Origin of the sequence: Pararhizobium sp. (genome assembly GCF_035497515.1) — a bacterium.
GTDB lineage: Bacteria > Pseudomonadota > Alphaproteobacteria > Rhizobiales > Rhizobiaceae > Pararhizobium.
In genome coordinates this window covers 1-55,596 of record NZ_DATJDJ010000012.1, presented here as the reverse complement: position 1 = coordinate 55,596, position 55,596 = coordinate 1, and the positions used below count along the sequence as shown (strand labels likewise).

At 60.7% G+C, this 55,596-nt stretch carries 60 protein-coding genes, 1 tRNA gene and 1 pseudogene (1 of these 62 only partly in view); 24 read left to right on the top strand and 38 right to left on the bottom strand.

Annotated features, from left to right (window positions below; translation table 11 throughout):
* The 3 genes from VL202_RS01230 to VL202_RS01220 form a co-directional block, all read right to left on the bottom strand.
* Positions 1-28, bottom strand: partial view of a sugar ABC transporter permease gene (locus tag VL202_RS01230; protein WP_325462369.1) — the 5' portion only. The gene continues 836 nt to the left of window position 1, outside the view; the window shows 28 of its 864 coding nt (coding positions 1-28); it begins with the start codon at positions 26-28; the stop codon falls past the left edge of the window.
* 86 nt (positions 29-114) lie between these two features.
* Positions 115-1,389: a sugar ABC transporter substrate-binding protein gene (locus tag VL202_RS01225; protein ID WP_325462368.1), complete on the bottom strand. Its 1,275-nt coding sequence runs from the start codon at positions 1,387-1,389 to the stop codon at positions 115-117.
* Positions 1,390-1,529: 140 nt separating this feature from the next.
* Complete coding sequence (locus VL202_RS01220) at positions 1,530-2,492, bottom strand: AraC family transcriptional regulator (protein WP_325462367.1); 963 nt, start codon at positions 2,490-2,492, stop codon at positions 1,530-1,532.
* Between the two features lie 306 nt (positions 2,493-2,798).
* Here VL202_RS01220 and VL202_RS01215 point away from each other — a divergent pair, with 306 nt between their 5' ends.
* Together VL202_RS01215 and VL202_RS01210 are read left to right on the top strand one after the other, a co-directional pair.
* Positions 2,799-3,464: a L,D-transpeptidase gene (locus tag VL202_RS01215; RefSeq protein WP_325462366.1), complete on the top strand. Its 666-nt coding sequence runs from the start codon at positions 2,799-2,801 to the stop codon at positions 3,462-3,464.
* Positions 3,465-3,474: 10 nt separating this feature from the next.
* Positions 3,475-4,005, top strand: coding sequence for an OmpA family protein (locus tag VL202_RS01210; RefSeq protein WP_325462365.1), 531 nt, complete (start codon positions 3,475-3,477; stop codon positions 4,003-4,005).
* Between the two features lie 208 nt (positions 4,006-4,213).
* Here VL202_RS01210 and VL202_RS01205 read toward each other — a convergent pair.
* Positions 4,214-4,894: pseudogene (locus VL202_RS01205) on the bottom strand (DUF599 domain-containing protein); the annotation flags it as partial.
* A gap of 209 nt (positions 4,895-5,103) precedes the next feature.
* Between VL202_RS01205 and VL202_RS01200 the strand changes: the two are divergent.
* Together VL202_RS01200 and VL202_RS01195 are read left to right on the top strand one after the other, a co-directional pair.
* Positions 5,104-6,066 carry a DUF808 domain-containing protein gene (locus VL202_RS01200; RefSeq protein ID WP_325462364.1) on the top strand — a complete coding sequence of 321 codons (963 nt, stop codon included), beginning with the start codon at positions 5,104-5,106 and terminating at the stop codon, positions 6,064-6,066.
* Positions 6,067-6,099: 33 nt separating this feature from the next.
* Positions 6,100-6,600, top strand: a complete 501-nt coding sequence (locus VL202_RS01195; RefSeq protein ID WP_325462363.1) for a ribonuclease H — start codon at positions 6,100-6,102, stop codon at positions 6,598-6,600.
* Between the two features lie 23 nt (positions 6,601-6,623).
* On the opposite strand, the gene VL202_RS01190 is transcribed toward VL202_RS01195, so the two are convergent.
* From VL202_RS01190 to VL202_RS01170, 5 genes are all read right to left on the bottom strand, one after another.
* Positions 6,624-6,911, bottom strand: a complete 288-nt coding sequence (locus VL202_RS01190; RefSeq protein WP_325462362.1) for a hypothetical protein — start codon at positions 6,909-6,911, stop codon at positions 6,624-6,626.
* Between the two features lie 165 nt (positions 6,912-7,076).
* A complete protein-coding gene (locus VL202_RS01185; RefSeq protein ID WP_325462361.1) occupies positions 7,077-7,847 on the bottom strand; it encodes an ABC transporter ATP-binding protein in 771 nt (256 codons plus the stop codon).
* A gap of 9 nt (positions 7,848-7,856) precedes the next feature.
* Positions 7,857-8,840, bottom strand: coding sequence for an ABC transporter substrate-binding protein (locus VL202_RS01180; RefSeq protein WP_325462360.1), 984 nt, complete (start codon positions 8,838-8,840; stop codon positions 7,857-7,859).
* Positions 8,841-8,879: 39 nt separating this feature from the next.
* On the bottom strand, positions 8,880-9,728 hold the full coding sequence (locus VL202_RS01175) for an ABC transporter permease (protein ID WP_325462359.1): 849 nt from the start codon (positions 9,726-9,728) through the stop codon (positions 8,880-8,882).
* A 12-nt stretch (positions 9,729-9,740) separates the two neighbouring features.
* The gene (locus VL202_RS01170) at positions 9,741-11,090 is read right to left on the bottom strand and encodes an LLM class flavin-dependent oxidoreductase (protein ID WP_325462358.1); all 1,350 of its coding nucleotides are present in this window, start codon (positions 11,088-11,090) and stop codon (positions 9,741-9,743) included.
* Positions 11,091-11,426: 336 nt separating this feature from the next.
* Here VL202_RS01170 and VL202_RS01165 point away from each other — a divergent pair, with 336 nt between their 5' ends.
* Complete coding sequence (locus VL202_RS01165; protein ID WP_325462357.1) at positions 11,427-13,685, top strand: heavy metal translocating P-type ATPase; 2,259 nt, start codon at positions 11,427-11,429, stop codon at positions 13,683-13,685.
* Between the two features lie 102 nt (positions 13,686-13,787).
* Positions 13,788-14,204, top strand: coding sequence for a helix-turn-helix domain-containing protein (locus VL202_RS01160; protein ID WP_325462356.1), 417 nt, complete (start codon positions 13,788-13,790; stop codon positions 14,202-14,204).
* 55 nt (positions 14,205-14,259) lie between these two features.
* Here VL202_RS01160 and VL202_RS01155 read toward each other — a convergent pair whose 3' ends face one another.
* Together VL202_RS01155 and VL202_RS01150 are read right to left on the bottom strand one after the other, a co-directional pair.
* Entirely contained in the window at positions 14,260-15,216 is a 957-nt protein-coding gene (locus VL202_RS01155) for a DUF2950 domain-containing protein (protein ID WP_325462355.1), read from the bottom strand.
* 23 nt (positions 15,217-15,239) lie between these two features.
* Positions 15,240-16,667 (bottom strand): DUF3300 domain-containing protein, encoded by a 1,428-nt coding sequence (locus VL202_RS01150; RefSeq protein ID WP_325462354.1) that lies wholly within the window; start codon positions 16,665-16,667, stop codon positions 15,240-15,242.
* Positions 16,668-16,971: 304 nt separating this feature from the next.
* Between VL202_RS01150 and VL202_RS01145 the strand changes: the two genes are divergently transcribed.
* Complete coding sequence (locus VL202_RS01145; RefSeq protein WP_325462353.1) at positions 16,972-17,988, top strand: DUF4105 domain-containing protein; 1,017 nt, start codon at positions 16,972-16,974, stop codon at positions 17,986-17,988.
* Positions 17,989-18,000: 12 nt separating this feature from the next.
* Here VL202_RS01145 and VL202_RS01140 read toward each other — a convergent pair whose 3' ends face one another.
* On the bottom strand, positions 18,001-18,498 hold the full coding sequence (locus VL202_RS01140) for a GAF domain-containing protein (protein ID WP_325462352.1): 498 nt from the start codon (positions 18,496-18,498) through the stop codon (positions 18,001-18,003).
* A gap of 592 nt (positions 18,499-19,090) precedes the next feature.
* Here VL202_RS01140 and VL202_RS01135 point away from each other — a divergent pair.
* From VL202_RS01135 to VL202_RS01115, 5 genes are all read left to right on the top strand, one after another.
* Positions 19,091-19,324 (top strand): hypothetical protein, encoded by a 234-nt coding sequence (locus tag VL202_RS01135; protein WP_325462351.1) that lies wholly within the window; start codon positions 19,091-19,093, stop codon positions 19,322-19,324.
* A gap of 117 nt (positions 19,325-19,441) precedes the next feature.
* A complete protein-coding gene (locus VL202_RS01130) occupies positions 19,442-19,927 on the top strand; it encodes a hypothetical protein (protein ID WP_325462350.1) in 486 nt (161 codons plus the stop codon).
* 149 nt (positions 19,928-20,076) lie between these two features.
* Positions 20,077-20,571, top strand: a complete 495-nt coding sequence (locus tag VL202_RS01125) for a BON domain-containing protein (RefSeq protein WP_325462349.1) — start codon at positions 20,077-20,079, stop codon at positions 20,569-20,571.
* A gap of 74 nt (positions 20,572-20,645) precedes the next feature.
* On the top strand, positions 20,646-21,512 hold the full coding sequence (locus VL202_RS01120; RefSeq protein WP_325462348.1) for a TIGR02587 family membrane protein: 867 nt from the start codon (positions 20,646-20,648) through the stop codon (positions 21,510-21,512).
* Between the two features lie 10 nt (positions 21,513-21,522).
* Positions 21,523-21,942, top strand: a complete 420-nt coding sequence (locus VL202_RS01115) for a TIGR02588 family protein (RefSeq protein WP_325462347.1) — start codon at positions 21,523-21,525, stop codon at positions 21,940-21,942.
* 6 nt (positions 21,943-21,948) lie between these two features.
* Here the strand turns inward: VL202_RS01115 and VL202_RS01110 are convergent, their stop codons facing one another.
* From VL202_RS01110 to VL202_RS01095, 4 genes are all read right to left on the bottom strand, one after another.
* Positions 21,949-22,245 (bottom strand): hypothetical protein, encoded by a 297-nt coding sequence (locus VL202_RS01110; protein WP_325462346.1) that lies wholly within the window; start codon positions 22,243-22,245, stop codon positions 21,949-21,951.
* 221 nt (positions 22,246-22,466) lie between these two features.
* A complete protein-coding gene (locus tag VL202_RS01105; RefSeq protein ID WP_325462345.1) occupies positions 22,467-23,720 on the bottom strand; it encodes an FAD-binding oxidoreductase in 1,254 nt (417 codons plus the stop codon).
* A 32-nt stretch (positions 23,721-23,752) separates the two neighbouring features.
* On the bottom strand, positions 23,753-24,253 hold the full coding sequence (locus VL202_RS01100; protein ID WP_325462344.1) for a TIGR00645 family protein: 501 nt from the start codon (positions 24,251-24,253) through the stop codon (positions 23,753-23,755).
* A gap of 170 nt (positions 24,254-24,423) precedes the next feature.
* Positions 24,424-24,588 (bottom strand): DUF1328 domain-containing protein, encoded by a 165-nt coding sequence (locus tag VL202_RS01095; protein ID WP_025426013.1) that lies wholly within the window; start codon positions 24,586-24,588, stop codon positions 24,424-24,426.
* A gap of 203 nt (positions 24,589-24,791) precedes the next feature.
* Between VL202_RS01095 and VL202_RS01090 the strand changes: the two genes are divergently transcribed.
* Positions 24,792-25,004 carry a hypothetical protein gene (locus VL202_RS01090; protein ID WP_325462343.1) on the top strand — a complete coding sequence of 71 codons (213 nt, stop codon included), beginning with the start codon at positions 24,792-24,794 and terminating at the stop codon, positions 25,002-25,004.
* Between the two features lie 115 nt (positions 25,005-25,119).
* On the opposite strand, the gene VL202_RS01085 is transcribed toward VL202_RS01090, so the two are convergent.
* From VL202_RS01085 to VL202_RS01075, 3 genes are all read right to left on the bottom strand, one after another.
* Positions 25,120-26,091, bottom strand: a complete 972-nt coding sequence (locus tag VL202_RS01085; RefSeq protein ID WP_325462342.1) for a PRC-barrel domain-containing protein — start codon at positions 26,089-26,091, stop codon at positions 25,120-25,122.
* 182 nt (positions 26,092-26,273) lie between these two features.
* On the bottom strand, positions 26,274-26,471 hold the full coding sequence (locus tag VL202_RS01080; protein ID WP_325462341.1) for a CsbD family protein: 198 nt from the start codon (positions 26,469-26,471) through the stop codon (positions 26,274-26,276).
* A gap of 69 nt (positions 26,472-26,540) precedes the next feature.
* Positions 26,541-26,870, bottom strand: coding sequence for a hypothetical protein (locus VL202_RS01075; RefSeq protein ID WP_325462340.1), 330 nt, complete (start codon positions 26,868-26,870; stop codon positions 26,541-26,543).
* Positions 26,871-27,103: 233 nt separating this feature from the next.
* On the opposite strand from VL202_RS01075, the gene VL202_RS01070 reads away from it, so the two are divergent.
* From VL202_RS01070 to VL202_RS01060, 3 genes are all read left to right on the top strand, one after another.
* Positions 27,104-28,018 carry an alpha/beta fold hydrolase gene (locus tag VL202_RS01070; RefSeq protein WP_325462339.1) on the top strand — a complete coding sequence of 305 codons (915 nt, stop codon included), beginning with the start codon at positions 27,104-27,106 and terminating at the stop codon, positions 28,016-28,018.
* Between the two features lie 95 nt (positions 28,019-28,113).
* On the top strand, positions 28,114-28,269 hold the full coding sequence (locus tag VL202_RS01065; protein ID WP_325462338.1) for a DUF3309 family protein: 156 nt from the start codon (positions 28,114-28,116) through the stop codon (positions 28,267-28,269).
* Between the two features lie 53 nt (positions 28,270-28,322).
* On the top strand, positions 28,323-28,571 hold the full coding sequence (locus tag VL202_RS01060) for a glycine zipper domain-containing protein (RefSeq protein ID WP_325462337.1): 249 nt from the start codon (positions 28,323-28,325) through the stop codon (positions 28,569-28,571).
* 108 nt (positions 28,572-28,679) lie between these two features.
* Here the strand turns inward: VL202_RS01060 and VL202_RS25955 are convergent, their stop codons facing one another.
* On the bottom strand, positions 28,680-28,880 hold the full coding sequence (locus VL202_RS25955) for a NepR family anti-sigma factor (protein WP_414692784.1): 201 nt from the start codon (positions 28,878-28,880) through the stop codon (positions 28,680-28,682).
* 249 nt (positions 28,881-29,129) lie between these two features.
* Between VL202_RS25955 and VL202_RS01050 the strand changes: the two genes are divergently transcribed.
* A complete protein-coding gene (locus tag VL202_RS01050; protein ID WP_325462336.1) occupies positions 29,130-29,927 on the top strand; it encodes a response regulator in 798 nt (265 codons plus the stop codon).
* Positions 29,928-29,935: 8 nt separating this feature from the next.
* Here VL202_RS01050 and VL202_RS01045 read toward each other — a convergent pair whose 3' ends face one another.
* The 6 genes from VL202_RS01045 to VL202_RS01020 all read right to left on the bottom strand — a co-directional run bounded on the left by VL202_RS01045 (position 29,936) and on the right by VL202_RS01020 (position 36,123).
* Positions 29,936-31,183, bottom strand: a complete 1,248-nt coding sequence (locus VL202_RS01045; RefSeq protein ID WP_325462335.1) for an FAD-dependent oxidoreductase — start codon at positions 31,181-31,183, stop codon at positions 29,936-29,938.
* 74 nt (positions 31,184-31,257) lie between these two features.
* Complete coding sequence (locus VL202_RS01040) at positions 31,258-32,382, bottom strand: AI-2E family transporter (protein WP_325462375.1); 1,125 nt, start codon at positions 32,380-32,382, stop codon at positions 31,258-31,260.
* Positions 32,383-32,782: 400 nt separating this feature from the next.
* Positions 32,783-33,850: a sensor histidine kinase gene (locus VL202_RS01035; RefSeq protein ID WP_325462334.1), complete on the bottom strand. Its 1,068-nt coding sequence runs from the start codon at positions 33,848-33,850 to the stop codon at positions 32,783-32,785.
* Positions 33,850-34,296, bottom strand: coding sequence for a response regulator (locus tag VL202_RS01030; RefSeq protein WP_325462333.1), 447 nt, complete (start codon positions 34,294-34,296; stop codon positions 33,850-33,852). The genes VL202_RS01035 and VL202_RS01030 overlap by 1 nt, the downstream gene beginning before the upstream one ends.
* Positions 34,293-35,825 (bottom strand): sensor histidine kinase, encoded by a 1,533-nt coding sequence (locus VL202_RS01025; protein ID WP_325462332.1) that lies wholly within the window; start codon positions 35,823-35,825, stop codon positions 34,293-34,295. Before VL202_RS01025 ends, VL202_RS01030 begins: the two co-directional genes overlap by 4 nt.
* Before the next feature lie 127 nt (positions 35,826-35,952).
* A complete protein-coding gene (locus VL202_RS01020) occupies positions 35,953-36,123 on the bottom strand; it encodes a hypothetical protein (RefSeq protein ID WP_325462331.1) in 171 nt (56 codons plus the stop codon).
* A gap of 172 nt (positions 36,124-36,295) precedes the next feature.
* Here VL202_RS01020 and VL202_RS01015 point away from each other — a divergent pair, with 172 nt between their 5' ends.
* On the top strand, positions 36,296-36,682 hold the full coding sequence (locus VL202_RS01015) for a hypothetical protein (RefSeq protein WP_325462330.1): 387 nt from the start codon (positions 36,296-36,298) through the stop codon (positions 36,680-36,682).
* Positions 36,683-36,747: 65 nt separating this feature from the next.
* On the opposite strand, the gene VL202_RS01010 is transcribed toward VL202_RS01015, so the two are convergent.
* From VL202_RS01010 to VL202_RS00985, 6 genes are all read right to left on the bottom strand, one after another.
* Positions 36,748-37,092 (bottom strand): RidA family protein, encoded by a 345-nt coding sequence (locus tag VL202_RS01010; RefSeq protein ID WP_325462329.1) that lies wholly within the window; start codon positions 37,090-37,092, stop codon positions 36,748-36,750.
* A 113-nt stretch (positions 37,093-37,205) separates the two neighbouring features.
* Positions 37,206-38,033, bottom strand: a complete 828-nt coding sequence (locus VL202_RS01005; RefSeq protein ID WP_325462328.1) for a dipeptide ABC transporter ATP-binding protein — start codon at positions 38,031-38,033, stop codon at positions 37,206-37,208.
* A complete protein-coding gene (locus tag VL202_RS01000; protein WP_325462327.1) occupies positions 38,030-38,884 on the bottom strand; it encodes an ABC transporter ATP-binding protein in 855 nt (284 codons plus the stop codon). The genes VL202_RS01005 and VL202_RS01000 overlap by 4 nt, the downstream gene beginning before the upstream one ends.
* Positions 38,884-39,792, bottom strand: a complete 909-nt coding sequence (locus tag VL202_RS00995; protein WP_325462326.1) for an ABC transporter permease subunit — start codon at positions 39,790-39,792, stop codon at positions 38,884-38,886. Before VL202_RS00995 ends, VL202_RS01000 begins: the two co-directional genes overlap by 1 nt.
* Positions 39,793-39,802: 10 nt before the next feature.
* The gene (locus VL202_RS00990) at positions 39,803-40,807 is read right to left on the bottom strand and encodes an ABC transporter permease subunit (RefSeq protein WP_325462325.1); all 1,005 of its coding nucleotides are present in this window, start codon (positions 40,805-40,807) and stop codon (positions 39,803-39,805) included.
* A 103-nt stretch (positions 40,808-40,910) separates the two neighbouring features.
* On the bottom strand, positions 40,911-42,506 hold the full coding sequence (locus tag VL202_RS00985; protein WP_325462324.1) for an ABC transporter substrate-binding protein: 1,596 nt from the start codon (positions 42,504-42,506) through the stop codon (positions 40,911-40,913).
* Here VL202_RS00985 and VL202_RS00980 point away from each other — a divergent pair.
* The 3 genes from VL202_RS00980 (at position 42,505) to VL202_RS00970 (ending at position 44,157) form a co-directional block, all read left to right on the top strand.
* The gene (locus VL202_RS00980) at positions 42,505-42,777 is read left to right on the top strand and encodes a hypothetical protein (protein WP_325462323.1); all 273 of its coding nucleotides are present in this window, start codon (positions 42,505-42,507) and stop codon (positions 42,775-42,777) included. The two genes, VL202_RS00985 and VL202_RS00980, sit on opposite strands and share 2 nt — an antisense overlap.
* Positions 42,778-42,977: 200 nt before the next feature.
* A complete protein-coding gene (locus VL202_RS00975) occupies positions 42,978-43,688 on the top strand; it encodes a helix-turn-helix transcriptional regulator (RefSeq protein WP_325462322.1) in 711 nt (236 codons plus the stop codon).
* 79 nt (positions 43,689-43,767) lie between these two features.
* A complete protein-coding gene (locus VL202_RS00970) occupies positions 43,768-44,157 on the top strand; it encodes a response regulator (protein WP_325462321.1) in 390 nt (129 codons plus the stop codon).
* Between the two features lie 111 nt (positions 44,158-44,268).
* On the opposite strand, the gene rirA is transcribed toward VL202_RS00970, so the two are convergent.
* From rirA to VL202_RS00950, 4 genes are all read right to left on the bottom strand, one after another.
* Entirely contained in the window at positions 44,269-44,733 is a 465-nt protein-coding gene (rirA, locus tag VL202_RS00965; protein WP_325462320.1) for an iron-responsive transcriptional regulator RirA, read from the bottom strand.
* Between the two features lie 262 nt (positions 44,734-44,995).
* Positions 44,996-46,066 (bottom strand): M48 family metallopeptidase, encoded by a 1,071-nt coding sequence (locus VL202_RS00960; protein ID WP_325462319.1) that lies wholly within the window; start codon positions 46,064-46,066, stop codon positions 44,996-44,998.
* The gene (locus VL202_RS00955) at positions 46,056-47,147 is read right to left on the bottom strand and encodes a YjgN family protein (RefSeq protein ID WP_325462318.1); all 1,092 of its coding nucleotides are present in this window, start codon (positions 47,145-47,147) and stop codon (positions 46,056-46,058) included. Before VL202_RS00955 ends, VL202_RS00960 begins: the two co-directional genes overlap by 11 nt.
* A 181-nt stretch (positions 47,148-47,328) precedes the next feature.
* Positions 47,329-48,825 (bottom strand): CoA-acylating methylmalonate-semialdehyde dehydrogenase, encoded by a 1,497-nt coding sequence (locus VL202_RS00950; RefSeq protein ID WP_325462317.1) that lies wholly within the window; start codon positions 48,823-48,825, stop codon positions 47,329-47,331.
* 117 nt (positions 48,826-48,942) lie between these two features.
* Here VL202_RS00950 and VL202_RS00945 point away from each other — a divergent pair, with 117 nt between their 5' ends.
* Together VL202_RS00945 and VL202_RS00940 are read left to right on the top strand one after the other, a co-directional pair.
* The gene (locus VL202_RS00945; protein WP_325462316.1) at positions 48,943-49,278 is read left to right on the top strand and encodes a putative quinol monooxygenase; all 336 of its coding nucleotides are present in this window, start codon (positions 48,943-48,945) and stop codon (positions 49,276-49,278) included.
* Entirely contained in the window at positions 49,265-50,146 is an 882-nt protein-coding gene (locus VL202_RS00940; RefSeq protein ID WP_325462315.1) for a LysR family transcriptional regulator, read from the top strand. Before VL202_RS00945 ends, VL202_RS00940 begins: the two co-directional genes overlap by 14 nt.
* A 183-nt stretch (positions 50,147-50,329) precedes the next feature.
* Here VL202_RS00940 and VL202_RS00935 read toward each other — a convergent pair.
* Both VL202_RS00935 and VL202_RS00930 read right to left on the bottom strand, forming a co-directional pair.
* Positions 50,330-50,406: transfer RNA gene (locus tag VL202_RS00935), tRNA-His, on the bottom strand.
* 166 nt (positions 50,407-50,572) lie between these two features.
* Positions 50,573-51,022 (bottom strand): phasin, encoded by a 450-nt coding sequence (locus VL202_RS00930; RefSeq protein ID WP_325462314.1) that lies wholly within the window; start codon positions 51,020-51,022, stop codon positions 50,573-50,575.
* Between the two features lie 250 nt (positions 51,023-51,272).
* On the opposite strand from VL202_RS00930, the gene VL202_RS00925 reads away from it, so the two are divergent.
* Complete coding sequence (locus VL202_RS00925; protein ID WP_325462313.1) at positions 51,273-55,145, top strand: PAS domain S-box protein; 3,873 nt, start codon at positions 51,273-51,275, stop codon at positions 55,143-55,145.
* Positions 55,146-55,596 lie beyond the last annotated feature (451 nt).

Below are 55,596 nucleotides of genomic sequence, written 5' to 3'. Positions count from 1 at the left end.
CTGCCGGCAAAACATGTTTGGCTTTCATGGGGTACCCCTCCGGCGATGAAACGCCGATGGACAGAAACCCCGGCGGACGAAGGCCCGCCGGGACACGGAAAGAGGCAGCTTTCTTTATTGGCTGCGCGCGACCAGATCCTTGGCAAAGCCGTCGAGCTCGTCGAGGCCATCCTTGATGTCGGTACGGGTACCGGTGATCAGCTCTTCGAGGATGATGCCCCAGCGGTCGCCGAGATCCGGCCATTGCGCGTTCTGCCAGAAATTCACCGCCGTCACCTTGCCGGTTTCGGCCAGAGCCTGGCCAAGATCCGGGCCATAGAGTTCGGCGAACTTGTCGCTCGTCATCACGCTCGTGCGGTTGAGTTCGCTGAACTGGCCTTCCTCGAGGCGGCGCTGCTCATTTTCCTTCGACGTTGCCCAGCCGATGAAGAGGCCGGCGCATTGCTTGGCCGCATCGTCCGCGTTCGCCTTGGTGCCGATGGCAAGACCATGGCCGTAACCGCCGCCGGTCAGCGGTGTCGGTGGCGGTAGGTATCCGATCTTGTCGGCGACCTGGGACGACTTCTTGTCGAGCGCCATGCCGACCAGCGGTGTCGATTCGATCGGCATTGCGACCTGGCCCGAGGTGAACGCGCCGACGGCCTCGTCCCAGCCGCCCGTCTGGCTGCCCGGGGCCGAGTATTTGAAGATCTTCAGATAGGCTTCGGTCGCCTTGACGGCCGCTTCGCTGTTGAATACCGGCGTCTTGCCGTCGAACCAGTTGCCGCCGAAGCCCTTGAAGAACGGCATCCAGCGCCAGACATTGGCGCCGGAACCGCGCTGGCCGCGAAGCGCCGTGCCATAGATGCCCTTGTCGGGCTGGTTCAGCTTTTCGACGGCCGCGACATATTCGTCGAGCGTCTTCGGCGGCTGGATGCCGGCGGCTTCCAGCAGGTCCTTGCGATAGACCATCAGGTCGCCGCCGCCGGTCAGCGGCGCGAACCAGACCTTGCCGTCATAGGTTGCGACCTTCTGGCGGCCGGGATCGAAATCCGCGTAGTCATAATCCTTGGGGTAATAGTCGAGCAGCGGCGCGACCCAGCCGGACGACGCGAAAAGCGCGACATTGGCCTCGTCAATATAATACACATTGTATTTGCCGATGGTCGAGGCGTCGGCCTTGGTCTTGGCGCGGCGATCGTTCTCGTTGAGATAGTCGATCTGGAAATCCGCCCCGCCTGACAGCTTGGTGAACTCGTCCTTGTAGTTCTCCAGCAGGGTCAGGCCGTCCCGCGGCTGGGCGAGGACGCGGATAGTGCCGGAGCACTCTGCGGCATGGGCTGCAGGGATTGCGGCGCCGAAAAATGCGCATGCGATAGCGATGCTCGAAACGAGCGATTTGATGATCATGATGTCCTCCTAAAGGTCCCTGACGCAGACGATCTCCCAATCGTTCTGCGCCTCCCGGCGATGTTGATCGCGGGCAAATAGTACGATCCATGGCGCAGACTACTAGCGCGTTCCATGCATCGAATCTGTACTTTAATGCATCAAGGAGATTGCCCCTCAAGCGATCGGACGGGGCGTCGCCGGCTCGTCAGCCTGCGATAGGCGGACGGTGTGACCTTGTGCTGCTTCAGGAAGGTCCTGTTGAAATTCGATATGTTGAGATAACCGACCTCGAAGCAGATATCGGTGATCGGCATATCGGTCTCCGACAAGAGCTTGCAGGCCTGCCAGATCCGGAGCTTGTTGACGTGATCGGTAAAGCTGTTGCCGGTGTTCTTCTTGAAGAAGCGCGAGAAGGCGCTTTCGCTCATGCCGGCAAGGTCGGCCACCTCGTTGATATGAATGTCGGATGCGAGATGCTCGAAAATATAGATCAGCGAGCGCTGCAGGACATCGAGATTCCCGGCGTCGAGTTTTGGCGCGAATTCGGGCGAAGACAGGATTTCGTATTCATCCGAGGATGAGAGCAGGTCCAGCAACTGGATGAACAGGGACAGACGTGCAAATCCCTTCATATTGCCCATCCGCTCGATCATCTCGGCGCCATCGCGCCGGGTGTTTCCGGTGAACACGAGGCCGCGCTCGCACCGGCTGAAGAAGGCGTCGAGCTGGTTGAACTCCGGCAGGGTTTCCGCGATCGTCTTCACGCGGGCCGGATCGAACTGGATAACGACATCCCTGCCCGCAATGATCTCGCCAGGCTCCGTCGCAGTGACCCAGTCATGCGGCAGGTTGGGGCCGACGACCGTCAGGTAGCCCGAATGAAATTCGCCGATATGGTCTCCGACAAAGGCCATGCCGCTGGCGTTGCGGATCAGGTGGACCTCGATTTCCGGATGAAAATTCCAGACATTGCGCTCCCAGGGATAATCATCGACCCGCCAAAGGAAGGTCTCGTTCACATCGGTCACGATGTGCTCGTAGGTGGGAAGATTGCCCGCAAGCGACGCCGTCTTCACGCCCAGGGCGCGTTTTGCTGCGGACGGCTTGTTGTTCTTCAGCATGACGCTCCCTCACTCTTCGCTCTTCGCTCTTCGCTATAACATGGCGCGTGACGGCTTTGGAGACCGGCAAGCAGGACGCACGCCCCTCTCGTCCGGCCCGGCACGCGGCTGAAATCACAACGCCTGAGCGAGACAACCGCTTCTCAATCCTCAACCTTCCAGAATCCCGCATGAAGTCGAGACCGGCGGCGAATGCACCGATGCAACAGTCCGGCGAAAGAATCGATGCTGAAGAGTTTTCTGTTGTGGCAGATAAAAAATCTGATTTACTGCCATCAGGCTTGTTGGCCTTCAGGGGGAATGCCGATGGTTTTGACTCGCAGAAAGACTTTGCTTGGTGGTTTGGCGTTACTAGGCGCGAGTGCGGTGCAAAAACCGGCTTTCGCGGCGGCAGCGTCCTATTTCAACGGCACGACTGTCGATAACGGCGTGACCTACAAGGCGACGAACTTCGCCAAGATCGATCCGAAATGGCACCGTCAGGTTGTCAAATATTTCAGCGCCGAGCCGATCGGCACCGTCGTCGTCGATACCAGGCATCACTTTCTCTATCTGATCATGGAGAACAAGACGGCGATCCGCTACGGCGTCGGCGTCGGGAAAGAAGGCTTCAAGTGGTATGGCCGCGCCACGATCGACAACAAGACGCTCTGGCCGAAATGGACGCCGCCACCGGAAATGCGCAAGCGCCATCCCGAGCTTCCGGAATTCGTCGAGGGCGGCTCGCCGAAGAACCCGCTCGGGCCGCGCGCCATGTACCTGCTGCGTGACGGCGTCGATACCGGTTACCGGTTCCATGGCACGTTGGATCCTGGCAGCATTGGCAAGGATGCCTCCAGCGGCTGCATCCGCATGTTCAACGAAGACGCCATCGACCTTTACCAGCGTTGCCCCATCGGGACGGCCGTGCAGGTTCTGCCGCACATTGCCGACCAGGCACCCCAGGTCAGCAACGCAACCCAGGTCGAATAGGAAATCCCTGATGTCTTCCATGATTGGCTTCACGAGGCGCCTTGCCGCCGCGGCCGCTCTTCTGGCGCTTGCCGGCTGCACGACACCCGATATCGCGGCTGTCGAAGAGCCCGCCGCCGTGCCGATGACCGGCAACACCAACGATCCGGCTCCCGGTTTCGAGACGGTTTCCACCGGCAGCGAGCAAGAGTTCATCCTCAATGTCGGGCGTCGGGTCTATTTCACCCAGGATTCGGCTTCGCTCGATTCCGTCGCACGGACGACATTGGACAAACAGGCGTCCTGGCTCAACCAGAACCCGAGATGGCTGGTCAAGCTGCAGGGTTTTGCCGACGATTCCGGCTCTGCGGCCAGCATGACGACGCTGTCGCAGAAACGCGCCGACGCGGCGATGGCCTATCTCGCTTCGAAGGGCGTCGATCCCAAGCGCATGTGGGCCAAGGGCTACGGTAACGACCGCGAGGTCCGCGATTGCAACGACCGCTCCTGCAAGGTCCAGAACCGCCGCGTCGTCGTCAACCTGCGCACCACGCGCGATTAGGCTTCATCCCGAAGTCCAGCGCTCGGACACAGAAGAAAAGAACCGGGCGTCGTCATACGCCCGGTTTTGTTTAAGAACGGCATGGATCCAGACGGGTGACGCGGAATGTGCCCCATGCAAACCTCTCGCTTCACACTTCCAGCTTTTCCGGCGCCGAGCTATTTGCGGCTTCGGGTGTCGGCGCGCTGCTCACCGGCAGTGGCGGCGTGTCGAGCAACTTGCGGATCGCCATGATGCCACTGGCCGTGTCCGACCAGCTTTGCCGCCAGACCAGCAGGCCGACGCTCGACACAGTGGCGATGATGAAGGCGGCCGGTCCGAGAAACCAGAGGGCGGCGGCGGCGGTGAAATAATAGGATCGGACACCGACGCTGAACGACCGGAGCGCCGGATTGACGACGAGCGTCAACGCCTCCGCCCAGGCCTCGATATCGCGCTGCTCCTCGCGCGAAGGGCTGGCACCGATGGCGGCGAGGCAATAGTTGATCTGCCGCACGGCCCATATAAAATCCGATAGGCCGCGCAACAGTGTCGCCATCACCAGGACGACCTTGCACTGGAACAGCCAGATCGGGGCCATCGCCGTGACCTTGCCGATGATGCCGGCCTCGACGCCGACGCTGGGTTCCACGAAGAGCGCGCTGCTCATGCCGACAATGACGATCAGATTGGCGGAGCCGAAAAACGAGGCCGAATTGATGGTATGGCCGAGGATGGCAGCGTCGCCAATGAAATTGTTGTCGCGCGTCAGCACTTCGCGCATCCAGGCCTTGCGAACCCGCATCATGTCGAGAAGAAGGCTGTTTGCCCGGCGCGGCCAACCGATCGCCATCATCGGCTCCATGCCGATCCACGTCACCAGAAACAGGACGATGGCAACCCAATCCAGATACTGCACAGACGATCTCCCCAGCCTCTCGACGGCAATAGAGAGCCGTGCAGCGGCGGCGTCAACGGCGAACGTGTTCGCCTCCTGCATAATTAAAGTGTTACAGCGACCTTTGCGCGTCATATTTGACGCGCGGCGCTGTGATTGCGGAGGCACTCGACAAGGCATGCCCGAGGCAATATTCGTCGTGACGACAAAGGGAGATGACGATGGCCACCGGACTGATAGCACTACTGGACGATGTGGCGGCGATTGCCAAGCTTGCGGCGGCGTCCCTGGACGACGTGGCGGCCCAGACGGCAAAGGCCGGCGCCAAGGCGGCCGGCGTGGTGATCGACGATGCGGCGGTGACGCCCCGTTATGTCGTCGGCCTGTCGCCGGCACGCGAACTGCCGATCATCGCCAGGATCGCGATGGGATCGCTGAAGAACAAGCTGCTCTTCCTGCTTCCGGCCTGCATGTTGCTTGGCTATTTCGCGCCCTGGCTCATCACGCCCCTCTTGATGCTGGGCGGCATCTACCTTTGCTACGAAGGCGCGGAAAAACTCTATGAGGCCTTGATGCCGCATGCGGCGCATGCGCATGAGGAGGCGGTTTTCGGTCCGATCGATCCGGTGGAACTGGAGAACCAGAAGATCAGCGGCGCGATTCGGACGGATTTTATCCTCTCCGCCGAGATCATGGCCCTGACACTTGCCAATGTCGCCACGTCGAACATCTACACGCAGGCTGCGGTGCTGGCCTCCGTCGGCATTCTCATCACGCTTGCCGTCTATGGCGTGGTCGCTATGATCGTCAAGGCGGACGATGTCGGCCTGTCGCTTGCAGCCTCGTCGGTTGGCGCATTGCGCGCCCTTGGTCGCGGACTGGTCATCGGCGTGCCCGTCTTCCTGAAAATTCTCGCCGCCATCGGCACCGCCGCCATGCTCTGGGTCGGTGGCAGCATTCTTGTCCACGGGCTTGCCGAACTCGGCTATCACGTGCCTGAGCATCTGATCGAAAGGATCGCCGGCATCGTCAGCGCGGCGATCGGCTTGTTGTCGGGCGCTGTCCATTGGCTGGTGACATCGGCGATCCAGGCTGTTCTGGCGATTGCCGTAGGTGCCGTGACGATCGTCGGTGTGCATGCCGCATCCCCGGTCCTTGCAACATTGCGGCCGAAGAACTCGTGACGGCAAAGGCCTCCCATCAAGACACAAGACGCAATGGCTGAATCCGGCTCACCGGCTCAAAACGCAAGTCCGATCCTCACTGTGTTTGTCGACGGGTGCTACGAGCCTCGGAGCCGGCAAGGCGGCTGGGCGTTCGTCGTCTATCGGCAGGCAGACGAAATCGCGTCCGGCTTCGGCGGCGTTGAAGATGCCGCCAACAATACGATGGAACTCATCGCTTTGCTCAACGCAGCCGAATGGATCGGGGCCAATGCCGGCCGTGATATCGTGGTCCTGTGGACCGATTCCGCCTATGCGCTGAACGGCTGCAATCGCTGGCGGCACATCTGGAAGAACAATGGCTGGAAGAAGATCAGCCCGAACGCGAAAGCCCGAAACCGGGCGATCCCGGATGTCGATCTCTGGAAGGCCATCGACGCTCAACTGGCCCGCATTCCGTTGGTCACCGTCTCATGGTGCAAGGGCCATTCCGGCCTTCCCGGCAATGAGCGCGCCGACGAACTGGCCGAAAACGGGCGTCTGCGCCGCGCATAGGCAACCAGACATGGCCTCCTCGATCAGACTCGGTGGGCGCGACAATATTCGATGATCTCGGTTTCGATCTCGGAGCAGATCATCTCGTACTCTCTGACGACCGAACAATTGTCCTCGCCCGGCGCCGCGCGCAGTCGCTGAAGCGCGACGCTCGCATCCTCATAGGCTTCGAAAAGACCGGTGACGGGAACGGATTTGGTCGCGAGCGCCTGAAGCTTGCCGCGCAATCGCGGCAATCGTAGCATCAGCCTGGAGAGGCCCCTCCCCCCCGCGCCGCGCGGCAATCCTTCGCCGCTGATTTCCAGGTTCATCAACCCACCTCCGGTCGAACGCAACTGGCGCATTCTATGTCCCGGGTGACGTTTGATAAGTACGTTACTGTAACAATGACTGGACCAATCCCGATGTCCGACGATTACGGAGCAAGCGAGCCGGGTCGCCGCTCCGTAATCGGTGTTATTCAGCCGAACGATTTGTCAGTGCAGTCCGAACAGTTTCAACAGTTCCTCGCGGTGGCGGACGAATTCCGGCGAACTGCGGTCGCGCGGACGGGGCAGATCGATCGGGATCAGGCGCGGTTCGCCGCCCTTGCCGCGTGGCAGGATCAGGATCCGGTCGGCAAGATAGATGGCTTCCTCGAGATCGTGGGTAACTAGAATGGTCGTCACATCCTCCTCCTGCCAGATGCGGGCGAGTTCCTGCTGCATCTCGATCTTGGTCATGGCGTCGAGTGCGCCAAGCGGTTCGTCGAGAAGCAGGATTTCCGGCTGTACGGCCAACGCCCGCGCGATACCAACCCGCTGCGCCATGCCGCCCGACAATTGCCGGGGATAGGCCGTTTCGAATGGCTGCAGCCCGACCAGCCGGACATAGTGGCGGGCCCGGCTTCTCGCCTGCTCACGGGACAGCCCGCCCGTTTCCAGTCCGAAGGCGACGTTGTCGAGCACGGTGAGCCAGGGCAGAAGCCGGGGCTCCTGAAAAATGACGGCTCGCTCCGCGCCGACACCCTTCACCGTCTTGCCATCGACGAGAACCGTGCCGGCATCGGCCTCCTCCAGCCCTGCCAGAACCCGCAGCAGGGTGGTCTTGCCGGAACCGCTCGCCCCGACGATGGCAAGGCTTTCACCGGGGCGAACATGGAGACTGATATCCTTCAGCACCTGAAGCGCTGAACCGTTGAGGCTGTAGGATTTGGAAAGGTGACGGATCGACACCTCCCCCCGGCGGGCTTCCTGCGTGCTGGTCATATCCGGTCCTCAGTTGCTGGCTGATTTGCTGTCGGTTGAAAGGAGGATGTCCTTGGCGGCCAGTTGACCCTCCTTCAGCTTGCCTTCGCGAACCAGCACATCGATCCAGAACTGGACGTCACGCTCGACCGGCAGACCGCCGGCACGCACGCCGTAGCCACGGAAGTACTGGGCGATATCCGGATTTTCACCACGCTCGGCAAGCGCCTTGGCGAAGATCTTCCTGGTTTCTTCCGGATGCTCGCGGGCGTAGTCGAGGGCGCGCGCCGACTGCTCGACGAAGATCTTCGACGCTTCCGGATGCTTGTCGGCGAAATCACGGCTCAGCACCACGAAACCGCCGGCAATCTCACCGAGCACATCGGTATCGTCGAAGATCGCCCGCAGACCGCCGTTCTTACGCGCCACACCCTCGAAGGTCGTTTGCCAATAGCCAAAGGCAGCAATATCGACCTGCCTGGAGCGCAGCACCTGCTCCAGTTGCGGCCCCGGAACGACGACCTGGTTGGCGGCATCCGTCGGCAGACCGACGGAATGCAGCGCTTCGCGAATGGTGTAATCGAGATGGGCGCCGAGCGTGTTGACGGCGATGCTCTTGCCGGCAATGTCCTTGATATCCTTGATCGGGCTGTCGTCGAGCACGTAGAAGATCGATTGCACGTCACTGTTGATGCCGTTCGACGGATAGGCCGCGACGAAATCATTGCCGCCGATGATCGAGTTCAGGACGGCCGCCGACGCAGCACTGCCAATTTCGACATCGCCCGATGCAAGGGCGATCAGCGAGGCCGGACCACCCCCGGCATAGCCGATGTTTTCGAGCGTGATGCCGGTGCCATCGAAATAATCGAGTTCCGCCGCCAGTTCATAGGCCGACAGGCCACCCTGGCTGGCAAGGTAACGGAGCTTCACTTCGTCAGCGGCGGCTGCGGGCGTCGATAAACCGACGGCGATGGCGGCAGACAGGAGGAGGTTGCGCAAATGGAATGTCATGGCTGTTTCCTTTGATAGGTGAAAATCGGGAGAGGAGGGTCACGCGCCGGGCTGGGACCAGCGGCACAGCCTGCGTTGCAGCAGGACAAGCAGCGCATTGGCGGCGAGCCCGAGAAGGGCAAGCAGAAGGATCGCCGCGAACATCAGCGGGATCTGGAAGTTGTACTGGGCGTTCATGACCTGGAAGCCGACGCCCTTGTTGGCGCCGATCATCTCGGCGGCGATCAGCAGCAGAAGCGCCGTCGTCGCAGAGAGACGCAGGCCGACGAAGATCGCCGGCACCGAGGCCGGCAGGATGACACGGCGGAAAATCGTCAGCGGCCCGGCTCGGTAGGTCCGCGCCATCTCGATCAGCTTTTTGTCCACTTCCTTGACGCCGCCGATCGTAGCCAGCAGGATCGGGAACAGCGTCGCCCAGAAGATGACGAAGACCTTTGACATCTCGCCGAGACCCAGCAGCAGGATGAAGACCGGATAGAGGGCGAGTGCCGATGTCTGCCGGAAAAGCTGCAGGATCGGATCAAGCGCCTGCTCGACCACCCTGATCTGCCCCATGAACAGACCGAGTGGAATGCCCACCACGACGGCGGCGACAAAAGCGATGCCGGAGCGCTGGAAGCTGATGGCGATATCATCCAGAAGCGCGCCGCTGGCAATGCCGTGCCACAGTGCCGACAGGATCATGTCGAGCGGCGGAAACACGGCCGGGTTGACCCAGCCGTGGGTGCTCGACACCTGCCACAGGATAAGGAAGCTGAGGATGACGCCGTAGCGCGCAAGAAACTGGCGGAGCATACCGCGAACACGGGATGCCAGAAGCGAAGGTGTACGATCCCCGCCTTGCAGGCCAAGACCGGCCGGGAGAATGGAAGTGACGTCGAGCGACATATCTGCTTCTCCCTATTCGGCGGCCTGGAGGACGGCATTGGCCGCCCAACGATTGACGGGGAAAGGCAGGCCGAGATTTTCGCGCAGCGTCTTGCCCTCGTAAGCGGTGCGGAACAGGCCACGGCGCTGCAGTTCCGGGATCACCAGGTCCACGAAATCGTCGAGCGCTGTCGGAAGCCAGGGCGGCAGGATGTTGAAACCATCGGCCGCTTCGTTTTCGAACCAGGCCTGCAGCGTATCGGCGATCGTCTCGGGCGTGCCGACGATGGTGTAGTGACCACGAGCCGACGCGATCCACTGATAGAGCTGGCGGATCGAGAAATTGTTTTCATCGGCGATCTGGCGAATGAGCGCCTGACGGCTCTTCATGCCCTCGGTCGGCGGCGCCGGCGGCAGGGGGCCGTCGAGGTCGTATCCCCGCAAATCGAGCGTTCCGCCGGTCAAGCCGTTCAACAGGCCGATCCCGTCTTCCTCGACGATCAGCGAGGTCAGGCGATCGTATTTCTCGCGCGCTTCCTCCAGTGTCCGGCCGACAAAGGCGGAGACGCCGGGCATGACGAGGATATGATCGGGATTGCGGCCAAGCGACCGGGCGCGCGCCTTGATGTCGCGATAGAATTCCTGGGCGGTCTCGATGTGCTGGTGGGCGGTGAAGATCACCTCGGCCGTCGCTGCCGCCAGTCCACGCCCGTCCTCGGACTGCCCGGCCTGGACGATGACAGGATATCCCTGCGGCGACCGCGAGACGTTGAGCGGACCGCGCACCTTGAACTTCTCGCCGCGATGGTCGGTATCGTGCAATTTGTCGGGATCGAAGAAGACGCCGGTTTCCTTGTCGCGGATGAAGGCATCATCCTCGAAACTGTCCCAGAGCTTCTTGACGACTTCGACATGCTCGCGGGCGCGGCGATAGCGCTCGGCATGGGGAAGCTGCGTCTCGAGATTGAAGTTCTGCGCCGTCAGGTCGCCCGTCGTCGTCACCACATTCCACCCCGCACGGCCCTTTGAGATGAGGTCCAGCGAGGCGAATTTGCGGGCGGTCGTGTAGGGCTCCTCGTAGGTGGTCGATGAGGTGGCGATGAAACCGAGATGGGTCGTGAATGGCGCAAGGGCCGAGAACAGCGTCACCGGCTCGAAGCCCGCCACCTTGGCATTGCCACCTTCGCGCGCGCCGCCAAAACCGACGGCGAGGTTGTCGGCCAGGAAATAGGCATCGAACAATCCACGTTCCGCCGTCAGTGCCAGTTGCTTGTGGAACTCGAAACTGGTGGCGCCATCGGCCGGCTGATCTGGATGCCGCCATGCGGCGACATGCTGCCCTCCACCGGGAAGAAATGCTCCAAGCCTGATCTTGCGTGTCATGACGTTTCCTCTCTTTGCTCGCATCCGAGGCACAATCGATGCCAATAACCAGAGCGTACTTTGTCTATATTTTTAGTAGAGAAATGGCGTTCGGTGTTTTGTCGCAGCGGTAAAATGATTTTTCGCGCATGAGGGAAATATGAAACGAATGGACGCATCGGAAAAACTTCGCGGTCCTTGAAGCCTGCCTGCAGCAGAAGCCCACCGGTATCGCTGAAGCGGCAATGACGGTTCACTCCCTCCCCGTCCGCCGTTCCGGAAAATTCTGCAATTTTCCTCTTGCACCTCTAGCCACTAGAGCATGTATTGGATGGATCCTGACAACAGGAGCCGATCATGACCACGAACGCGATACAGTCCCGATACCGGGTGGATGGCATGGATTGCGCCAGTTGCGCGTCCAAGATCGATACCGCGATACGCCGCATGCCGGGTGTTTCGGATGTTTCCGTATCTGTCACCGCAGGTACGATGACCGTTCGTCACGACGCCAGCAGCGATCTTGCGGCCATTGCTCGGAAGGTCACCGGGCTCGGCTATCCCGTCTCGCCGCTTGGCCAGAAGGATGCCGCTCCCACGATGAAGGGATCCTGCTGCGGCCCTGATCACGGCAGCCACGACCATCACGGGCACAGTCACGCTCACGACGCCCACGAAGGCCACGATCATGCAAAGCCGGTCGTGGCCGAAACCATCGGGCTTCACGGCCATGATCATGGTCCGACCGACGGTTCCTGGTGGAAGAGCCGCAAGGGCAAGCTGACGATCGCCTGCGGCGCGGCAGTGGTCGCCGCCTATGGCATCGGCCATCTCGTGCCATCGATCGCGTCTGTTCTCTTCATCGCAGCCATGCTGGTCGGGCTGATCCCGATCGCCCGCCGCGCCATCATGGCAGCCATGGCCGGCACGCCTTTTTCCATCGAGATGCTGATGACGATCGCCGCCGTCGGCGCCGTCTTCATCAATGCCGGCGAAGAAGCCGCCGCCGTCGTCTTCCTCTTCCTCGTCGGGGAATTGCTCGAAGGTGTGGCAGCCGGCAAGGCGCGCGCCAGCATCCAGGCGCTGACAGCACTCGTTCCGAAGACTGCGCTTCTCGAAGAAAACGGCCAGACCCGCGAGGTCGCGGCCGACAGCCTGTCGATCGGCGACATCATTCTGGTACGGCCCGGTGACCGCATTCCCGCTGATGGCACCATTGTCTCAGGCGAAGGCGCGATCGATGAATCGCCGGTCACAGGTGAAAGCACCCCGGTCAACAAGGGCGTGGACGCCATCGTTTTTGCCGGAACCATCAACGCGGTTTCCGCCCTGCGCATCCGGGTCACGGCTGCCGCCGCCGACAACACCATCGCCCGCGTCGTCAAGCTGGTCGAGGAGGCACAGGAATCCAAGGCGCCGACGGAGCGCTTCATCGACCGGTTCTCGCGTTATTATACGCCCGGCGTGGTCGTCGTCGCCGCGCTTGTCGCGATCGTGCCGCCGCTGCTTCTCGGCGGGATCTGGAGCGAGTGGATCTACAAGGGCCTCGCCATTCTGCTGATCGGCTGCCCCTGCGCGCTCGTTATTTCGACGCCGGCGGCGATCGCCGCCTCGCTGTCATCCGGCGCCCGGCGCGGATTGCTGCTGAAAGGCGGCGCTGTCCTGGAAAATATCGGCCGCGTCACCGCCGTCGCGCTCGACAAAACCGGCACGCTGACCGTCGGCAAGCCGAAAGTCACGGAGATCATCGCCTTCGATCGTTCCGAACGGGACGTGCTGGTGTATGCAGCAGCGCTCGAGACCGGATCGAGCCATCCGCTGGCCATGGCAATCCTGGCCAGGGCCGCGGAAGAGAACCTCACCCTTCCGCCCGTCAACGATGCAAGGGCGCTTGGCGGCAAGGGCGTGACTGCGACCGTGAATGGTGCGGAGACCTTTCTGGCTTCGCCCAAGGCCGCGAGCGAACGCCTTGCACTCTCCGGCGAGCAGATGGCGCGGATCACGGCGCTGAACGACGACGGCAAGACCGTCTCGGTGCTGTTCATCGGTGACATTCTGGCCGGCGCCATCGCCATGCGCGACGAACCGCGCGCCGATGCCTTGGCCGGCCTGAAGGCGCTGACGGATGCCGGCATACGGACGGTGATGCTGACCGGCGATAATGCCCGTACGGCCCAAGCCATCGGCAGGCAGCTCGGTATCGAGGTTCGCGCCGAACTGATGCCGCAGGACAAGCAGCGCATCGTCGGTGAACTGAAAGCCGAAGGCCTCGTCGTTGCCAAGGTCGGGGACGGCATCAACGACGCACCGGCGCTCGCCGCCGCCGATGTCGGCATCGCCATGGGCGGCGGCACGGACGTCGCGCTCGAAACGGCGGATGCCGCCGTGCTGCACGGCCGCGTTGCCGACGTCGCCGCCATGATCGGCCTGTCGAAGCGGACTATGGCCAATATCCGCCAGAACATCACCATAGCGCTGGGCCTGAAGGCGGTCTTCCTCGTCACCACCATTCTCGGCATCACGGGGCTCTGGCCGGCTATTCTGGCTGATACCGGCGCGACGGTGCTGGTGACGATCAACGCCCTGCGGCTGTTGCGGCCCATCGCCACGTCTTGAAATGGCAGACGGCACGGATCACATCACAGCACCGCGCGTCGAGAATGACGCGCAAAGGTCGCTGTAGAACATTAAATATGCTGACGGAAACGGAGTTGCAGCATGCTGACCATCGGTGACCTCTCCCGTTCGACGGGCGTCAAGATCCCGACGATCCGCTATTACGAGCAGATGGGGCTGCTGTCCCATGCCGAACGTTCCGACGGAAACCAGCGGCGCTATTCCACGCGCGAGCAGGAGCGCCTATCCTTCATCCGCCATGCCCGCGATCTCGGCCTCACCATCGATGCGATCCGGGAACTGATCGATCTCAGCCAGCATCCGGACCACCCCTGCGCCGATGCCGACCGGATCGCCGAGACGCAGCTTGTCGAGGTGCGCAGCAAGATCGCCAAGCTCCGCAAGCTTGAAACCGAGCTCGAGCGGATCACCAGCCATTGTCACGGCACGCAGGTGAAGGACTGTTACGTCATCCGGGCGCTCGCCAACCACGATCTCTGCGAGACCGATCACGGCTGACAGGGGCGCAGGGAACCAGGGGCACGGGGATACAATCCAGCCCCCCCGGCGCGCTTCAGTCCGCGGTGACGTCCCAGTTGTCATCCGGATTGAACGTCTTGATGCCGGCCGCGATCTTCTCGGTATCGTCGCCCAGGTCCGCCTGGTAGACGGTGCCGTTGGCATTGATCTCGAACGTGTTCACGCCGGTCTCGCCATAGCGGATCGGCCAGGCGATCAACGCGAAGCCGGCGATCATGTTGCCGTTGATGATGTAATCAAATTTGCCACCGGCGATGTTTTGCCCCTGACTGGTGAGAATGCGATACCGATAACCGAAATAACCGGCACCGGCTTTCGCCTTGGACAGGGCCTCGTCGCTCTCGAAAGCATCGCCGGCGGGGCTGTCGCCAGCGCCAAGATCCGGCGACCAGTAGAGGCCATCGGTCTTGCCATCGCTGCTGAGCAGCTTCTGGGCATATTCCATGACGCCGTCGTCATCATGATCCGCCGAGGCATATTCCTTCTGTGCGTCGACATATGCGCGCAGCGTGTCGATCGTCTGGAGTTCGTTTTCACCGACGCGGCGGTTGATGATCTCCTCGAAGCCGGCAAAGGTATCGAAAGCCCACTTGCCGTCGTCACCCTTGACGATGGGGAATGGCAGGGTCCAGAGCTGATCGCCGATATCGAGCAGCTTGCGGCCATCGACATCGCGGACGATAAGCTTCTTTTTGGCGCCATCGCGGATCTCGGCATAGGTGTCCATGACCCCTTCCGCCGTCTTCGTCCTCCCCGGATCAAGGCCGAGAACCGTAGCGAGCGTGTCAAAGTCATCCGCCGCCACCGCCGCCTTGAAGGCATCGACGGCCTGTTCCGGCGTATCGAACAGAGGTGGGGCCTTCTCGGAAGCGTAACCGGCGATCACGGAATCATCCGTTGGTTCGGCGGCAATCGCAAACCCGGCGACCGAGCCCAGAAGGACGGCTGAAAACACCGAACTCAGAAGCAATTTTTTGACGGAAAGTGTCATGACTGTCTTCCTTGTTCCACACATTACCGGCGACGTCCGCCACCGCCGCGACCACCGCCGCCGTGATGTATCTTCCGCCCGCCGCCGCCATGGACCTGTCGTCCTCCGCCGCCGCGATTGCCGCCGCCCATCGATTGCCGGCCGCGGTCGGACTGGATCTGCGTGCGCCGGCCATTGTCGACATTGCCCATTGCCGAAGGTTTCCTGGGGCGATTGTCGACCCGGCCCGCCGGCTTCGGCTTCGCCGCCGGCCGGTTGGCTTTCACATTGCCCTTGGCCTTCGGCTTCGCATTGGCCGCGCGGTTAGCGGCCTGGCCCTGCTTCTTGCCGGCCGCCGCTGCGGCCTTGCCGTTGCCGGCCTTGTTGCGCGCGGTCGCCTTATCGCGCGCGGCTGCCTTGTCGCGGTTGATCCGGTCCGCATCGATCTTGCTGTTGCGGACGTCCTTGACCGAGATATTGCCGGGCTTGTTGCTGATATTGCCGACGCGATCGTTGCTGATGTTGTTGGCTCTGGCCTTGAAGCTGTTGCGACCGTCAGCCTTGATATTGTTCTTGAAAGCGTGGTGGTCGATCTTGTTGAACTGGTTCCGGTCGAAGTTGATCTTGTCGCGATCGACGTTTTTCCAGTCGACATCGCCGATGTTCACCTTGCCGTTGAAGTCGCGATTGTTGAAGCAATTGTTGCAGTCGATATCGACGTCGCCGTTCCAGCGGCCACCCCAGACGCCCCAATCATCCCAATCGACGACGGAGGCCCAGATCGCGCCCGTCACCGCGCCAGCGAAGAAGGTCGCGGTCGGCAGGTAATAGCTCGGATAGGGTTCCGGATAATATGCGATCGGCGCCGGCACATAATCCGGCTCGTAGAGCATTTCCGGCGGATATTGCGGAACGTAGATCTTTTCGCTGCTGACCGATTGGATCAGGACGTTGTCGTTTTCATGGACCACCTTGATCTTGTCGTCGGTCTTGATGATGTTGTCCGCGACGGCCTTGTCGCGCAACTGCTGGATGGCGATCAGCACGTCCTTCTGCTGGTTCGTCAGCGCCTCGCCGAGCGACTGCGTCCAGTCAAGATCCTCGCTCATCATCTTGACGATCTGAGGATAGTTCAGAAGCGAAACGATGCTGCCGTCCCAGGTGGACTTGGGCTTCAGGTCGGGCTTCTTCTTCAACTGATCCAGATAGCGCTGTGCCTCTATGATCTGCAGCGGATAAAGCGATGCGGAGGTAACCAGCGCGACCAGTTCGTCCGGATAGAGCGCGATGCGGGCCACGAGAACCTCGAGTTCCTCATCGGTCAGTGGCTCGGTCGTGTCGTCAGCCGCCGAAGCATCCGCGGTCGCCTGCGCGAAGGCGGGCGAGAAATGCACGGGCATGACCGTCGATATCGAAAAGGCGAGCATGAGCCCAAGACCTGCGGCGAGGCGTGATCCATAGATCAGAGGCATGTCTTCAATTCCCTTTTTGAGCGGAGTGGCATCCCTTGCAAATTCATGCGACAGGTGTCCGGCTCGCGTGACGCTGGTCGGCGGAATGGCAAACTGTCTCCATCGGCCGATTTCGTGTCGCGACATTCTCTCCGGGCCTGGGGCAAAGTATAGTTGGACTTAAGGCCAATTGCACCCATAATCTCAACCTTGCCTTGTCTGGATGAGAGGTGGCTCTGCAACGAGATGCCAGCTTGAAAGCGAACTTTGGAGCGGATACTGAATGAAAGCAGCCGGCGTGGTGTGACGGCTTCAGGAGGTTGGATTGCGTCTTATCCTGCGTGCCATTCTTGTCATCGCCCTTCTGTTGATCGTCATCCTGACCTCCGCCTGGGCCAGCCTGGCGCTCTGGTACCGCTTGCCCATGGCAGACATTCCGAGAGGCGTCATCGCGGGCCTGTTCGCCGTTCTCGGGCTTTTCACAGTGGTGACGCTGTTCGGACGCCGGCGGCTGAAGGCGATGATCGTCTACGCCGTGACATTCGCACTGGTCTGCATCTGGTGGAGCACGATCCAGCCGGACAGAAATGCCGACTGGGCGCCGGATGTCGCCCGGCAGGTTACCGGCACCGTCGATGGCGACATCCTGACCTTGACCGACCTGCGCGACTTCGGATGGCGCAGCAATACCGACTTCACCGAGCGCTGGGAAAACCGCAGCTACGATCTCAGCAGGATAGAAGGTATCGACCTGTTCATGTCCTATTGGGCGGGGCCGGAAATGGCGCATTTCATCCTGAGTTTCAGCTTCCAGGGCGGGGAACAGCTGGCCTGGTCAGTCGAGGTGCGGCGGCGAAAGGGCGGCGCCTTCTCACCCCTCGCCGATCTGTTCAAGACCAACCCTTTGGTGATTATCGCGGCCGACGAGCGCGATGTCGTCGGCGTTCGCTCGAACGTGCGCGGCGAGGACGTGCAAATCTACCGCCTGCGCGCATCGCCGGCGGCCGCGCGGCGCCTGCTTCTGGAATATGTCGCTGACGCCAATGCGCTGGCGCGAAAACCGGAATTTTACAATTCGCTGACAACCAACTGCACCACGACCGTCGTCAAGATGATGCGCGCCGTCGGCAGCGCCATCCCGTTCGACTGGCGATTGATCGTCAACGGTTATATTCCGGACTATGCCTACGATCACGATGCCGTCGACACATCTATACCACTGACGCAGTTGCGTGAGAGCGCGCATATCGCCGAACGCGCCAAGGCCGATGGCCTGTCTGAGGATTTCTCGAAGGCGATTCGCGTCGGCGTACCCGCGCCGGCCAGGCGGACGGCACCGTAAGTCATATGACGGTCAGTCGTCCCAGGACGCGGATGCGACATAGGTTGCGGCCAACGCCTCGATGCCGTCCCGGTCATCCTTGTCGAAGCGGCCGGGCAGTGGGCTGTCGAGATCGATGACGCCGAAAACGCGGCCGTCGCGCAGCAGCGGCACGACCAGTTCCGAGCGCGAGGCGGCATCGCAGGCGATATGTCCCGGGAAGGCATGCACATCCTCGACCAGTACCGATTCGCCCTTGGCAACAGCCGCTCCGCAGACGCCGCGACCGACGGCGATACGCACGCAGGCCGGCTTGCCCTGAAACGGTCCGAGGAGAAGCTCGTCCTCGCTGTGCAGGAAATAGAACCCCGCCCAATTGAGATCCGGCAACATCTGGAAGATCAGCGCCGATGTATTGGCGGCATTGGCGATCGGATCGCCTTCGCCCGACAGCAGGGCCTGCAGTTGCGTTCCAAGCTCCCGATAGAATGCCGGCTTGTCCGTTCCCGATATCGCTGCTGCTTCGAACATGGATTGTCATCCTTCTTTTTGGAGGCCTCGAATAGCACAGGCCAGCGGCGGTGTTAATCGCTTGGCGGCACGCTCCCGAACGGTGGAGAAACCAAACAATCTCCTGCCGCTTCAAAATCTTCGTTTCAATTGTCCGAAAAATCTGCGACACGGCTGATATCCGCAAGGATCGGACGCGACTGCTATTAACTTTAGAATAGGGTCGGGCGGGCAGATTGACGTCTCTCTCGCTGCCACGAAAGAACGTGGCCGTCCTGTTTCGCGATCCGCGCTCCACCCTCATCCTGCCGCGCCGTGCATCAAATATGACGCACAAAGGTCGCTGTAACACTTTACTATGAAACGGTGGTCGGGCGCGCCAAGGCGAAGCTTTCCCCGAACATTTCGACGTCGCTCAACTCCCGCCGCGAACGGAAGCCTTTTCATCACGCGACTGAAGTTTGCTTGCCGAAACCTTCGTCCCCGTTGGATTGCCGATACGAAGCAGTGCAATCGATGCTACAGCTTGCGGCACCGAAGGCACATCGTGCCTTGTCCAGCGGCGTGCCATCAAGAGCGCTGCCACGACCCGAAATCCCGAAAGGCGCCGATCATGGCCGAGAAGTTCATTGTCCTTCCCTATCGCAAGGTGCGCGGCAATCTCGTGCCCGGCGAGATGCGGCAAGCCTCGAATGCCGTCAGCGCCGAGAAGATCGCAGGTGCCATGGCCAGCCGCTTCGCCGGCGTCGCCGCCTATGCCGTCGAGGTCGATGAGGAGTCCGGCGACATGACCAGTCCGCGATTGCTGGCACAGTTTGGAGAGATCGCGGAATTGCTTTCCTCCTGAGCCCCTCGTGTTAGCCATGACTTTTCAAGGAACATTCGCCTCACCAAGACGTTTAGAGCCCAGTTGCCCTCAACGCTTGATGGCACAGGCACCATTTCTCGAAAGGATGTGAACGCCATGAATCAACGTTTTGACCCCACCGACCGTCCCACGGATCCGACGGCATTGCCCGCCGATCAGGCCGGCCAGCGTATCGATCCGGTGACATCCCAGCCGGTGAATGATCCGCTTCTCAACCAGCGCCGGCCCGAAGACGTCGAGGTGCGTTCGTCCCGCTCGACCTGGCCTGTGCTGATCATCCTGCTTGCAGGCCTCGTTCTGGCCCTGCTGGTCTGGCTGCCGACCGAAATGTCCACAGACCAGACGACCGATACTACCACACCGCCGGCTACGACCGACCAGACCACGACGGCGCCCGCTGATAACGCCACGCCGCCGGTCGACAACAGCGCGACGCCGGGCACCACTACGCCCGACACGTCGACAACCCCGAATACGACACCGGCAACACCGGATACGCAGACCCCTGCCACGGGTGCTGATCAGCAGCCCCAGACGAACGGCACGGCTCCGCAGACCAACGAGACCGCTCCGGCAAACTAATCGCCGGTCTGGACAGATGCGGAAAGGTGGAATCGCTCCGGCGGTTTCACCTTTTTCGTGGCCGGTAGCTTCAGGCTGCCGCCAGTTTCGAATGAACCAAATCCGCCGTCAGCCGTTTCTCTTCCAATCCAACCACTGAGGACAGATCCATGATCGACAGGACCACGAAAACCACGGGGCGGGAAGAGGATTATCGCGATTACGAGGATCGCGACGTGAACGAAGGCTGGCCCTATGCGGACGGCACCCCGGGCTCCAAGACCAAGGTCGGCAACGGCTCCTATGGACAATCGACCGAGAATTTCGACGCGGCCGGCAATCCCGGTTTTGAGCGGAGCAGCGATACCGCGATCGAGAGCGCCAACGGCCCCGACCTGTTCGGCGACGATACGGAGGCGGATGTCGATGACGATGGGCTGGAAGATTTGATTTCCAATGCGCTGGAAGACAGCGAGATCGAGACATCCGGTGTCGATCTCAAGGCGCATCGTGGCACCGTCAGGCTGAGCGGCACCGTCGACACGGCACAGGAGCGCCGGCGGATTGAGTCGCTGATCTATGGCATTGCCGGCGTGGTCAATATCCGCAACGATCTCAAGACAAGCGGCGTCGATGAGGGCATTCCGAAAGACTGGGACGAATGATCGCCGAACTTGATTGACCGGTTTGCGGGCGGGCATCAAGCGCCGGTCCGCAGGGAAGCTTTGAGAGGGGATCAATGTCGGGAGCCAGAGCCGAAGATACGGAAGACGCACAGGAGCATCCCGGAAGCGATGTGACTCCGGCGCGGTTCCTGGTTGGCCTCGGTCGTGGCGTCGCCGGCGCTCTCCTGTTCGCCCTGCCGATGCAGATGACCATGGAAATGTGGGCGCTCGGCTTTACCATGGATCGCTGGCGCCTCGCTCTCCTGCTGCTCCTGGCCATCCCGCTCCTGATAGGGATTTCCCACAGGATCGGTTTCGAGGAAACATTCTCACTCAGGGAAAGCGCCCGAGACGCGATGATCGCCTATGGCATCGGTATCCTCACCAGCGCGGTCATGCTTTCCCTGTTCAAACTTTTGACGGGGGATATGCCGGCACAGGAAATCGCCGGCAAGATCGCGGTCCAGGCAGTGCCGGCCAGCATCGGCGCGCTGCTCGGACGTAGCGAACTCGGCAGCGGCAAGGACGATGCCGACGACGACCCGCAGGCCGGTTACGGCAGCGAACTGTTCATGATGGCGGTCGGCGCGCTGTTCCTCAATCTCAACATGGCCCCGACGGAAGAGATGATCCTGATCTCCTACAAGATGACGCCCTGGCATGCGCTCGCCACCATCCTTTTGTCGATCGCGATCATGCATGCCTTCGTCTATGCCGTCTCGTTCAAGGGCGGCCACGAACTTGCCGACGATACACCCGGGTGGCACGCACTGATCCGCTTCACCCTTCCCGGCTATGTGATCGCACTCTTGATCAGCGTCTATGCGCTTTGGAGTTTCGGCCGGCTGGACGGCGGCTCCTTCACGCCGGCAATGATGGCGATGATCGTTCTGGCCTTTCCTGGCGCGATCGGTGCCGCCGCCGCGCGGCTGATCCTGTGAGGACATCGTGATGGCAGAGGATAAACAAGGACGGCGCAAGAAAAGGACGCTCTCTCGTGAAGCGCACTGGGCCGAATGGACCACTGGCGTGCTCTGCACCCTTCTCGTCCTCGCGATGACCGGGTGGATCGGTTACGAGGCCATGTCGTCCACCGGCGACACACCGGCACTCACGGTGCGGATCATTCGACAGCAAACGACAGCTGGTGGCCACCAGGTGTCGTTCGTCGTCGAAAACAGCGGCAAGCGAACGGCGGCGGCGGTTCCCGTGACAGGGACGCTCAGCGATGGCGACAGGATCATCGAGACCAGGGAAGTGATCTTCGACTATGTGCCGGAACAGTCGAGCGCCAGCGGTACCCTGTTGTTCAAGGACGATCCTGCCGCCCATCGGTTTGATCTTCGCGCATCGGGTTATACCGATCCCTGACCATGATCAGGCGCCGCGTTGCCCAACGGCCAATCTCGGCACTGCGGAAGCGGCATTCCAGCCAAACTGGCTTTCCGACGGGTCACCGTCGCCAGGGCTCCAGAAACTCGCGGATGGCATGGTCTGACCGGCCTTCTCCGACAGAAGCGCAATGACGGCCCGCCGCGCCTCGGCCGGCCGGGAAAACATGCGCCCGTCCAGGCTCCAGACGCTGAACTTCACCGCCATGAACCGGAACCGCTCGCCGTCCGGTACCAGCGCGCCAACGGCATCACCGTTGAATTCGATAACCTGTTTATGCATGAGAACTGCTCCCGCTGCCGTGTTTACGGCAGTCATTTCCATGTGTCGCGCATGGCAAGACAGACCGAACCCTCGCTTCAGCCAACCTGATAAACGGCTGGGATCGACATTGGTTCCGTCATCGGGAGAATTGTTTTAAGTCGGCGCGCAAGGCAATCGCGCCCGCCCGAGAGCGGAACGCGTTGACGGAAACTGGCGGGGGCGTCCCGAAAGTCTGAATCTCAGGCGACGAAGCGGTCGGGGCGATACGGCTTGATGTCGATTACCGTCTTTTCGCCCGTCATCTTCTCGGCGAGCGCGCGGCCGGTCACCGGGCCGAGTGTCATGCCGTGATGTGCGTGGCCGAAGGCGAACCAGAGACCTTCGTGGCGCGGCGCCTTGCCGATGATCGGCATCATGTCCGGCGTGCAGGGACGCGCGCCCATCCACGGCTCTTCGTCGCGCCGCTCGGCCAGCGGGAAGAATTCCCGGGCGACGCGCTCGGCGCGGGTCAGTTGCACCGGCGTCTTCGGCGCATCGCGATTGGCGAATTCGGCGCCGGTGGTCAGCCGAATGCCGCGCAGCATCGGTGCGAGGAAATAGCCCTTCTCCGCGTCCAGCACCCAGTTGTTGAGCTGGGCACCGTCCTGCATACCGTAATGCATGTGATAGCCGCGTTTGACGGCAAGCGGGAAGCGGTAACCGAGCTTGCGGGTCACCGTATCGGCCCAGGGGCCGAGCGCCACGACGACTTCCTTGGCCTCAAGTGGACCTTCCGGTGTCGCGACACGCCAGCCGGCGCCTTCCAGCACATGTTCGAGCGTCGCGGCATCGCCGGATACAAGACGTCCGCCAAGCGACTGGAAATAGATGAGATAGGCCTTGTTGAGGCTGTGGGGATCGCGGATCGACCACGGATCGGTCCAGCGCAGGCCGCCCGTCAGATCAGCCCTGATCGACGGTTCCATCGTCTTCAATTCGCTGGTCGACAGTTTCTGGTGGTTGACGCCGAAGGTCGAAGAGAGTTTTTCGGCATCCTTGTAGGCGGCGTCGCGGGCGGCTTCCGTGCGGAAAACCTTCATCCAGCCGTCCTTGCGGATAAGATCGCCGGCGCCCGACGCGTTGATCAGGTCCTCGTGCTCGGCAATCGAGCTCTCGATCAGCGGCGCGTACATGGACGCGATGTTCTGGTGCTGGGTAAAGCCGGAATTCCACCAGTAGCGGATCAGGAAGGGCACGAGGCCCGGCAGCGCCCGGAAATGATAGTGCGCGTCGATCGTATTGTTCAGCGCATAGCGGAATAGAGCGCCGAAATCATGCGGGAAACCATAGGGGAAGACGCCTTCGCGCTGGATCAGGCCGGCATTGCCATAGGACGTCTCCTCGCCGGCGCCGCGGCGATCGAGCAGCACGACGGACTTGCCGCGCCGCGCCAGATGGATGGCCGTCGACAGGCCAACGATACCAGCCCCCAAAACAACGACATCTGTCTTCATGCCCCGTTCTCCATTCTCGGCTTGACGCCATTTTACTTTTTCAGCTTGCCCATGATCTGCTCGAGAAAGCCGAGCATCAGGGCGGACACGACGAAGGCGAGATGCATGATCGTCGCCCACATCAGTTGGTCATTGGTATATTGCTGCGTATTCAGGAAAATCTGCAACAGATGAATGGACGAGATCGCCACGATCGAGGAGGCCACCTTGATCTTGAGGCTGCCGGAATCGAGCTTTCCAAGGAACGAGACTTCCGCGTCCGCCTCGTCGAACCGGCTGACGAAATTCTCGTATCCGGAAATCATCACCATGACGATCAGGCTGGCGACCAGCGCCGCATCGATCAGCCCGAGCATGGCGAGGATCATGTCCGCCTCGTCATAGGTGAATACCATGATCGCCACCTTGTAGAACTTGTAGGCAAAGGACACGCCATAGAGCGCGAGAGCGGCGACAAGTCCGAGGTAGAAGATCACCAGCAGCCAGCGGCTCGACAGGATGATCCGTTCGACGATGAGTTCCAGTGACTTCATGCTGCGGGCGGCTCCCGTTTGTGCGATTGCGAAATGGTCAGGCCCTGAATAGCCAAGCCATCGTCCTTCGGCAAGGCAAGGACCGCGACAGGTCGTCTCAGTGCATAAAAAAGGGAGCGATGCTTTCGCAACGCTCCCTTCATTCGCATTCCCTGAGAGGGGAGATGGGATCAGGTTCTGCGCATCAGCCCGACCACCAGCGAGATGACAAGGAAGGCCAGGAACAGGAAGAACAAGATTTGCGCGATCCCGGCGGAGGCGCCGGCGATGCCGCCGAAGCCCAGGACACCGGCGATGATGGCAACAACGAGGAAGACGAGAGCATAGTACAGCATCGAGGATTCTCCTTGGTTTATTCGTCTTGCCATAAACGTATTAGGAGTAGTTTTGTTCCAGCCGCTCCCCAGCGCGCCGTACCAAGGCAAATCTACATCTTTCCTTAACCATGATGGGAAAATTTGGCCCAATTTGACACGGTTAAGCCACGTCGTTCGCGGAACATTACCGACACAGGCGACGTTGTGAAGGCATATACATCATGCGAGATAGTAAAATGACCGTATCGACATCGAATATCTGGAAGTCGGCAGCAGCGGCAGTCCGGCAGCCCATCCTGGCGCGGGACAAGAACTTGCATATCGGCAAGACGCTGCGCGATCTCTACTTCAGGGAAGACATGCCGAAGACAGAAGGATATTTCGCCGATCTTCTCAACGAGCTCGAAGCGTCCGAACGTAGCGACGACAACTAGGGCTCAAGACCGTGACGGACAGGCAAACGGCGGCCAACTGGCCGCCATTTTTATGGCTGCTTCAAGCCGGGTAAAAGGCCGGTACGCCTCGTCGATACCGGCCCCGGTCATGCGTTTACTTGGACGGCGCACGCAAAAGCACACCAGCCGGATTCGCCTTGTAGGCTGTCTTGTCATAGGCAACCTGGCTTTCCAGTTGCGCCTTGGTGAAGGGCGAATAGATGGTCATCGTTCCGCTGGCATCCGCCATGACCTGAACGCTCTCGGCACTCATCGCCACAGGCTTCTCGCCGATTCCGAGAAAACCGCCGACGTCGATAACGTAGGCTTCGACCTTGCCGTTCTGACCGACCAGCACGTCGCGGATCTCGCCGACCTTCGTGTCATCGGCAACCTTGACCTGCGTGCCGATCAATTTGTCGGTGCTGATCAGGGCCGGATCGATCAGTTTCATTTCCGGTTCGGTCGATGCGGTCGTGTCGGTATCGAGCGGCAGGACCGCATCCGGATCCGTCATCTGCGGCGTGGTCCCGAGGGTCGGCTGCGTCGATTGCGCGGTCTCGTCCTTCAAGACCGGCGGATTTACAGGAGCGGCATCGGCGTTCCTGTTCTCGGCGTTCTGGTCTTCTGGAAGCGAAGCCAAGGATTCATCCATCATGGCACCACGCTCGAATTCCGGGGCAGCCTCCAGCTCTTCCTTCGTCGCCGAGACCACGATGATGCGCTGGCCATCGCGATCCGACCAGGACACGCGATCGAAGCCGACAGCGACATCCTTTTCACCAAGACCGAGGAACCCGCCGACACCGACGACCAGCGCCTCCGCTCCGCCATCGGCATTGATCACAACGTCATTGACATCGCCGATCGCTTCGCCCTGTTCGTCGGCGCCGGTGTAAACTGTCTTGCCGAGAACGGTGGTAGCCAGAATCTGCTCGGGCGCCGCAGAGAAATAGCCGCTCGGACCTTGTTTCGTGGCCGGGCTTGCGTCCTTTGCAGGATCGGCCCGGTTGGCAGCGTCCTGCGCAACCGCGCCGGATGCCAGTGACGCCGCAAGGACCGTCGTCGCCAGGAGGATACGGATCATGGTGGACTCCTTCATGTTGTATCGGGGATCAATCCGGCTGGCGCACCATCATTGACCGCCGCTGGGAATACCGTCCGGGAACGGCGGTCGCCCCGTGTTTGTTCCGATCTTTTCACAAGGCCGGACATGGGAACGGCACGCGGGGGAGATTCGCGTGCCGTCATTGGTCTTCACTTGAAATGTCAGTGGCGCGACGACCACTCGTCGATCTGCCGTTCGGCTTCATCCTTTTCGACGCCATAGCGAACCTGGATGCGGCCGGCCAATTCCTTGCGGCGGCCGTTGATCACATCGAGATCGTCGTCCGTCAGCTTGCCCCATTGGGTCTGGGCCTTGCCGCGATACTCAGTCCATTTACCTTCAATCATATCCCAATTCATTGTGGTGCTCCTCTGGTTGGTATGAAATCAACGTCGCGTGCGTGGAAAAGGTTCCCCTTGCGGGAGTAATCAATTGCTGATCACGTCGTTGCGGTCGCTCTTCCCGGCGACCATCATCGGTGCGGTCGGATCATCGAAAGTGATCCGTACGTCCAGTTCCTTGGATGGCGTGATATCCCAGGTGATCGTGGCATCTTCGATAAAAAGGGCCGGATCGACCGCCGTGCATTTCCCATAGACGACCTTGTGACCGCCGCGCGCCGCGTGGATTGCCGGCCTCAGCAGTTCCTGACATTCCTCGGCGGTCTCGAACCCCACGGCCGGGGCGGGCAACTCCGTGCACTGAATATTGCCCGGACTGCACCCGACCAGCATCATGATTGCTGCAATGTGTTCCATCGTCATGCTCCCTGCACAATGATTCACTTGAGAAGACAACGGACATGCACGCCGGGATGTTCCCGAAAAAATGCCAGGAACCTTTGCGCCGATCCAGCGTTTCATAAGGGCGTCAAGGAATGCCCGGCGTGACTTTGGTGAACCCTGATACCCGCGCCGCAAATGGCCGCCCGCCCCAGACAACCAACCTCCCCAGGCAATGACTGATGACGTTCGTACAAGGAATGTCAGCCATGTTGCATCCACCTGCTGCCCATTGGTTATCCGAGGATACCGGCATGCGAACCGTGCTGATTCACGGCATGGTCATGGGGCCGTCCTTCTGGAGCAGCTTTGCCCCCAGTATCGTGAAAGAGGGTCGCTCGGTCGCCTACCCCCTGCCCGGACACAGTCCGTGGACGCTGCACGATTTCGGCGGAATTCTGAGAACCGAGGATATTGTCGATGCCTATGCGCAGGCGATCGAACGGGATTTCGACGGCGAGCCGGTGACCCTCATCGGTCATTCGACCGGTGGCTTCGTCTCGCTGCTTCTCGCGCGGCATCGGCCAGACCTGGTCAGCAATGTCATTCTGATGGGCGCTTTTGCCTGCGGGCGCTTCGAAGGCCAGGAGCGGATGGCGTCGCGCATACTGCGGCTGCCTCTGCTGGGCCGCCACCTGTTCATCCGGCTCTTCACACGCTGGATTTCCACACGCGAAAACTTCCGCTGGGGCTCGCTCGAAACCGTGTTCGACAAGAACGTTGGCTGGGAGACAGAGGAGACCCTGGCAACCATGGAAAAGGTGCGCCGGCATCTGCTGAAATCGAATGCCGACGAGATCGCCGCCTTTGTCTCCTGGATGTCACGGACATCGGTGTTCGCCGAACTGTCGCAGATCGATGTGCCGGTCCTCAACATTATCGGCGCCCGCGACGCGATCGTGCCGCCGGCACATCAGATTCATCTGTCCGGCCGCCTGCCGCGTGTCCATACGGTCATCCTCGACAAGGTCGGCCACCTGCCGATGGCCGAGGCGCGCGACAAAGTGGACCGGTTGATCGGCGCCTTCCTGCTGCTCGGCCCGCTGACGCCAAAACGTAACTATAAACTTACCGATATTTCGCAAGCCCCCCCCTTTGCCAGCCCCGTTCCGCGTGGACTTTGAACAGGGCGATATGACGCTGGAACAAAATCGCGTTACAAGAGTTTTGCCAGCGGAACCCGTGGCCCCAAAGGCCTTGAACCTGAAGAGGAAATACGATGCTCGGTACGATTCTCCTGATTGTCCTGATCCTTCTGCTGATCGGCGCATTGCCGACCTGGGGTCACAGTCGCAGCTGGGGTTACGGCCCCTCGGGTGGCCTCGGACTGATCGTCGTCATCCTCCTCATCCTTGTGCTGATGGGTCGGATTTGACCCGCAACGTTCCGCATTCCATCATCATCCAGACCTTTGAAAGGAAGCCACTCATGAAAAAGATTCTCCTCGCAATTGCTCTTATCATGCCTCTCGCAGCGTGCACCGCCACGGAAAAGGGCGCAGGCATAGGCGCTGCATCCGGTGCCATCATCGGCGGCGCTGCAACGGGTAACGTCCGTGGCGCGGCGGTCGGTGCGGCTATCGGCGGTGTAGCCGGCGCCCTGATCGGCAATGCCAACGAACCGGGCAAGTGCTACTACCGCGACCGCTATGGCCGCCGCTACATCGCAAACTGCTGATCGCCAGCGTCACATTTCAGAGGGCGTCACAGTGCAGACAAGGGAAAACGGGCTTCGGCCCGTTTTTCATGTTTTTGCCATCGGATGGACTGCGAGACCGGGCCTCGATCAGGCGCGGGATTTCCCGCGTTGTTCTGCCTGATCCAGTTGTTCCAGGAGATCGAGGAATATGTCAGGGATCGGCTCTTCCTCGACCGCCGTGTAGAGCGCCTTCAACTTGGCGGCGATCTGGGCATTCGGACCCTTGGGAGAACCGTTGGCGTTCCGCGCCGGTCCGGCACGCCGATGATTTTCGGGGATGTCACTCATCGACAGTTTTGCTCCTGAACCCGCGGCAATCACCACAAAGCCGCCACGCTTTCCTGCGTCTATTTGATACACGCAAAGTCTTGCCATATTCCGAATTTTTACGGATTTTTCGGCGTCCCGACGGAAATTGGATCTGCTTCAAAACTTCCCATAAAGTATAAAACATGTTCAAACCGATGCCATGGTTCGACTCGGAATAGCGTCGTGCATCGGCAGCTTTGCCCGGCATCATACTAAAGGACGTCATAAATGTCACTTTCCATGCGGATCGCAGCCCACCTGCCCTATCTCCGGCGCTTCTCCCGCGCGGTAACGGGATCGCAGACCTCGGGCGACGCCTATGTGGCGGCGGTGCTGGAAGCTCTCATTGCCGACATTTCGCTTTTTCCCCAGGGCCGCAATGACAGGGTGAACCTGTTCAGGCTGTTCTGCTCGCAGATGGACAAAATCAGCATCGACCTGCCGGAAACCGCCTCTCCCTTCAGCTGGGAAAAGCGCGCGGCGGCCAACCTGTCGCTCATCCCGCCGGCCGCCCGCAAGGCTTTCCTGCTGGTTTCGGTCGAGGGCTTCACCCCGGCGGAAACCGCGGAGGTCCTGGATGTGAGCGAACCGCAGGCGGCCGAACTCCTGCGCGAGGCATCGGAGGACATTTCCCGTCAGGTTGCCACCGAAATCCTGATCATCGAGGATGAACCGCTGATCGCCATGGACATCGAAGATATGGTGCTCAGCCTCGGTCATACGGTCGCCGGTGTGGCAAGAACCTATGACGAAGCGATCATGCTCTTCGAAAAGACCAAGCCGAAGATGATCCTTGCCGACATCCAACTGGCCGACGGCAGCTCCGGCATCGACGCCGTCAACCAGATCCTCAAAAGCGTGACGATTCCAGTCATCTTCATCACCGCCTTCCCGGAACGCCTGCTGACCGGCACCAAGCCGGAGCCGGCCTTCCTGGTGACGAAGCCGTTCAATCCGGAAATGGTCAAGGCGCTGATCAGCCAGGCATTGTTCTTCGACGAAAACGCCAGGGCCGGCCGGGCCTGATCCAGTCTCTATTTTCGTGGCGCAGGCCGTTCGATCGCGAAGGCATCGAACCAGTCCTGCCTGTTGCCGGCGCAGAGTTCGGCCAGAATGCGCGATGCCATGAAGCTGAAGGTGATGCCGTTGCCGCCATAACCGTAGGCGGCAAGGATACGCGGCATGCCGGCTACCGCACCGATCAGCGGCAGGCCATCCTCCGTTTGCCCGAAAGCGCCGGACCACGCCAAATCGACGTCACGGTTTGCGGCTGGCCACAGACCGGCGAGGGTCTCGACAAGATGCGCCGTCTTTCGCGGCATCTTGGCATCGCGTAAAGCAGGATCGACTGTATCGTCGTCACCGCCGCCAATGATAATCCGGCCATCTGGCGTGGTACGGGCATAATGATAGTTTTCCGACGCCTCCCAGATCAGTTCCCCGCCCGGCCAGAGGTTTTGCGGCTCTTGTCGCACCGTCGCTATCGCCCAACTCGACGATGTCCGGTGGATTTCCGCGTGCACGAAATCGGGCATGACATAGCCGGTGGCGAGAATGACCTGCCGTGCCTCGATCACGAAGGGGCCGTCCGTCTCGACCGTCACCGCTCCTGGCGCATCGTGATAGGCGATGGCCATGGCATCGATCAGCCGTGCGCCTCGGGTGGTCGCATCGGCGAGAAGCCCCCAGGACAGAAGCACCGGATCGGCATCGGCCGAGCAGGGAGAGGCGATTGCCGCAGCCCGATCGATACCGGTGCGTGACAGGAGATCGGCATGATCGAGCAGCGTGCCCGGCAGGCCTGCCCGCTCCCGCAACAGATGTTCCTGGCGCAACATCTCCGGCCCGGCGCTGCCGGTGGAGATGTAGAGGGTCGAACGCGGCCGGAAGGCGCATGACAGGCCGAGCGTGCCGACGAGATTGCAGAGGCCTTGCACGGCGGCGATGCTGTGCCGATAGAGGGAAGCGGCCTGATCGAAGCCGTAGAACTGCGTCAGTTCCCCAAGCGTGCGATCGATTTCCCATTGCAACATGGCTGTGCTGGCGGCGGTGCTGCCAAGACCCGGCTGCTCCTTGTCGATGACGGCGACATCCACCCCGCGCGCTGCCAGATGCTGTGCGGCCAGCGATCCGGTAATACCGCCGCCGACGATCGCCACATCGGCCTTGAAGCTTTGAGTAAGCCGTTCCTTGCGTGGCGGACGGGCGCTCCTGCCCCATGGAGTTCGGCCGCCATGGAGATCGTCCTGGGCGGTGTGGTCGCTATCAAGCATCGGCGGCATGCAAGGGCTTTCTCTTCGGGCTACGCAAACAATAAGCGGCTGAAAGCCGTTGTCTCTTGTATCGGCCGGCCCTGTCAGCCCGGCAGCTGCCGTTCCGGCGGTTGGGTGCGGACCTCGTTAAAGATCGTCATGGCGATCAGCGACAGCGGCAGCGCCAGCATCGCACCGACGGCACCCCACATCCAGGTCCAGAAGATGATCGCGATGAAGATCAGGAACGGGTTGATCTCCAGCCGATGGCCGAGGATCGCGGGCGTCACGATATTTTCCATCACGAGATGAAGAATGAAGAAGCCCGCCGCCGGCGCCAGCGCCAGGAGGAGCGCATCATGGGTCATCAGGCCCGCGCAGAGCAGTGCGATCGTCATGATGGTGACGCCGAGATAGGGGATAAAGCTGGAGACAAAAGCGAACAGGCCCCAGACCGGAGCCATTGCCAGCCCCCCGACAAAGGTGATGGCGGCGGTGATCGTCCCGAGCACCAAGTAGATCAGGCTTGCGGTGGAGAAGTAAAAGCCGACGGCGTTTTCGGTGGCATTCATGATGCGGATCGCGGCCAGCCGGCGTTCCCGCGTCGCGAAGGCCAGGATGATCGTCTTGCGCAGATGCGCGCGCCCGACGAGGAACAATCCCAGCGCCGCCAGGAAGATCATGATCTGGATAAAGGCCGGCGTAATGCCAGAAGCGACGAGCCCGAGCATGGCGCCGGCGTTCTGAATGACGACATCGGTCATCGCCTTCTGATTGGTGCCGGCAATGGCGAGCCTTGCCCATTCAAACCGCTGCAGATAGGGCAAGACCCGTTCGATCACCCCTTCAAGCATGGCCGGCGCCTGGCCTGCCAGCGATGTCAGTGGTTCAATGATGGCATTGATCAGGAAGAACAACCCGACGACGAAGACCAGCGCCAGGAGCAGCCCCCCAAGCACCGGCGGCAAGCCGAAATTCGCAAGACGATCGGCCGCGAGGCCAAGAACCATGCCGACAACGATAGCAAGGGTCACCGGCATGAGGATCGCTTCCATCATGTAGATCACCGCCGAAGCGAAGATGATGAAGGTGCCGACGATGCTCCAGGCAACGACGAGATCCAGTCCGGTCTTGGGCGCGGTTTGCGGTGGCGCCGCCTCCGCCGCCCGCGTTTCGATCTCCGCTTGTTTTCGCTGCTTGATCAACCCACTCGCCGGGAAGGCGCCCATTTCGTTCTCTCCACTTGCCCGGCCCGGCCAGCGGGTCGAATGACGATGATCCATGTCCGGAAAATGCCGCGGACGGTCGGCGCTTGGCCTGTCCACGGCATGACACCGGTTAACGCATCGGTTGCGAAAAAGTTCCTCGGGGCGGGCCGATGCAAAAGTGCGGAACCACACTGCGTCCGGACGTTTCATCTGTGGAATATCGGCGGCCCGTGAAAGGAAGAGGAGCAGAACGAAACGGCGCTCGACAGATCATCCTCCGATGGGATGCTACCCGAAGTCGAGGACCAGCCAATCGTCGTGATCACGTGGCGCTGAAGGCAGCGACAAGAAAATGCCGGCAGCGAAGCAATATCCGCTCGACACGCATTCGCCGTGGGAAAACCGTCCGGCGTTTCCAATTTCAAGCCTGGATTTCATCCGGGATCGGGAAGATCAGCCGGGCGCGCGTGCCGGCCACATCCTTGTCATAGACAAGCGTGCCGCCCACCGTCGTCGCCATCGAATTGAGGATCTTGGTTCCGAGCCCAGTTCCCTTGGCGGGCTGTTGCGGATCGATGCCGATACCATCGTCTTCCACGAGCAGTTCGATCATACGGCCATCGCGACGTGATAGCCGGACCCTGATTTCGCCGGTGTGCCCGCTCGGATAGGCGTATTTGAAGGCATTGGTGACGAGTTCGCTGACGACGAGCCCAAGTGCGACGACCTTGTCCGTCGGCAATTGCGTGGCCTCCACCGAAAGAGCGACCGTATGCGGTCGCGCGTCGTCTCGCATCGAGGACTGGAGTTCGTCGAGCAGACTTTTCAGGTAGTCGTCGATATCGATCACGCCGACCTGGTTCTTGGCATAGAGATGACGATGAACATTGCCGATCGCGTGAATGCGGACCTGGGTTTCCTGCAGGGCAGCCAGGGCCTCGGGATCGGTGACCAACGAGGCTTGCATGCGCACAAGCGAGGCCGCGAGGCTCAAGCTGTTGGCGACGCGGTGATTGACCTCGCGCAAGAGAAGCCTGGCCCGGTCGCGTTCCTGATGCACCGCTTCCTGCGCGGCCGTCGTTTCGCGGCGAAACCGCGCCCGTTCCAAGGCTTGCCTCAGCGCCGTTCCGAGCACATCGAAAAACTCCGCCGATACGCTCTTCGTCACATAGTCGTCTGCCCCCCGTTTCAGTGCCTCGACCGCGATGCTCGCCTCGCCGGCCCCCGTCACATAGACGACCGGCGGATGGTCCGGGATCGCGATGATGGCGGGCAGGATATCGAGGCCGGTTTCGCCAAGGAGGTAATGATCGAGCGCGATGGCGTCCACATTCCCGGATTCCAGAACGGCCATGCCCGCTTGCCGGTCGAGCGCGGTCACGACGTGGAAACCCTGACGCGTCAGGTTCTTGCGCAGGAGGACGCCAAGCGCTTCATCGTCATCGATGTACAGGATGCGCATCTCGCCGTTGCCTGCATAGCGCTCCATCAGCACGCCTCCGGCACGGTCACCACGGAAAGGAAAAGACCGAGTTGCTGGATGGCGTTGACGAACTTATCGTATTGCATGGGCTTGGCGACATAGACATTGGCGCCGAGATCATAGCAGCGCTGGACCTCGACGGGATCGTCCGTCGTGGTCAGGACGATCACCATCAGCCGTTTCAAATGCTCGCTCTCGCGCACCTGGGCGAGGATATCCATGCCGGTCATGTCGGGTAGATTGAGGTCGAGCAGGATGAGGAGTTGCTTACCCTCGTGCGCCTTGCCCGTGCCATCCGGACCGAGCAGATAGGACAGCGCCGCCGTTCCGGTCACGAAGGGGACGATTTCATTGGTCACACCGGCACGGCGGATGTTCTTTTCAATCAGGCGAGCGTGGCCTTCATCATCCTCGATCATGATGATGACAACAGGCTGTAGACCAGTGCTCATTGCTCCCCCCTTTCCTTCACAAACCGCAGATCCGTCGCGAGGCTGACGACGAATGTCGTTCCTTCGCCCAGGGTCGATTTGACGACAACGTCTCCTCCGAGACGGCGGACCAACGCACGCACATGCGCCAGACCTATGCCTTCACCCGGCCTGTCTTGCGGACCCGAGCGCCGGAACAGTTCGAAAATCCGCTCCATATCCCGCTGCGCGATCCCTCTGCCGTTGTCGCTGACTTCGATCACGACCTGATCTCCGGCAATCGTGCCCGTCACACGGATCACCGGCGCGCGGGGCGCATGCGCGTATTTTACCGCATTGTCCAGAAGGTTGCCAAAAATTTGCTGCAGGGCAAGTCGATCGGACGAAATATGCGGCAGGTCCGGCGCGACGTCCACGCTGGCATTCGTTTCGTCGAGCCTGTGCTGAAGGTTGGCGATCGTCTCGGACAGCACGTCCGCAAGGCTGAGCCGCTCGGCCACCAGTTGCCGGCTGCCGGCTCGCGCCAGCCGCAGGATCTCGTTTATCAGATCGTCCATGCGCTTCATCGAGGAGCGGATGAACCCCAGCGCTTCGGGAATATCGACATCGGCGGCCTCGCACGCCTGCTTCTCGATCAACGCGTCGCGCTCGCCTTCCGGCCTTTTCACGAAATCGGCAAAGATAGCCGATGCCCGCTCCAATTCGGACGTGAAACCCATGATGTTGACCAGAGGCGCCCTCAAATCGTGACCGACAATATAGGCATAGCTCTGCAATTCACGATTGGCGCGTTCCAGATGCCGCGTGCGCTGGCCGATCCTGACTTCCAGCGTTTCATTCTGGTCGGCCAGCGCCCTGCGCGCTTCTTCGAGCTGAACGGTGTAATTGAAGATGACCCAGATAGCGCCGCCGACGAGCGCGACAAGCAGAACCGCGCCGCCGGCGATCGTGTACATCAACCATTCGGTGGCGTTGCTCAGCGCCCGGCGCCTCTGGAAACCGATATTGCCGGTGACGGCGTCGATCCGGGTCATGATCTGGTGGATCTCGTCCATCGCCAACTTGCCGGTGTCGGCCTGAACGACCGCGAGAGCCTCGGCATCGCGCCCCGCCGTCTTCAGCGTGATGGTGTTCTTCATTTCTTTGAACTTGACTTCGATCAGCAATTTCAGCCGATCGACGGTCGTGCCACTGATACCGACCTTGAGCATATCGCCGGTAATGCTGAGAAACTGGAGTTGGACGAGGACCTCAGCCCGCTTAAACGGAGAAAGATACTTTTTCTCACCGGCGAGAAGGTAACCACGCTGGCTGGTCTCCGCATCCTGGACGAGATTGTAGAGCAGTAGGGCGCGCGCATTGAGCCGCGATGCTTCAAGCGCCTGTTGCGAATGCTCGCGGGCATCATAGGCAAAGCGCAGGGAGATGAGCACAAGTCCGAGGAGAAGAACGGCGCCGGCAAACAGGATCAGCAACACGGTTCGGGAAAAGACCGAACGCCCGACCATCACCACCTGCCCCCACGCATGACGGTCAAGTCCCTCTCCCACCCGGATATTCCGTCTCGCTCTCGGCGCGAACGGATTAACCGAGCAATCCCCATGAACGTCTAGATTTTGAACGTACAGCGTCCGGAAAAAAAGAAAACCGTTTTATGTGCCGATTTGATCGGCACCGTCAGTATCTTTCCGGCGGGAAGACATGCAGCGTGAGTGAAAACAGGCCGAGGCCGAGAATAACGACGATGAGGGTATTGGCGACATCTTCCGAAGTCGCGGGCAGAACACCGAGACCGACAACAGCGCCGATCAGCAGGAACAGACAAATCCTTGGCAACCAGTACAGCATGACACGCCCCTTTATGATTGAAGATCATCCCGAGGGACCGTTCTGTTAACGGGACTGGCTCGTATTTGTTCCGCTTTATTGGCCTCGCAAACAAGAAACATTTGGAACGAGTTCCAAGTGATCCATCTCTCCCTCGCCGCGTATCGATCCGTATCAAACGACGGAGACGGTCATGAAGATGTTCATTGTTGACTGCCTCGGAATGACCGTGTCCGGCATGGCGCTCGCGGCCGAGGCGCACCAGTTGAAGGAAGCGGAGATCCGCAGCCAGATCATCGGCCGGACGATCTGTCTTGCCGCGCCGATGGGTGGCGAATTTCCACTTAATTGCCACACGTCAGGCGTCGTGGACGGCAGCGGCAAGGCGCTCTGTCCCGGCAAACTCGTCCAGCCGACCGACGAAGGCCATTGGTGGATCCAGTCCGACAAGCTCTGCCAGCAGTTCAAGGCCTGGTATGACGGCTCGAAGATGTGCTTCGACCTGACGGAAGCAGGCCCGGACAAGGTCAAATGGGTTCGCGACAACGGTGAAACCGGGATTGCCCGGATCGGCCACTGAACCCTGATCAATGAAAAAGCCGGCACCCCGAGAATGCCGGCTTTCTATTCAGGCTATCGCTGCGATCAGAGAGCGGCGATGACGATGACTTCGACAAGGTATTCCGGCGTTGCGAGCTTGGCTTCGCCCGTGGCGCGGGCCGGCGTATTGCCCTGCGGCGCCCAGGCGTCCCAGACAGCGTTCATCTTCGGGAAATCGACCATGTCGGCGAGCCAGATCGTTGCCGACAGGATGCGGCTCTTGTCGGTGCCGGCAAGCGCCAGAAGGCGATCGACGGATGCGAGGGCCTGCCTGGTCTGCTCGGCAACGTCGGAGCCGGCCTCGCCGACCTGGCCTGCGAGATAGACAGTGCCGTTGTGAACGACGGCCTGGCTCATGCGCGGCCCGGTTTCGAAGCGTTTGATATCCATCTTTCCATTTCCTCGTAAAATGCGGCGGACCGCAGTCTGAAATTGTCGTGACGCTGGCGCTTTATCGCAGATCGCCGGTCGGTGGAACCGCGATTGCGACATCGCGCCGCCGATCAGGCGGCATTTTTCCGGGCAAGGCGCGCCTTGATGCTATCGACGTCGGCGCGCGGCGTGGCCGCGAACAATGTCTTGGTATAGCTGTGCTTGGGATCGGCGAAGACCTCTTCGCGGTTGCCGTATTCCACTGCCTCGCCATAGTACATGACCATGACGTCATCGGCGATATAGCGCACCACCGAAAGGTCGTGGCTGATGAAGACATAGGTCAACTGGAACTCGTCCTGCAGATCGGCCAGCAGGTTGAGAACCTGCGCCTGGACCGACAGGTCGAGGGCCGAGACCGGTTCGTCGAGCACCAGAAGCCGCGGGTTGAGCATCAGCGCCCGGGCAATGGCGACGCGCTGCCGCTGGCCGCCGGAAAACATGTGCGGATAGCGTCCGTAATGCTTTTCCTCGAGCCCGACCTTCTTCAGCATGGCGAGCGCCTTGTCGCGGCGGTCGTCGGCCTTCATGTCGGTGTTGATGATCAGCGGTTCGGTCAGGATTTCGCCGATTTTCTTGCGCGGATTGAGCGTGCCGTAGGGATTCTGGAAGACGATCTGCACCTTGCGGCGCATGTCCGGCGTCAGCTTTTCCCGGGCGATATCCACCTTCTGGCCATCGATCAGCATGTCGCCCGAGGTTGCCGCGTCGATCATGGTGACGATACGGGCCAGAGTCGACTTTCCGCAGCCGCTTTCGCCGACGATCGCCAGCGTCTTGCCCTGGTCGACCGAAAAGCTCACGCCCTTGACGGCATGAACGGTCTTGCCCTTTTTCAGCAGGCTGCCCGGGATGTGGTAATCGCGGACAAGGTTTCTGGCTTCGAGAACATGGGTCATCGAACAGCTCCTGCAAAGATCTGGTCATCAGTGAGGAATTCCGCGATCGTCGGAAGACGGTCGCCGGTGGCGTTGTCCGGAAGCGCCGACAGAAGCGCGCGCGTATATTCGCTCTTCGGGGATTCGAACAGAGAAAGCACGTCCGCCTCCTCGATCTTGCGGCCCTTGTACTGGACGATGACGCGGTCGGCGGTCTCGGCCACGACGCCCATATTGTGGGTGATGATGATCAACCCCATTCCATGTTCGGCCTGAAGCCGCATCAGAAGGTCAAGGATCTGCTTCTGGATGGTCACGTCGAGCGCAGTGGTCGGCTCATCGGCGATCAGCAGCTTCGGATTGCAGGAGAGCGCAATGGCGATCATGACGCGCTGGCACTGGCCACCTGACATCTGGTGCGGGAAGTGGCTCAGTCGCTCCTCCGGGTTGGGAATGCCAACCAGCTCGAACAACTCGATCGCGCGGGCACGCCGTGCCGCCTTGCCGAGACCCAGATGGATGCGCAGGACTTCCTCGATCTGGAAGCCGACGGTGAAGCATGGGTTGAGGCTGGCGACCGGCTCCTGGAAGATCATGGCAATATCCTTGCCGACGATCTTGCGCCGATCCGACGCCGACAGGCCGAGCAGATCGATATCGTTGAACCGCAGCTTGTCGGCGGTGACCTTGGCTGTCCAGGGCAAGAGGCCCATGGCGGCGAGCATGGAGACCGACTTGCCGGAACCGGATTCACCGACGATGGCGAGGACTTCGCCGGCATTCACTTCCATCGAGACGCCATCGACGGCGCGGAACGGACCGGCCGCGGTCTGGAATTCGACAACGAGATTTTCGACTTCGAAAAGGGACATCAGGACCTCTTCAACTTGGGATCAAGCGCATCGCGCAGGCCGTCGCCCATCAGGTTGATGGCAAGGACGGTGATGAGAATGGCGAGACCGGGGAAGGTCACGACCCACCAGGCGCGCTGGATGAATTCGCGCGCTTCGGCAAGCATCGTGCCCCATTCCGGCGTCGGCGGCTGTGCGCCCATGCCGAGGAAGCCGAGAGCCGCCGCATCGAGGATCGCCGCCGAGAAGGCAAGCGTTGCCTGGACGATCAGCGGCGCAAGGCAGTTGGGCAGGATCGTCAGGAACATCAGGCGCATCGTGCCGGCACCGGCAACCTTGGACGCAATGACATAATCCTTGGTGCGCTCGGACATGACGGCGGCGCGGGTCAGGCGCACGAAATGCGGCAGGTTGACCAGCGAGATCGCGATCATGGCATTGAGAAGGCCGGGACCGAGAACGGCGACCAGAACCAGTGCCAGAAGCAGCGACGGGAAAGCCAGGATAATGTCCATCACCCGCATGATGATCGTATCGGTACGGCCACGGAAATAACCGGCGACCAAGCCGACGAGCACGCCGAAAATGACCGACAGGGTCACGACCACGAGACCGATGAACAGCGAGAAACGGGCGCCGTAGATCAGCCGCGACAGGATATCGCGCCCGACGGCGTCGGTCCCGAGCAGATAGGTCCACTGCCCGCCGGCGGCGACCGCCGGCGGCAGGAGAAGAACGTCGCGATTCTGGATGCTTGGGCTATGCGGCGTCACCAGCGGTGCGAAGATGGCGAGCAGCAGGATGATCGTGAAGATCACCAGGCCGATTACCGCGCCCTTGTTGCGCGAGAAATAGAACCAGAATTCGGCAAGACCGGATGGCGGGGCGGTCCCGGACGCAGGAACGGCGTTTGTATCGACAACAGCCATGGGACCCTCCTCAGTGTCGGATGCGGGGATTGACGAAGCCATAGAGCACGTCAACGATGAGGTTTACGACCATGATCACCGCAGCGATCAGCATCAGCCCGCCCTGGACGACCTGATAGTCGCGCTTGAAGACGGAATCGACCATCCACTTGCCGATGCCCGGCCAGGAGAAAATCGTCTCGGTCAGGATCGCGCCGGCCAGAAGCACGCCGACCTGCAGGCCGATCGTGGTAATGACCGGGATCAGGGCATTGCGCAGCGCATGCACGCCGATGACCCGGAATGGCGACAGGCCCTTCGAGCGGGCGGTGCGTACATAGTCTTCGCCAAGCACTTCCAGCATCGCCGAACGTGTCTGGCGCGCAATGACGGCAAGCGGAATGGTCGCCAGCACGATGGTCGGCAGGATCAGATAGGAGACGGCGGACTTGAAGGCGCCCGCCTGCCCCGAGATCAGACTGTCGATCAGCATGAAGCCTGTCACCTGCGGGAAGAAATACATCAGCGAGATGCGGCCCGAGACGGGCGTCCAGCCGAGATAGCCGGAGAAAAAGATCACAAGCAGCAGGCCCCACCAGAAGATCGGCATGGAATAGCCGACAAGTGCGGTTCCCATCAGCGTCTGGTCGAGCCAGGTGCCGCGCTTCACCGCTGCGAGGACGCCTGCGGGAACACCGAGTGCGACGGCCAGAATGATGGCGCAGAGCGACAGTTCGATCGTTGCCGGGAACAGTTGCAGGAAATCGTCGAGCACCGCGCGCTTCGTGACGATCGAACTGCCGAAATCGCCCTGCAGGAGATTCACCAGATAATCGAAATATTGCCTGTACATCGGCCGGTCGAGGCCGAGTTCCGCCATGATCTGCGCATGGCGCTCAGGCGACATGACGCGCTCGCCCGACATCAGCATGACCGGATCGCCTGGCAGAAGTCGAATGAAAGAAAACGCTATGAGAGATACCCCGATAAAGGTGGGTATCAGAACGGCGAACCGTCCGACGATAAAGCGCAACATGGGAGCCAATCCCTTCTTCTTGTTATTTTTAAAAACCGGCGGCCCGAATTTCGAGCCGCCGGCCACAACACACTCTTTTCGGCGTGTCTTTCCCTAACCGATCTTATTCGGCGATATCAACACCGTCGAAGATGAAATCACCGAGCGGCGACTGGACGAAGCCCGAAACCTTCTTGCTCATCGGCACGACGGCGAGCGAGTGGTCAAGGGTATTCCAGGGAGCTTCCCTCTTGAAGACGACCTGGGCCTGCTCGTAAAGCTTCGTGCGCTCGGCCACATCCGAAGTTTCCTTCGCCTTGGTCACGAGATCATCGAATTCCTTGTTGCACCACTGCGCGCGGTTGTTTCCGCCGACAGCGTCGCAACCGAGCAGCGTATCCAGGAAGTTGTCCGGATCACCGTTATCGCCGGTCCAGCCGAGGATGGCGGCGCCGTCGCGGTCCTTCGCGGAGGACAGCTTCAGATATTCGGCCCATTCATAGGATACGATTTCGACTTCGACACCGATCTTGGCGAGGTCGGCCTGCATCAGTTCGGCAGCCCGGCGTGCATTGAGCATGTACGGGCGTGCGACAGGCATTGCCCAGATCTTCATTTTCAGGCCGGTGACGCCGGCGTCCTCGAGCATCTTCTTGGCCGCGTCCGGATCATACTTGTCGTCTTCGACGGCATCGTTATACGACCACATTGTCGGCGGGATCGGGTTTTTGGCAACCGTTGCCGCGCCCTGGAAGACCGCATCAACGATGGCCTGGCGGTTGATCGCCATATTGAGGGCCTTGCGGACCTCGACCTTGTCGAATGGCGGAACCAGCGTGTTGTAGGCGAGATAGGAAACGTTCAGGCCGGCCTGTTCGGACACATGCAGGTTCGGATCGGCCTTCATTTCGGCGACATCGGCGGCGTTCGGGTACGACATCAGGTGGCACTCGCCAGCCTTCAGCTTCTGTGCGCGGATCGCGGCGTCGGTCGTGATGGCGAAGACGAGATCATCGATCTTCTGCTTGCCGCCCCAATAGTCCGGGTTGGCCTTGTAGCGGATTGCGGCATCCGGCTGATAGGCAACGAATGTGAACGGACCCGTGCCCAGCGGCTGCTGGTTCATCAGTTCCATCTTGCCGTCGGCCTGCAGCTTGTCGGCATATTCCTTGGAAACGATCGAGATGAAGGGCATGCCGAGGTTGGCGAGCAGCGGTGCTTCCGGGCGCTTCAGGGTGATCTTGACCGTCAGGTCATCGACCTTCTCGACCTTGTCGAGGACATCCGGCAGGCCCATGCCGGAGAAATATTCCCAGGAGGCGCCAGGAACATACTTGTTCCAGGGATTGTCGGCCTTGTACTGGCGCTCGAACGAGAAGATGACGTCGTCGGCGTTCAGTTCGCGGGTCGGGGTGAAATACTCGGTCGTCTGGAACTTGACGCCCTTGCGCAGCTTGAAGGTGTATTCCTTGCCGTCAGCCGAGATTTCCCAGCTTTCAGCCAGGGCGGGCTCAAGTTCCGTCGTGCCGCGCTTGAACTCGACCAGGCGGTTGTAGACGGTGTGGGCTGCGGCGTCGAAGGTCTGGCCACCGGTGTACAGGCCCGGATCAAACCCTTCCGGCGAGGCTTCAGAGCAGTAGACAAAAGTCTTCGACCATGCAGAACCGGCCATCAGGGTGGCGATTGCGGTTGCTGCGAGGAGAGTAGTGAGCTTTTTCATGAGCTTTGCTTCCCAGTTTTGTTCTTGTTCTCATATTTTTCTGACGCAGAAGCCGTTGTTTCCGGTCAAGGCCGGATGGAACGACATTTGCCCCGGCATTGCAATAAGCATCCGGAAAAATTTGTCCAATTGGAAAAATCATCCAGATCCGACAGGAGTGACGCTATACACGACTTTTTTGAATGGAGAACTGGCGAAAGACGAATCAAATAGTTCCCCCGGAGAATGTCAATCGCAAATTGCACGGATAGTTCCAAAGCGCTTCAAGTGACATAACACATTTGCGGGGCGGGGAGGACTGCCAAGCTTTTATCTGCCAGGCGGGGATAGATGAAAGCGACCATATGCAGTCCTCCCACTCGCCGCTCTCCAAAACGGCTTCACCTCCCGTTTTCGTTCGAAAACCAGTTGCTTGTGATGAATCGCACGTTAAACTGGTAGTCGCGGATTACTGTGGAGGACGGCCGCGTCGTGGCAACTCTTCTGAAAAATCACCGGCGATATCATTTTGACGGCGATCTGGAGAAAGCGCTCAATCGCGTCGATTTCTTCCGGATTTTTCACAGCATGTCGCTGCGGTTTGGTTTCGATCATTTCGGAATCCTGCAACTGGGGAATGAGGGCGACGCCTGCATGCTGTCCAATCGGCTTGCGCTCCATGACCTGCCGTCAGGTCTTGCCGAGGAATATGACAAGCGCCATCGCTTCGGCGATTCCGGCGTGTTCAAGAGCCTCCATACGTCCACCATTCCTTCCGTCTGGAAAGCCGGCGACCCGCATATGGGCGGCGGCGGCAATCTGCTCGACCAGCTCGGCTTCGAAATGCTGATGTGCGTGCCGGTAACCGGCATCAACGGCGCCCGCTATGCCGTGCTGTTCCTGGGCGATGGCGAGGATATCGAGCAACAGCAGCATTTCGAACTCTGCTACGACGCCGTCTGCGCTTTCGATTTCTTCTATCGGCTGGTCCTGTCCAACAAGGCGGGCCTTGGCCTTACGCCGCGCGAGACGGAAATCCTGCGCTGGATTTCCCACGGCAAGACCGCCAGCGAAATCGCGCTGATCGTTTCCGTCTCGGAACACACGGTCAATTCGCACACGGCCACGATCCTGAAGAAGCTGGACGTGGTCAACAGAACCCAGATGGTCGCCAAAGCAATCCGGGAGCAGATTATCCAATAAACAGAATCACGAAGCCCGCCGGTTGGAACCGGACACGATTTTCAATAGCCATTCCACCCAACGGAACAGCCACACCATCATGACCAACCCGATCCACATCCTTCTCGTCGACGACGATCCGGCCGAAAACCTGATCATGCGTGGAATCATGAGAAAGGTGACGAGCGCCGAAATTCACCTGCATTATTGTGAAACGATCGACGCGGCCCTGGACTTCATCAAGTCCGGAAAACCGGTCTCCATGGTGCTGATGGACAATCGGCTGCAACCGCAAGCCGATTTTCGCGAAACCGTCCCCGCCATGCGACAACAGGGCTTCATCGGCCCGATCGGAGTGATTTCCTCGTCAGTCGCCGATCCCTATTTCCAGAACATCGAAGACTATGGCGTCGATTTCCGTATCGACAAGGCTCAACTCGATCCGACCGCGATCGAATTCATCCTGCGGGAATATGTGACGAAGTCTTAAGGCGCATCATCCCCGACCGAACCGATCGGACAATAAAAAGCCCGGGCGAACCGGGCTTCCTGCTTTTCAGATATCCGCCAATACAAGGCCCAGCAACACCAGGCCCGGCTATCAGGCGGCCGCCGTCTTCGGGTGGGGCTGATGATCGATACCGAGCAGGAAATTGATCTGCGGCCGCGCCTTGACCAGGTCATCGATCGAATATTGCTGAAGCACTTCGAAGAAGGCATTCAAAGCCTTGCGAAGCGCCGAGTTCAGACCGCAACTATCGACCAGCGGGCAATCGATTTCACCGGCTTCGAAGCATTCCGCCATGGCGAAGCTGTCCTCGGTAACCTTGACGATGTCGAAGAGAGTAATTTCGGATGCCGGCTTCGGCAGGCGCACGCCGCCATTGCGGCCGCGCACCGTCTCGACCAGACCCGCCTTGTTCAAGGGCTGCAGGATCTTGAAGAGGAAGAGCTCGGAAACACCATAGGCCTTGGCGATTTCCGGGACGCGGCTGAGGCGGCCGTCATTGGCGGCGCAATACATCAACATGCGGACGGCATAATTCGTTTGCTTCGTCAGGCGCATTGCTTACTCCAGACTTCATAATCCCGGTTCGCCCATTCCCGGACGATACCTCTGTGAACTCGTGCGGACCATGGATCAGACAGCGAATCTGCCAATCGTCCGACGGTCGTGTCTCTCATATAGGACGGATGCCAGTTTGGAACAATTCCAAAAAGCAGAAATCATCTGGACGTGATCATGATCAGCTTCACGTGCCCTGCCCCCCCTGCGGAATAGCAAAAGCCGATGAAACGGATCGCATTCAACAACTGCATCGCACCGGTCAGTTTTCCGCCTTCTTGCGACGCAGTTCCGCTTCATAGGCGAGAATGGCCTTGCGCCGTTCCGGCGTACCGGGATGGGAGGAGAGGATACTGGTTTCCGAAGTGTCGCCGAGTTTCTTCTCGATGATATCGAAGAAGCGGGCGATCGCCGTCTGATCATAACCGGCCTTGTCCATCAGTTCGACCGAATAACGGTCGGCGGCGGCCTCGGCAGAGCGTGAATAGGAGAGCGCCAGAAGTCCACCGCCCTGAACCAGCAAGTCCTCGACGCTGTCACCGATATCGCCGGCGATCAGCATGATCAGGCCGGCCATCCCTGCGGCGCGGTAGATCTGCCGCAGGCTGTGCTCCAGTTCGACATGGCCGATCTCGTGCGCCAGTACGCCGATCAGCATTTCCGTGTCGTTGCCCGCCAGTTCGACCAGTTCATCGGTAATGATCAAGGTGCCGTCGGGAAGCGCGAACGCATTCGGGCCGATCGCCCCGCCCTTGCGGAAATTGAGCGTATAGGCCGAGGCGCCGCGCGCGGATTTCTCGGCGATCCGGGCAAAACCATCGGAAATCGCGCGCTTTTTCGCGTCATCCAGTGCCGATTTTTCGAGAATGGTGCGGTCCATGGTTTCCATCGTGCCGGCGGACATCAGGTCCGGCACGACCGGCGGAGTGACGGCAACCGCGACCTCGACCAGGAGCGGCAGCGCGAAACGATAGACGAGACCGGACAGCAGGAAGACGCCGACAACGAAGGCGATCAGCCGCGGCCGAAAGCCCTCCAGTCCGTGGATGAAGCCGACATTGCGGCGGCCGTTCGCCCGCAGGAGCCTGTCCACCGCATCATTGTCGGTCGTCTCGAACAGCGAGCCGTCCGGAAACTGGATGCGGCGAGGAATCGAGCCGACCCGATCCGAAATATCGAGCGTCGCGAAGCTGGATACGGAGAGGCGGGTGAGATCATTATCCGCGATTGCAACGATCTCCCCTTCCCTCTGGACAAGGCGGGCCGGCACCGAACGACTGGAATCGCGCGGATGCCAGTCGCCACGGATGAACGTTTCGGCATCAGAAGCCAAAATCGAAGCCCTCGAAATCCATGAATTCGGCGCCGACGGCCGATCCTTCCTGCTCAACCGCAGCCAGGACTTCGCCGACATCGCCATCGAAGCGGATGGCCGTATGCGCGTTGACATAGCGTGCCATGCGCACTGCCGCCCAAGGGCGCATCAGGCCGAGGGTCGCGACCGTGACGATGACGTTGGAGACGGCAATCCACACATATTGGAAACGCGACAGATCGCTCTTGAGGGCATGCTTCCCGTCGAAAACCGTCGAAGACCAGGCGATGTTGCGGACGCCGGCCCGATAGAACAACGCGGCTATACCGAAGGACAAGATGATCGCGATGTAACCGGCGGCGGCGAAAAACACCAGCGACGAGGTCATTTCCGGTGTCAGCCCACTGGAGTTGTCGACCAAAGCCACGATCAGGGGCAGGTTGATGAGTGCCACGGCGCCGATGACAAGTATGCCGAGAACGATGATCAGCGCCGAGAAAAACCAGGTCTGATAAATCTGGTCGAGTCTGGGATCGGTCGCAAACGACCGGCCGCCATAACGCAGATTGTTGCCGAGATAGCGATACATCCAGCGGCTGGCGAGCGGCGTCAGGATGCCGAGCGTGACCACAGCCAACATCGGGCCAAGCATGAAGGCCATGAAGGCGCCGCCCATCTTGCCAACGAAATCGAAGCGGATATTGCGATAGCTGGTGACGCGGGCGCTGAACCGCAGGCCGCGCATGATGAGCCAGGGAAAGAAGAAAAGGACGACGACCGCCAGCGCGATGCCTGCCAGCGGAAATGCGGCCAGAAGGATGTTGTAGACGACCAGATAGGCAAAGACGATCAGGCGGCCGATGAAAATTTGCTTGCCCTTGGCGTGATATTCGAAGGCGCGGCCAAGCAGCACCGTATTGCCATAGAAATAGCGGTTGCGCCGCACCTTGGCCCAGGCGGAATAGATGCCGATCGTGATGATCGTCAGGAGAACGTTGACGATCCAGATGCCGAAATATTCCGAGGCTCGTCCGGTGAAGGACAGCCGGTGGAACTGCTGCGATGCCGGTGGCAATGTTGCTGTCTCGATCGTGCTCATGGTCGCCCCTCTTTCGTTCTGTCCGATACACGAGAAGAACGGCCGATGATCCCCCGATATTCGGCCGCCGGTTCGAACTCTTAAACGGCGATAACGGTGGGTCAACCGCAAGTAGGCGATGGCCACAAAAAAGGGCCTCCATGAGGAGGCCCAATCGGGGAGAACCTGATTTTACAGGAGCTTACTTCATCGTCGGCATAACGAACTCGGCACCGTCCTTGATGCCGGACGGCCATCGCGAGGTGATCGTCTTGGTCTTGGTCCAGAACTTGATCGAGTCCGTGCCGTGCTGGTTGAGGTCGCCGAAGGACGAGGCCTTCCAGCCGCCGAAGGAGTGGTAGGCGAGCGGAACCGGGATCGGAACGTTGACGCCGACCATGCCGATGTTGATGCGCGAGGTGAAGTCGCGGGCGGCATCGCCGTCGCGGGTGTAGATCGCGACGCCGTTGCCGTATTCGTGCTTCATCGGCAGGTCGAGGGCTTCCTCATAGTTCTTGGCGCGGACGACGGAGAGCACCGGGCCGAAGATTTCCTGCTTGTAGATGTCCATGTCCGGGGTGACGTTGTCGAACAGGCAGCCGCCGACGAAGTTGCCGTTTTCATAGCCCTGCAGCGAGAAATCACGGCCATCGACAACGAGATTGGCACCGTCTTCGACACCCTTGTTGATCAGGCCGAGAATACGCTCCTTGGCTTCCCTGGTGACGACCGGGCCCATATCGGCCTTCTCGTCGGTGTAGGGACCAATGCGCAAGGATTCGACCATCGGTGTCAGCTTGGCGATCAGACGATCGGCGGTTTCCTTGCCAACGGGAACGGCAACCGAGATCGCCATGCAGCGTTCGCCGGCCGAGCCGTAGCCGGCGCCCATCAGGGCATTGGCGGCCTGGTCGAGATCGGCATCCGGCATGATGATCATATGGTTCTTGGCGCCGCCGAAGCACTGGGCGCGCTTGCCATTCGTCGCGGCCGTTCCATAGACGTAGCGGGCGATCGGCGTCGAGCCGACGAAGGAAACGGCGGAAATGTCGGAATGCGTCAGGATCGCGTCGACCGCACCCTTGTCACCGTTGACGACGTTGAGGATACCAGCCGGCAGACCGGCTTCGATCATCAGTTCGGCCAGGCGGATCGGCACGGACGGATCACGCTCCGAAGGCTTCAGGATGAAGGCGTTGCCGCAGGCGATGGCAGGCGCAAACATCCACATCGGGATCATGGCCGGGAAGTTGAACGGCGTGATGCCGGCGCCGATGCCGACAGCCTGGCGGATCGAATACATGTCGATGTTCGGGCCGGCGCCCTCGGTGAATTCGCTCTTGGAAAGATGCGGAATACCGATGACGAATTCGCAGACTTCGAGGCCGCGGATGACGTCGCCCTTGGCATCGTCGATGGTCTTGCCATGCTCGCGCGACAGCATTTCTGCCAGCTCGTCCATGTTGTCGTTGAGGAGCTGAACGAACTTCATGAAGACGCGGGCGCGGCGCTGCGGGTTGGTGGCAGCCCATTTCGGCTGGGCAGCCTTGGCGTTCTGAACCGCTGCATCCATTTCCGCGTCGCTGGCAAGCGCCACGGTGGCCTGGACTTCACCCGTTGCCGGGTTGAAGACATTGCTCGTGCGGCCGCTGGTGCCGGCAACGCGCTTGCCGTCAATGAAATGACCGATCTCGTACATGGTGATCCTCCTGATCTCTTGATTATGGCCGGAGTGTCGCACTACAATATGCACAAATCAACACGCGATATTCAGGAACCGTTGTGCATAAATTAAAGTCAAATTTCGGAGCGTCAAATGAACAAGCAGGATGAACGGATAATCCGGATCGCGGAGTTGGAGATCGATTCGACCCAGCTTGCTGAATACCGCACGCTTCTGACAGAGGAGATCGAGGCTTCCATTGCGATGGAACCGGGCGTGCTGATGCTGCATGCCGTCGCCGAACGCGAGCGGCCGGAACGGATTCGTATCCTCGAAGCCTATGCCAACCGACAGGACTATGAAGCCCATATCCGGACATCGCATTTCCTGAAGTACAAGGAAGGCACGGCCGAGATGGTCAAGGCTCTCCGGCTGGTGGATGTAGATCCCATCGCCCTCTGTGCAAAGACTTCCCATGAACTGGGATGATGTTCGCGTTTTCCTGGCCGTCGCCCGCAGTGGCCAGATTCTCTCGGCCTCCAAGCGGCTCGGGCTCAATCATGCGACGCTCAGCCGGCGGGTGACGGCGCTGGAGGAATCGTTGAAGACGCGGCTATTGATCCGGCGGACCAATGGCTGCGACCTGACGGCGGAGGGCGAGATATTCCTGCATGCCGCCGAACGCATGGAAACCGGGATGCTGGCGGCCCAGGCGCAGATCGGCCGCATCGATACGGTGATCGCCGGGACAGTCCGCGTCGGCGCGCCCGACGGTTTCGGCGTTTCCTTCCTGGCGCCGCGTCTCGGCAGGCTGACGGCCCGGTTTCCGGAACTGCGCATCCAACTGGTGCCGGTGCCGCGCTCGTTTTCGCTGTCGCAACGCGAGGCCGACATCGCCATCACGCTGGAACGGCCCGACCAAGGGCGGCTCATTTCCTCGAAGCTGACGGATTACACGCTCGGTCTCTATGCCTCACGGGATTATCTGGCCTCCCATGGCGCACCGGAGACAGTCGAGGACCTGAAGGCGCACCGACGCATCGGCTATGTCGAGGACCTGATCTTCACGGCGTCGTTGAATTTCACCGGCGAGGTGATGCGCAGCTGGGATGCGTCCTTCGAAATCTCCAGCGCCACCGGCCAGACCGAGGCTGTCCGCTCCAGCGCCGGCATCGGCATCCTGCACAATTACATCGCCCGGCAATATCCGGAACTCGTCCGCGTCCTGCCGGAGACGACAATCCGGCGCGGCTACTGGACGACCTATCACGAAAGCGCCCGCGACCTCGTCCGCGTCCGCACCGTCGTCGATTTCCTGCAGGAACTGGTGACCGAGGAACACCATATTTTTCTGTAGGGTGGTTTCGATTGAAACGTTTCACTCAGTCTGGAATTGAGAAGGTCGCTGGCGATCGGAATCCGTCATCTTTCCCCATGAAGGGAAGGTACGATAAAATTCTGGAGGGGTGTGAGCGGATTGAAATTAGGGTTTATCAGGTTCCCTAAACCCTCTAAGTGGCTAATTTTCCAAAAGGAAAAATGGTACGGTTGGGGGGTCTCGAACCTCCGACCTCAGGTGCCACAAACCTGCGCTCTAACCAACTGAGCTACAACCGCACAAAAGAAAGCGGAACAGACAAGGTCGTGTCCGCTTTCCGGGTCCAAATACGGGCAGTCGGTCCTTTTTGCAAGACATAACTTGCGCCCGCACATGAAAAAACCGGGTGATGGCTCACCCGGTCGATCGTCAGGGCCGCGCCGTGCGGGCCAGCACTGGTAGAAATCAGGCCTTCTTGAAGCCGGAGAAAGCCTTTTCGGCGGCGTCCTTGCCGGGCTTGGTCACGGTTTCGGCGACCTGGCGGGTGGCTTCCTGCATCGACTTTGCCTGCTCCATGGCAAGCTCGGCCTGCTTGCGGATGAAGGCCGTCTGCAGTTCGAACAGTTCGGAGACGGACTTGACGCCGATCAGCGCTTCCAGGTGCGAGAGCGAGCTCTCGGCATTTGTGCGCAGCGCTTCGATGGCCTTGAGGCCGAGCGCGACGGAGCCGGACTGCGCGCTTTCGAGCGTCGCTTCGACGGTCTTGGTGGCGTCTTCGGCGGCGGTCTTCATCTTGGCATAGGCGTCCTTGGACTGGGCAGCACCCTTTTCCGCGAAGTCGCGGAAGGTTTCGGTGACCTTTGCCGGGTCGAACGAGGCAAGCGAAAAGACGTCGTCGGTTTTCTTGGTAGCCATGATCAGCGCTCCTTGTTTGGGCCCTCTCCTGAGGCACCCCGATTTGGTGATAACGATCATATAAGCGATTTCATTGTGCGTTGCAACATATTTGTGCATCGCACAATTCCATAAAATGCGCGGTATTAACCTTCCGCCGCGAAAGGCTCGTGGGGCCGGGCTTGTCTTCTGGACCCATGGCGCCGCGGCGGTTATTAATAGACTGTTAACAATCCCGTCCGCGTGGCGGTTTTTGAAGCCAGGTCAGCCGATGCCCGCAAGATCGTATCCCTTCATCGACATCGCCGTTCACGAACGGGTGCGGGAGCATTTTGCGCGCGGCGATGCCGCCGTGCTGTTTTCACCGGATATGAACCAGGTGCTCTGGTCGAATGGCGAAGGGGCGAGCCTGTTCGGCCTGCCCTCGATCTATGATTTCATCGACAGTGGCGCCAATCGCGGCGATGCTGCCTATCGCCAGATGGAGGCCGCCGCCCGGCAGCTGGAGCGCAGTGGCGACAGGCGCGGCTTCCTGATGCGCATCGCCTCGGGCTTCCAGCGCGCTTCCGTCAATGCCTCGGTCGAGATGATCACCGTGCGTCCCGGCGAAACCGCGATCCTGTTTGCCGCGCCGCGCGGCGGCAAGCCGCTGAGTGCGCAGGATCGCGCCGCTCGGATGATCTCCGGCTTCGATGATCCCGATACGCATATGGCCGTGCTCGACGGCGACGGCGCGATTCTTGCTGCCTCGCCGGGTTTCGCCGCGCTTGCCATGACGCCGCAGACCTGTCGCTCGCTGGTCGGCGCCGTTTCCCGCGACAGCGACTGGCTGCTGAAACGCCCGATCCCGACCGGCAAGGGCCACCTGCCCGCCGCCATCGGCAAGCTGTCCGACAGCCCTGCTTTGCACCTCCTCTTTGCCGTCGAAACGATCCTCGGCAATATGGACGCCGGCTCGGATTTCCAGGAGATCGACGGATCGGAAACGGCGGCTCCAGCGTCTGGGTCTGCCGTAGCTGAGACGGCATCCGCTGTCATGTCCGTGGCAACCGTGCCGGACGATGTCATTGGCGGCATTGGCGAGATCGAGGAGATCGAGGCCGAGAACGAGAATTTCGCTGAAGAGCCGAAGGCGGCGGAGACCGATGAACAGGTCGCGGATCTGCCGGGCGAAGATGTTGCCGCAGTCGCCATGTCGGACAGTGCCGAGACGGATGACAATGCTGCGGGCGAAAGACAGGGTTTTGCCGGCCTTGCAGATGAAACGGCCAAGGATGCAGCCGCAAGCATCGGCAGCACCGATGCGGAACCGATGACCGGGGAGGCTGCAGCCGAAGCTGAGGCAGACTCCGGGATCGCAGAAGAAGCAGAGAGCGCGCCAAACACGCCGATCGGGGACGTGGCTGTCTCTGCCGAGACGGAATCGCCGGAAACCGCCAGCGCGGGGGAAGGCGACATTGCGGAGGTTGTGGCGGAGAGCGACGAAGGCGTCGTCACCGATGGAATCGCGGCTCTCGACAGCGAGACGACCGAAGCCGTGCCTGTCGTTCTCGCAGGAGATGGGCCTGCTGAAACCACCGATATGACCGACAGCTTCCGCTTCAATCCGAACAGCCGGGCGATCCGCTTTGTCTGGAAGATCGACGCCGATGGTCGCTTCAGCGAGATTTCCGGGGAATTCGCCACGGCCGTCGGTCCGAAGGCGGCCGATGTGGGCGGACGGAGTTTTACCGAGCTGGCGGAGCGTTACCATCTCGATCCCGACCACACGATCGGCGAACTGTTGAAGCGGCGCGACACCTGGTCGGGCAAGACCATCCTCTGGCCGGTCGAGGGCACCAGCCTGCATGCCCCGGTCGATCTGGCTGCCCTTCCGACCTATTCTCGCAATCGTGAGTTCGATGGCTTCCGTGGCTTCGGCATCGTCCGCGTCGCCGATGCAGTCGAGGACGAATTCGCCATGGGCCTGACATTGGCGAACCTCGCCGCTCCCGTCGAGGAGCCGGCGCCCGTCACATCCGAAGAGGTGGTCGCGGAGCCGGTCCCCGAAACGGTCGAGGATGCACCCGTTTCGGAAGATACCTCCGCGAGCGAAAACCCGACAGTCGAGGAGGCAACGCCAGAGCCAGAAGCAACGTCAAGAACAGAGACAGCCGACAACCAACAGCCCCTCGATAGTCCTGCCAGCGGACAACCCGCCTTTGGCGACGAAGACCCCTTTGCCGGGCTCGACAAGACGCGCGCCGCCGCCGACCTGTCGCCGGAAGACCCGTTCCGTGGCGAGCGGCCGGCATTGAAGCTGGTTGAAACGCGGGGCCGCCGCGCCTCCGACAAGATCGTCACGCTCGACCACCACCGGCCCCAGGGCGCGGAGACCTTGACCCGCACAGAACAGGCCGCCTTCCGCGAAATCGCTCGCCAACTTGGCGAGCCCTTTGGCAAGCGGCCGAATGATGCGGTCACAGGCGCGGAAACGCCTGTTGGCGAGGGCCGGTTCGATGGCATCGCATCGAAGACCTCGCAGACGCTCGACGGAGATGATTTTGCCGATCTCGATGCTGTGGCCGCATCCGCCGAAACCGCGGCCGCCGGACCGCCGGCGCCGATCGTGCCGGCGCGCACCAGCAGCAACAGCAGCCTGACGCGGGAAATGCTCGACAATCTGCCGCTCGCCCTTCTGGTGCATGGCGGCGATGAACTGTTCCACGCCAATTCGGAATTCCTGGCGCTGACCGGTTATGCCGATCTCGACGGGTTGCGTGAGGAAGGCGGCATCGATGCGCTGTTTGCCGGCGACGAAGACGGCCTGCTCGACCAGCCCGACGGCACGATGATGGTGATCCGCAATGACGGCCATCTCGTGCCCGTCACCGCCCGGCTTCAATCGATCCGCTGGGAAGACAAGAGCGCCCTGATGATGGCGCTGTCCGCCGTGCATGAACCGCCCGCTGCCGCCGCTGCCGCCACCGAGAGCCAGCCGGCGGAGGTCGAGCCGGTCAGCGAACCCAACGCCGACATAGAGGCGCTGCGGATGGAAACGGAGGAACTGCGCTCCATCCTGGAAACCGCGACCGATGGCGTGGTCGTGGTCGGTTCCGAGGGAGAGGTCCGCTCGCTGAACCGCTCGGCAAGTGCGCTATTCAATTATGACGACGGCGAAATCCGCGGCAAGCCGTTCGCGACGCTGTTTGCCCATGAAAGCCAGAAGGCGGTGCTGGATTACCTCTCCGGCCTGTCCGGTCACGGCGTCGCCAGCGTGCTTAATGACGGGCGCGAGGTGATCGGCCGCGAAGCATCCGGCGGCTTCATCCCGCTGTTCATGACAATGGGTCGCCTCTCCTCCTCCAATGGCTTCTGCGCCGTCATCCGCGACATCACCCAGTGGAAGCGGACGGAAGAGGAACTGCGCAACGCCAAGCGCGCCGCCGAAACGGCAAACGCCCACAAGAGCGATTTCCTCGCCCGCGTCAGCCACGAGATCCGCACGCCGCTCAACGCCATTATCGGCTTTTCCGACATGATGGCGAGCGAGCATTTCGGCCCCATCGGCAATCCGCGTTATGTCGAGTATGCGGGCGATATCGGTCGCTCCGGCCGGCATGTGCTCGATATCGTCAACGACCTGCTGGATATCTCCAAGATCGAAGCCGGCGAGATGGATCTGGAATTCACCGCGGTCGAAATCAATGACGCGGTTTCGGAGGCGGTTTCGCTGGTGCAGCCGCAGGCCAACAGCCAGCGGGTGATCATCCGCACGTCGCTGTCCGGTTCGGTTCCGAACGTCGTCGCCGACAATCGCTCGATCAAGCAGATCGCGCTCAACATCCTGTCCAACGCCATCCGCTTCACGCCCTCGGGCGGGCAGATCGTCGTCTCGACGGCCTATGAGGCAAACGGCAGCGTCATCCTGCGCATTCGCGACACCGGCGTCGGCATGACCCGGGCCGAGCTTGAACAGGCGATGAAACCCTTCCGTCAGGTCACCACCGGCGCCCGCAAGCGCGGTGACGGCACCGGCCTCGGCCTGCCGCTGACGAAGGCGATGGCGGAGGCCAACCGGGCGCATTTCTCCATCAACTCGGCGCCGAACGAAGGCACCCTGGTGGAAATCGCCTTCCCGTCGCAGCGGGTGCTGGCGAACTGACGGGAACCGGCAAACATCGGAAACAGCAGGCAAAAAAAGAGGCAGCTAAAAAGCTGCCTCGATAATTGAATGCTAAAACAGGTGCTCGAGAAGGTATGACATCATGTCCGTTCCGGCATCTCTGCCGAAAGCCAACCCTCACATCGGGTGGCCTCAAGTTGAGATCACCATGCGCCGCCATTCGTAAACAAAACCTTTCCGCCGACCCCGCAAATTTTACGCATTTGCAGCAATGAAGAAACCTTTGGTTAATTCCGCAGGCCCGAAATCCTTAACAAACGGCGGTCAGCTTTCAAGCTCCACGAGGTCCGCATAGAGGTCGAGCGCCTCGGGATTGGCAAGCGCTTCCTTGTTCTTCACCGGCCGGCCATGGACCACCTCGCGCACCGCAAGCTCGACGATCTTGCCCGACTTGGTGCGGGGAATATCGGTGACTGCGATGATCCTGGCC

Coding starts and splice junctions, on each gene's coding strand:
- VL202_RS01085 (WP_325462342.1), bottom strand. CDS start 26,091: ATGATCCGTATCCTCCTGGCGACGACGGTCCTTGCGGCGTCACTGGCA.
- VL202_RS01095 (WP_025426013.1), bottom strand. CDS start 24,588: ATGCTGTACTATGCTCTCGTCTTCCTCGTTGTTGCCATCATCGCCGGT.
- VL202_RS25955 (WP_414692784.1), bottom strand. CDS start 28,880: ATGAGTGACATCCCCGAAAATCATCGGCGTGCCGGACCGGCGCGGAAC.
- VL202_RS01105 (WP_325462345.1), bottom strand. CDS start 23,720: ATGAAGACAGATGTCGTTGTTTTGGGGGCTGGTATCGTTGGCCTGTCG.
- VL202_RS01115 (WP_325462347.1), top strand. CDS start 21,523: ATGGCAGAGGATAAACAAGGACGGCGCAAGAAAAGGACGCTCTCTCGT.
- VL202_RS00950 (WP_325462317.1), bottom strand. CDS start 48,825: ATGTACGAGATCGGTCATTTCATTGACGGCAAGCGCGTTGCCGGCACC.
- VL202_RS01180 (WP_325462360.1), bottom strand. CDS start 8,840: ATGACATTCCATTTGCGCAACCTCCTCCTGTCTGCCGCCATCGCCGTC.
- VL202_RS01210 (WP_325462365.1), top strand. CDS start 3,475: ATGTCTTCCATGATTGGCTTCACGAGGCGCCTTGCCGCCGCGGCCGCT.
- VL202_RS01150 (WP_325462354.1), bottom strand. CDS start 16,667: ATGCCTCTGATCTATGGATCACGCCTCGCCGCAGGTCTTGGGCTCATG.
- VL202_RS01035 (WP_325462334.1), bottom strand. CDS start 33,850: ATGGAGCGCTATGCAGGCAACGGCGAGATGCGCATCCTGTACATCGAT.
- VL202_RS00930 (WP_325462314.1), bottom strand. CDS start 51,022: ATGGCTACCAAGAAAACCGACGACGTCTTTTCGCTTGCCTCGTTCGAC.
- VL202_RS01160 (WP_325462356.1), top strand. CDS start 13,788: ATGCTGACCATCGGTGACCTCTCCCGTTCGACGGGCGTCAAGATCCCG.
- VL202_RS01075 (WP_325462340.1), bottom strand. CDS start 26,870: ATGGAACACATTGCAGCAATCATGATGCTGGTCGGGTGCAGTCCGGGC.
- VL202_RS00970 (WP_325462321.1), top strand. CDS start 43,768: ATGACCAACCCGATCCACATCCTTCTCGTCGACGACGATCCGGCCGAA.
- VL202_RS00985 (WP_325462324.1), bottom strand. CDS start 42,506: ATGAAAAAGCTCACTACTCTCCTCGCAGCAACCGCAATCGCCACCCTG.
- VL202_RS00945 (WP_325462316.1), top strand. CDS start 48,943: ATGAACAAGCAGGATGAACGGATAATCCGGATCGCGGAGTTGGAGATC.
- VL202_RS01195 (WP_325462363.1), top strand. CDS start 6,100: ATGGCTGAATCCGGCTCACCGGCTCAAAACGCAAGTCCGATCCTCACT.
- VL202_RS01120 (WP_325462348.1), top strand. CDS start 20,646: ATGTCGGGAGCCAGAGCCGAAGATACGGAAGACGCACAGGAGCATCCC.
- VL202_RS01065 (WP_325462338.1), top strand. CDS start 28,114: ATGCTCGGTACGATTCTCCTGATTGTCCTGATCCTTCTGCTGATCGGC.
- VL202_RS00980 (WP_325462323.1), top strand. CDS start 42,505: ATGAGCTTTGCTTCCCAGTTTTGTTCTTGTTCTCATATTTTTCTGACG.
- VL202_RS01125 (WP_325462349.1), top strand. CDS start 20,077: ATGATCGACAGGACCACGAAAACCACGGGGCGGGAAGAGGATTATCGC.
- VL202_RS01130 (WP_325462350.1), top strand. CDS start 19,442: ATGAATCAACGTTTTGACCCCACCGACCGTCCCACGGATCCGACGGCA.
- VL202_RS01015 (WP_325462330.1), top strand. CDS start 36,296: ATGAAGATGTTCATTGTTGACTGCCTCGGAATGACCGTGTCCGGCATG.
- VL202_RS01040 (WP_325462375.1), bottom strand. CDS start 32,382: ATGGGCGCCTTCCCGGCGAGTGGGTTGATCAAGCAGCGAAAACAAGCG.
- VL202_RS01070 (WP_325462339.1), top strand. CDS start 27,104: ATGTTGCATCCACCTGCTGCCCATTGGTTATCCGAGGATACCGGCATG.
- VL202_RS01080 (WP_325462341.1), bottom strand. CDS start 26,471: ATGAATTGGGATATGATTGAAGGTAAATGGACTGAGTATCGCGGCAAG.
- VL202_RS01000 (WP_325462327.1), bottom strand. CDS start 38,884: ATGTCCCTTTTCGAAGTCGAAAATCTCGTTGTCGAATTCCAGACCGCG.
- VL202_RS01220 (WP_325462367.1), bottom strand. CDS start 2,492: ATGCTGAAGAACAACAAGCCGTCCGCAGCAAAACGCGCCCTGGGCGTG.
- VL202_RS00995 (WP_325462326.1), bottom strand. CDS start 39,792: ATGGCTGTTGTCGATACAAACGCCGTTCCTGCGTCCGGGACCGCCCCG.
- VL202_RS01005 (WP_325462328.1), bottom strand. CDS start 38,033: ATGACCCATGTTCTCGAAGCCAGAAACCTTGTCCGCGATTACCACATC.
- VL202_RS01190 (WP_325462362.1), bottom strand. CDS start 6,911: ATGAACCTGGAAATCAGCGGCGAAGGATTGCCGCGCGGCGCGGGGGGG.
- VL202_RS01185 (WP_325462361.1), bottom strand. CDS start 7,847: ATGACCAGCACGCAGGAAGCCCGCCGGGGGGAGGTGTCGATCCGTCAC.
- VL202_RS01010 (WP_325462329.1), bottom strand. CDS start 37,092: ATGGATATCAAACGCTTCGAAACCGGGCCGCGCATGAGCCAGGCCGTC.
- VL202_RS01110 (WP_325462346.1), bottom strand. CDS start 22,245: ATGCATAAACAGGTTATCGAATTCAACGGTGATGCCGTTGGCGCGCTG.
- VL202_RS01155 (WP_325462355.1), bottom strand. CDS start 15,216: ATGACACTTTCCGTCAAAAAATTGCTTCTGAGTTCGGTGTTTTCAGCC.
- VL202_RS01215 (WP_325462366.1), top strand. CDS start 2,799: ATGGTTTTGACTCGCAGAAAGACTTTGCTTGGTGGTTTGGCGTTACTA.
- VL202_RS00925 (WP_325462313.1), top strand. CDS start 51,273: ATGCCCGCAAGATCGTATCCCTTCATCGACATCGCCGTTCACGAACGG.
- VL202_RS01060 (WP_325462337.1), top strand. CDS start 28,323: ATGAAAAAGATTCTCCTCGCAATTGCTCTTATCATGCCTCTCGCAGCG.
- VL202_RS01175 (WP_325462359.1), bottom strand. CDS start 9,728: ATGTCGCTCGACGTCACTTCCATTCTCCCGGCCGGTCTTGGCCTGCAA.
- VL202_RS01135 (WP_325462351.1), top strand. CDS start 19,091: ATGGCCGAGAAGTTCATTGTCCTTCCCTATCGCAAGGTGCGCGGCAAT.
- VL202_RS01200 (WP_325462364.1), top strand. CDS start 5,104: ATGGCCACCGGACTGATAGCACTACTGGACGATGTGGCGGCGATTGCC.
- VL202_RS01140 (WP_325462352.1), bottom strand. CDS start 18,498: ATGTTCGAAGCAGCAGCGATATCGGGAACGGACAAGCCGGCATTCTAT.
- VL202_RS00940 (WP_325462315.1), top strand. CDS start 49,265: ATGAACTGGGATGATGTTCGCGTTTTCCTGGCCGTCGCCCGCAGTGGC.
- VL202_RS01030 (WP_325462333.1), bottom strand. CDS start 34,296: ATGAGCACTGGTCTACAGCCTGTTGTCATCATCATGATCGAGGATGAT.
- rirA (WP_325462320.1), bottom strand. CDS start 44,733: ATGCGCCTGACGAAGCAAACGAATTATGCCGTCCGCATGTTGATGTAT.
- VL202_RS01050 (WP_325462336.1), top strand. CDS start 29,130: ATGTCACTTTCCATGCGGATCGCAGCCCACCTGCCCTATCTCCGGCGC.
- VL202_RS01090 (WP_325462343.1), top strand. CDS start 24,792: ATGCGAGATAGTAAAATGACCGTATCGACATCGAATATCTGGAAGTCG.
- VL202_RS01170 (WP_325462358.1), bottom strand. CDS start 11,090: ATGACACGCAAGATCAGGCTTGGAGCATTTCTTCCCGGTGGAGGGCAG.
- VL202_RS01225 (WP_325462368.1), bottom strand. CDS start 1,389: ATGATCATCAAATCGCTCGTTTCGAGCATCGCTATCGCATGCGCATTT.
- VL202_RS01020 (WP_325462331.1), bottom strand. CDS start 36,123: ATGCTGTACTGGTTGCCAAGGATTTGTCTGTTCCTGCTGATCGGCGCT.
- VL202_RS00955 (WP_325462318.1), bottom strand. CDS start 47,147: ATGAGCACGATCGAGACAGCAACATTGCCACCGGCATCGCAGCAGTTC.
- VL202_RS00990 (WP_325462325.1), bottom strand. CDS start 40,807: ATGTTGCGCTTTATCGTCGGACGGTTCGCCGTTCTGATACCCACCTTT.
- VL202_RS01100 (WP_325462344.1), bottom strand. CDS start 24,253: ATGAAGTCACTGGAACTCATCGTCGAACGGATCATCCTGTCGAGCCGC.
- VL202_RS01045 (WP_325462335.1), bottom strand. CDS start 31,183: ATGCCGCCGATGCTTGATAGCGACCACACCGCCCAGGACGATCTCCAT.
- VL202_RS01165 (WP_325462357.1), top strand. CDS start 11,427: ATGACCACGAACGCGATACAGTCCCGATACCGGGTGGATGGCATGGAT.